54 protein-coding genes and 4 pseudogenes (2 of these 58 running past the window's edge) are annotated in these 56,014 nt (G+C 58.2%); 38 read left to right on the top strand and 20 right to left on the bottom strand.

Going from position 1 to position 56,014, the window contains the following annotated elements; genetic code table 11:
* The 7 genes and pseudogenes from ACP7BS_RS24350 to ACP7BS_RS24320 form a co-directional block, all read left to right on the top strand.
* Positions 1 to 846: the 3' portion of an ABC transporter substrate-binding protein gene (locus ACP7BS_RS24350; protein ID WP_426240156.1), read on the top strand. It extends 144 nt beyond the left edge of the window; the window shows 846 of its 990 coding nt (coding positions 145-990); the start codon falls outside the window, past its left edge; its stop codon occupies positions 844 to 846.
* A 13-nt stretch (positions 847 to 859) separates the two neighbouring features.
* A complete protein-coding gene (locus tag ACP7BS_RS24345; RefSeq protein ID WP_426240155.1) occupies positions 860 to 1,690 on the top strand; it encodes an ABC transporter permease in 831 nt (276 codons plus the stop codon).
* Between the two features lies 1 nt (position 1,691).
* The gene (locus tag ACP7BS_RS24340) at positions 1,692 to 2,498 is read left to right on the top strand and encodes an ABC transporter ATP-binding protein (protein WP_426240154.1); all 807 of its coding nucleotides are present in this window, start codon (positions 1,692 to 1,694) and stop codon (positions 2,496 to 2,498) included.
* 6 nt (positions 2,499 to 2,504) lie between these two features.
* The gene (locus ACP7BS_RS24335) at positions 2,505 to 3,257 is read left to right on the top strand and encodes an ABC transporter permease (protein ID WP_426240153.1); all 753 of its coding nucleotides are present in this window, start codon (positions 2,505 to 2,507) and stop codon (positions 3,255 to 3,257) included.
* Positions 3,257 to 3,964 (top strand): fumarylacetoacetate hydrolase family protein, encoded by a 708-nt coding sequence (locus ACP7BS_RS24330; protein ID WP_426240152.1) that lies wholly within the window; start codon positions 3,257 to 3,259, stop codon positions 3,962 to 3,964. Before ACP7BS_RS24335 ends, ACP7BS_RS24330 begins: the two co-directional genes overlap by 1 nt.
* A gap of 9 nt (positions 3,965 to 3,973) precedes the next feature.
* On the top strand, positions 3,974 to 4,702 hold the full coding sequence (locus ACP7BS_RS24325; protein WP_426240151.1) for an MFS transporter: 729 nt from the start codon (positions 3,974 to 3,976) through the stop codon (positions 4,700 to 4,702).
* Positions 4,703 to 4,775: 73 nt separating this feature from the next.
* Positions 4,776 to 4,937: pseudogene (locus ACP7BS_RS24320) on the top strand (IS30 family transposase); the annotation flags it as partial.
* A 301-nt stretch (positions 4,938 to 5,238) separates the two neighbouring features.
* Here ACP7BS_RS24320 and traA read toward each other — a convergent pair.
* A complete protein-coding gene (gene traA, locus ACP7BS_RS24315) occupies positions 5,239 to 8,541 on the bottom strand; it encodes a Ti-type conjugative transfer relaxase TraA (protein WP_426240150.1) in 3,303 nt (1,100 codons plus the stop codon).
* Positions 8,542 to 8,732: 191 nt separating this feature from the next.
* Here traA and ACP7BS_RS24310 point away from each other — a divergent pair, with 191 nt between their 5' ends.
* The 3 genes from ACP7BS_RS24310 to ACP7BS_RS24300 are packed head-to-tail and all read left to right on the top strand — an operon-like array spanning position 8,733 to position 11,405.
* Positions 8,733 to 9,524: an NYN domain-containing protein gene (locus ACP7BS_RS24310; RefSeq protein ID WP_426240184.1), complete on the top strand. Its 792-nt coding sequence runs from the start codon at positions 8,733 to 8,735 to the stop codon at positions 9,522 to 9,524.
* Positions 9,525 to 9,534: 10 nt separating this feature from the next.
* On the top strand, positions 9,535 to 9,834 hold the full coding sequence (locus ACP7BS_RS24305) for a mobilization protein (protein ID WP_426240149.1): 300 nt from the start codon (positions 9,535 to 9,537) through the stop codon (positions 9,832 to 9,834).
* The gene (locus tag ACP7BS_RS24300) at positions 9,831 to 11,405 is read left to right on the top strand and encodes a type IV secretory system conjugative DNA transfer family protein (RefSeq protein WP_426240148.1); all 1,575 of its coding nucleotides are present in this window, start codon (positions 9,831 to 9,833) and stop codon (positions 11,403 to 11,405) included. Before ACP7BS_RS24305 ends, ACP7BS_RS24300 begins: the two co-directional genes overlap by 4 nt.
* 392 nt (positions 11,406 to 11,797) lie before the next feature.
* On the opposite strand, the gene ACP7BS_RS24295 is transcribed toward ACP7BS_RS24300, so the two are convergent.
* Positions 11,798 to 12,028, bottom strand: coding sequence for a helix-turn-helix domain-containing protein (locus ACP7BS_RS24295; protein ID WP_426233540.1), 231 nt, complete (start codon positions 12,026 to 12,028; stop codon positions 11,798 to 11,800).
* 145 nt (positions 12,029 to 12,173) lie between these two features.
* Here ACP7BS_RS24295 and ACP7BS_RS24290 point away from each other — a divergent pair, with 145 nt between their 5' ends.
* Positions 12,174 to 12,857, top strand: coding sequence for a hypothetical protein (locus ACP7BS_RS24290; protein ID WP_426240147.1), 684 nt, complete (start codon positions 12,174 to 12,176; stop codon positions 12,855 to 12,857).
* A 98-nt stretch (positions 12,858 to 12,955) separates the two neighbouring features.
* Positions 12,956 to 13,606, top strand: coding sequence for a hypothetical protein (locus ACP7BS_RS24285; protein ID WP_426240146.1), 651 nt, complete (start codon positions 12,956 to 12,958; stop codon positions 13,604 to 13,606).
* Between the two features lie 140 nt (positions 13,607 to 13,746).
* Here the strand turns inward: ACP7BS_RS24285 and ACP7BS_RS24280 are convergent, their stop codons facing one another.
* The 9 genes from ACP7BS_RS24280 to ACP7BS_RS24240 all read right to left on the bottom strand — a co-directional run bounded on the left by ACP7BS_RS24280 (position 13,747) and on the right by ACP7BS_RS24240 (position 20,694).
* Positions 13,747 to 14,142 (bottom strand): XRE family transcriptional regulator, encoded by a 396-nt coding sequence (locus tag ACP7BS_RS24280; RefSeq protein WP_112849324.1) that lies wholly within the window; start codon positions 14,140 to 14,142, stop codon positions 13,747 to 13,749.
* The gene (locus tag ACP7BS_RS24275; RefSeq protein ID WP_112849323.1) at positions 14,142 to 14,438 is read right to left on the bottom strand and encodes a type II toxin-antitoxin system HigB family toxin; all 297 of its coding nucleotides are present in this window, start codon (positions 14,436 to 14,438) and stop codon (positions 14,142 to 14,144) included. The genes ACP7BS_RS24280 and ACP7BS_RS24275 overlap by 1 nt, the downstream gene beginning before the upstream one ends.
* Positions 14,439 to 14,724: 286 nt before the next feature.
* Positions 14,725 to 15,939: a plasmid replication protein RepC gene (gene repC, locus ACP7BS_RS24270; RefSeq protein WP_426240145.1), complete on the bottom strand. Its 1,215-nt coding sequence runs from the start codon at positions 15,937 to 15,939 to the stop codon at positions 14,725 to 14,727.
* Between the two features lie 179 nt (positions 15,940 to 16,118).
* On the bottom strand, positions 16,119 to 17,132 hold the full coding sequence (gene repB / locus ACP7BS_RS24265) for a plasmid partitioning protein RepB (RefSeq protein ID WP_426240144.1): 1,014 nt from the start codon (positions 17,130 to 17,132) through the stop codon (positions 16,119 to 16,121).
* Positions 17,129 to 18,340: a plasmid partitioning protein RepA gene (gene repA, locus ACP7BS_RS24260; RefSeq protein ID WP_426240143.1), complete on the bottom strand. Its 1,212-nt coding sequence runs from the start codon at positions 18,338 to 18,340 to the stop codon at positions 17,129 to 17,131. The genes repB and repA overlap by 4 nt, the downstream gene beginning before the upstream one ends.
* A gap of 449 nt (positions 18,341 to 18,789) precedes the next feature.
* On the bottom strand, positions 18,790 to 19,017 hold the full coding sequence (locus ACP7BS_RS24255; RefSeq protein WP_426240142.1) for a hypothetical protein: 228 nt from the start codon (positions 19,015 to 19,017) through the stop codon (positions 18,790 to 18,792).
* A gap of 350 nt (positions 19,018 to 19,367) precedes the next feature.
* Positions 19,368 to 19,766, bottom strand: a complete 399-nt coding sequence (locus tag ACP7BS_RS24250; RefSeq protein WP_426240141.1) for a Ku protein — start codon at positions 19,764 to 19,766, stop codon at positions 19,368 to 19,370.
* Positions 19,648 to 19,974 (bottom strand): Ku protein, encoded by a 327-nt coding sequence (locus ACP7BS_RS24245; protein ID WP_426240140.1) that lies wholly within the window; start codon positions 19,972 to 19,974, stop codon positions 19,648 to 19,650. The genes ACP7BS_RS24250 and ACP7BS_RS24245 overlap by 119 nt, the downstream gene beginning before the upstream one ends.
* A 354-nt stretch (positions 19,975 to 20,328) precedes the next feature.
* Positions 20,329 to 20,694, bottom strand: a complete 366-nt coding sequence (locus ACP7BS_RS24240) for a hypothetical protein (protein ID WP_426240139.1) — start codon at positions 20,692 to 20,694, stop codon at positions 20,329 to 20,331.
* Between the two features lie 508 nt (positions 20,695 to 21,202).
* Between ACP7BS_RS24240 and ACP7BS_RS24235 the strand changes: the two genes are divergently transcribed.
* Together ACP7BS_RS24235 and ACP7BS_RS24230 are read left to right on the top strand one after the other, a co-directional pair.
* Positions 21,203 to 21,658, top strand: a complete 456-nt coding sequence (locus ACP7BS_RS24235) for a hypothetical protein (RefSeq protein ID WP_426240138.1) — start codon at positions 21,203 to 21,205, stop codon at positions 21,656 to 21,658.
* Positions 21,655 to 22,338: a glycine-rich domain-containing protein gene (locus tag ACP7BS_RS24230; RefSeq protein WP_426240137.1), complete on the top strand. Its 684-nt coding sequence runs from the start codon at positions 21,655 to 21,657 to the stop codon at positions 22,336 to 22,338. Before ACP7BS_RS24235 ends, ACP7BS_RS24230 begins: the two co-directional genes overlap by 4 nt.
* Before the next feature lie 80 nt (positions 22,339 to 22,418).
* On the opposite strand, the gene ACP7BS_RS24225 is transcribed toward ACP7BS_RS24230, so the two are convergent.
* Positions 22,419 to 22,697 carry a hypothetical protein gene (locus ACP7BS_RS24225; RefSeq protein WP_426240136.1) on the bottom strand — a complete coding sequence of 93 codons (279 nt, stop codon included), beginning with the start codon at positions 22,695 to 22,697 and terminating at the stop codon, positions 22,419 to 22,421.
* Positions 22,698 to 23,207: 510 nt separating this feature from the next.
* Between ACP7BS_RS24225 and ACP7BS_RS24220 the strand changes: the two genes are divergently transcribed.
* The 9 genes and pseudogenes from ACP7BS_RS24220 to ACP7BS_RS24180 all read left to right on the top strand — a co-directional run bounded on the left by ACP7BS_RS24220 (position 23,208) and on the right by ACP7BS_RS24180 (position 33,761).
* Entirely contained in the window at positions 23,208 to 24,125 is a 918-nt protein-coding gene (locus tag ACP7BS_RS24220) for a DUF6929 family protein (RefSeq protein ID WP_426240135.1), read from the top strand.
* A 503-nt stretch (positions 24,126 to 24,628) separates the two neighbouring features.
* A complete protein-coding gene (locus tag ACP7BS_RS24215; protein WP_426240134.1) occupies positions 24,629 to 25,552 on the top strand; it encodes an SDR family NAD(P)-dependent oxidoreductase in 924 nt (307 codons plus the stop codon).
* A gap of 205 nt (positions 25,553 to 25,757) precedes the next feature.
* The gene (locus ACP7BS_RS24210) at positions 25,758 to 28,625 is read left to right on the top strand and encodes an ATP-binding protein (RefSeq protein ID WP_426240133.1); all 2,868 of its coding nucleotides are present in this window, start codon (positions 25,758 to 25,760) and stop codon (positions 28,623 to 28,625) included.
* A gap of 135 nt (positions 28,626 to 28,760) precedes the next feature.
* Entirely contained in the window at positions 28,761 to 29,765 is a 1,005-nt protein-coding gene (locus ACP7BS_RS24205; protein ID WP_426240132.1) for a zinc-dependent alcohol dehydrogenase family protein, read from the top strand.
* A 32-nt stretch (positions 29,766 to 29,797) separates the two neighbouring features.
* A complete protein-coding gene (locus ACP7BS_RS24200) occupies positions 29,798 to 30,097 on the top strand; it encodes a tautomerase family protein (RefSeq protein WP_426240131.1) in 300 nt (99 codons plus the stop codon).
* A 250-nt stretch (positions 30,098 to 30,347) separates the two neighbouring features.
* The gene (locus ACP7BS_RS24195) at positions 30,348 to 31,172 is read left to right on the top strand and encodes an alpha/beta fold hydrolase (RefSeq protein ID WP_426240183.1); all 825 of its coding nucleotides are present in this window, start codon (positions 30,348 to 30,350) and stop codon (positions 31,170 to 31,172) included.
* Between the two features lie 93 nt (positions 31,173 to 31,265).
* A complete protein-coding gene (locus ACP7BS_RS24190) occupies positions 31,266 to 32,231 on the top strand; it encodes an MBL fold metallo-hydrolase (RefSeq protein WP_426240130.1) in 966 nt (321 codons plus the stop codon).
* 123 nt (positions 32,232 to 32,354) lie between these two features.
* A complete protein-coding gene (locus tag ACP7BS_RS24185) occupies positions 32,355 to 32,792 on the top strand; it encodes a DsrE family protein (protein WP_426231531.1) in 438 nt (145 codons plus the stop codon).
* A gap of 124 nt (positions 32,793 to 32,916) precedes the next feature.
* Positions 32,917 to 33,761, top strand: a pseudogene (locus tag ACP7BS_RS24180) (SDR family NAD(P)-dependent oxidoreductase).
* Here the strand turns inward: ACP7BS_RS24180 and ACP7BS_RS24175 are convergent.
* Positions 33,758 to 34,684, bottom strand: a complete 927-nt coding sequence (locus ACP7BS_RS24175; RefSeq protein WP_426240129.1) for an AraC family transcriptional regulator — start codon at positions 34,682 to 34,684, stop codon at positions 33,758 to 33,760. The pseudogene ACP7BS_RS24180 and the gene ACP7BS_RS24175 sit on opposite strands and share 4 nt — an antisense overlap.
* 102 nt (positions 34,685 to 34,786) lie before the next feature.
* On the opposite strand from ACP7BS_RS24175, the gene ACP7BS_RS24170 reads away from it, so the two are divergent.
* The 4 genes from ACP7BS_RS24170 to ACP7BS_RS24155 all read left to right on the top strand — a co-directional run bounded on the left by ACP7BS_RS24170 (position 34,787) and on the right by ACP7BS_RS24155 (position 37,869).
* Entirely contained in the window at positions 34,787 to 35,239 is a 453-nt protein-coding gene (locus ACP7BS_RS24170; protein ID WP_426240128.1) for a nuclear transport factor 2 family protein, read from the top strand.
* On the top strand, positions 35,236 to 36,324 hold the full coding sequence (locus tag ACP7BS_RS24165) for a Gfo/Idh/MocA family protein (protein ID WP_426240127.1): 1,089 nt from the start codon (positions 35,236 to 35,238) through the stop codon (positions 36,322 to 36,324). The genes ACP7BS_RS24170 and ACP7BS_RS24165 overlap by 4 nt, the downstream gene beginning before the upstream one ends.
* Entirely contained in the window at positions 36,317 to 37,339 is a 1,023-nt protein-coding gene (locus ACP7BS_RS24160; protein WP_426240126.1) for a quinone oxidoreductase family protein, read from the top strand. The genes ACP7BS_RS24165 and ACP7BS_RS24160 overlap by 8 nt, the downstream gene beginning before the upstream one ends.
* Positions 37,340 to 37,524: 185 nt before the next feature.
* The gene (locus tag ACP7BS_RS24155; protein WP_426240125.1) at positions 37,525 to 37,869 is read left to right on the top strand and encodes a carboxymuconolactone decarboxylase family protein; all 345 of its coding nucleotides are present in this window, start codon (positions 37,525 to 37,527) and stop codon (positions 37,867 to 37,869) included.
* A 293-nt stretch (positions 37,870 to 38,162) separates the two neighbouring features.
* On the opposite strand, the pseudogene ACP7BS_RS24150 reads toward ACP7BS_RS24155, so the two are convergent.
* Both ACP7BS_RS24150 and ACP7BS_RS24145 read right to left on the bottom strand, forming a co-directional pair.
* Positions 38,163 to 39,328 (bottom strand): annotated as a pseudogene (locus ACP7BS_RS24150) (trans-sulfuration enzyme family protein).
* A 193-nt stretch (positions 39,329 to 39,521) separates the two neighbouring features.
* Positions 39,522 to 40,511, bottom strand: coding sequence for a zinc-dependent alcohol dehydrogenase family protein (locus ACP7BS_RS24145; RefSeq protein ID WP_426240124.1), 990 nt, complete (start codon positions 40,509 to 40,511; stop codon positions 39,522 to 39,524).
* 111 nt (positions 40,512 to 40,622) lie between these two features.
* Here ACP7BS_RS24145 and ACP7BS_RS24140 point away from each other — a divergent pair, with 111 nt between their 5' ends.
* Both ACP7BS_RS24140 and ACP7BS_RS24135 read left to right on the top strand, forming a co-directional pair.
* Positions 40,623 to 41,492, top strand: coding sequence for a LysR family transcriptional regulator (locus ACP7BS_RS24140; protein ID WP_426240182.1), 870 nt, complete (start codon positions 40,623 to 40,625; stop codon positions 41,490 to 41,492).
* Positions 41,493 to 41,803: 311 nt separating this feature from the next.
* Positions 41,804 to 41,959: pseudogene (locus ACP7BS_RS24135) on the top strand (aspartate-semialdehyde dehydrogenase); the annotation flags it as partial.
* 157 nt (positions 41,960 to 42,116) lie between these two features.
* On the opposite strand, the gene ACP7BS_RS24130 reads toward ACP7BS_RS24135, so the two are convergent.
* On the bottom strand, positions 42,117 to 42,971 hold the full coding sequence (locus ACP7BS_RS24130; protein WP_426240123.1) for a LysR substrate-binding domain-containing protein: 855 nt from the start codon (positions 42,969 to 42,971) through the stop codon (positions 42,117 to 42,119).
* 87 nt (positions 42,972 to 43,058) lie between these two features.
* Here ACP7BS_RS24130 and ACP7BS_RS24125 point away from each other — a divergent pair, with 87 nt between their 5' ends.
* The 3 genes from ACP7BS_RS24125 (at position 43,059) to ACP7BS_RS24115 (ending at position 45,380) form a co-directional block, all read left to right on the top strand.
* The gene (locus ACP7BS_RS24125; RefSeq protein ID WP_426240122.1) at positions 43,059 to 43,766 is read left to right on the top strand and encodes a haloacid dehalogenase type II; all 708 of its coding nucleotides are present in this window, start codon (positions 43,059 to 43,061) and stop codon (positions 43,764 to 43,766) included.
* A gap of 10 nt (positions 43,767 to 43,776) precedes the next feature.
* Positions 43,777 to 44,568: an aldolase gene (locus tag ACP7BS_RS24120; RefSeq protein WP_426240121.1), complete on the top strand. Its 792-nt coding sequence runs from the start codon at positions 43,777 to 43,779 to the stop codon at positions 44,566 to 44,568.
* Between the two features lie 410 nt (positions 44,569 to 44,978).
* Entirely contained in the window at positions 44,979 to 45,380 is a 402-nt protein-coding gene (locus ACP7BS_RS24115) for a transporter substrate-binding domain-containing protein (protein ID WP_426240120.1), read from the top strand.
* 105 nt (positions 45,381 to 45,485) lie between these two features.
* Here ACP7BS_RS24115 and ACP7BS_RS24110 read toward each other — a convergent pair whose 3' ends face one another.
* The gene (locus ACP7BS_RS24110) at positions 45,486 to 45,770 is read right to left on the bottom strand and encodes a hypothetical protein (protein ID WP_426240119.1); all 285 of its coding nucleotides are present in this window, start codon (positions 45,768 to 45,770) and stop codon (positions 45,486 to 45,488) included.
* A gap of 148 nt (positions 45,771 to 45,918) precedes the next feature.
* On the opposite strand from ACP7BS_RS24110, the gene ACP7BS_RS24105 reads away from it, so the two are divergent.
* The 3 genes from ACP7BS_RS24105 to ACP7BS_RS24095 all read left to right on the top strand — a co-directional run bounded on the left by ACP7BS_RS24105 (position 45,919) and on the right by ACP7BS_RS24095 (position 50,102).
* The gene (locus ACP7BS_RS24105; RefSeq protein WP_426240118.1) at positions 45,919 to 48,255 is read left to right on the top strand and encodes a bifunctional diguanylate cyclase/phosphodiesterase; all 2,337 of its coding nucleotides are present in this window, start codon (positions 45,919 to 45,921) and stop codon (positions 48,253 to 48,255) included.
* A gap of 277 nt (positions 48,256 to 48,532) precedes the next feature.
* Positions 48,533 to 49,351 carry a PAS domain-containing protein gene (locus ACP7BS_RS24100; protein WP_426240117.1) on the top strand — a complete coding sequence of 273 codons (819 nt, stop codon included), beginning with the start codon at positions 48,533 to 48,535 and terminating at the stop codon, positions 49,349 to 49,351.
* Positions 49,352 to 49,613: 262 nt separating this feature from the next.
* Positions 49,614 to 50,102 (top strand): hypothetical protein, encoded by a 489-nt coding sequence (locus tag ACP7BS_RS24095; RefSeq protein ID WP_426240116.1) that lies wholly within the window; start codon positions 49,614 to 49,616, stop codon positions 50,100 to 50,102.
* A gap of 12 nt (positions 50,103 to 50,114) precedes the next feature.
* Here the strand turns inward: ACP7BS_RS24095 and ACP7BS_RS24090 are convergent, their stop codons facing one another.
* From ACP7BS_RS24090 to ACP7BS_RS24080, 3 genes are all read right to left on the bottom strand, one after another.
* On the bottom strand, positions 50,115 to 51,077 hold the full coding sequence (locus ACP7BS_RS24090; RefSeq protein ID WP_426240115.1) for a lysylphosphatidylglycerol synthase domain-containing protein: 963 nt from the start codon (positions 51,075 to 51,077) through the stop codon (positions 50,115 to 50,117).
* A 102-nt stretch (positions 51,078 to 51,179) separates the two neighbouring features.
* Entirely contained in the window at positions 51,180 to 52,568 is a 1,389-nt protein-coding gene (locus tag ACP7BS_RS24085) for a M20/M25/M40 family metallo-hydrolase (RefSeq protein ID WP_426240114.1), read from the bottom strand.
* Positions 52,569 to 52,772: 204 nt separating this feature from the next.
* On the bottom strand, positions 52,773 to 53,204 hold the full coding sequence (locus ACP7BS_RS24080; protein WP_426230823.1) for a MarR family winged helix-turn-helix transcriptional regulator: 432 nt from the start codon (positions 53,202 to 53,204) through the stop codon (positions 52,773 to 52,775).
* A 1,028-nt stretch (positions 53,205 to 54,232) separates the two neighbouring features.
* Here ACP7BS_RS24080 and ACP7BS_RS24075 point away from each other — a divergent pair.
* The 3 genes from ACP7BS_RS24075 to polA all read left to right on the top strand — a co-directional run.
* Positions 54,233 to 54,874, top strand: a complete 642-nt coding sequence (locus ACP7BS_RS24075) for a hydrolase (protein WP_426230822.1) — start codon at positions 54,233 to 54,235, stop codon at positions 54,872 to 54,874.
* A 44-nt stretch (positions 54,875 to 54,918) separates the two neighbouring features.
* Positions 54,919 to 55,608: a hydrolase gene (locus ACP7BS_RS24070; protein ID WP_426230821.1), complete on the top strand. Its 690-nt coding sequence runs from the start codon at positions 54,919 to 54,921 to the stop codon at positions 55,606 to 55,608.
* Positions 55,609 to 55,769: 161 nt separating this feature from the next.
* Positions 55,770 to 56,014, top strand: partial view of a DNA polymerase I gene (polA, locus tag ACP7BS_RS24065; protein WP_426240113.1) — the 5' end (the start) only. Its footprint extends 2,782 nt past the window's final position; the window shows 245 of its 3,027 coding nt (coding positions 1-245); its start codon is at positions 55,770 to 55,772; its stop codon lies beyond the right edge, outside the window.

Here is a 56,014-nt window from a genome sequence, read left to right as displayed (position 1 = left end):
GTCGCTCTGGAGCGCGCAAAAGAAAAAGGCGTCGATGTCCAGGTCACGTTCTTGAAGAGCGAGGATATCGCGGCGCAGGCGGTGGTCAGCGGGCAGGCAGATATCGGGATAGGCGGACCCTACGCACTGCTGCAGAAGGTCAAGGCGCCGATCCGCGTTTTCATGCAGCTGAGCAAGCTGCAGTTCTATCCGGTCGTCAACAGCGAATTCTACAAGGACTGGAAGGATCTCGACGGGCAGGAAATCGCCGTCCATTCCCGCGGTTCGGGTACGGAAGCCATCATGCAGCTGATGGCTGACAAGAACGGCATCAAATACTCCAACATTGCCTATGTTCCGGGTGCCGAAGTCCGCACCGGTGCGCTGCTTCAGGGCAACGTCAAGGCAACGATCGTCGATTCGTCCGGCAAGCGCATTCTGGAAAAGGAAGCGCCGGGCAAGTTCGCCTTCCTGCCGCTTGGCGAGGTTGCCGCAACCGACGAGGCGCTTTTTGCCAATACAGACTATCTGACGGCCAATCCGAAGGATGTCGAAGTTTTGGTCGAGGCGATCCTGACCACCTGGCGCGAGGTAGCAGCCGACCCGAAATCGATCGTGGCGCTGCGCGAAAAGTACAAGCTGCTTCCCGACGCGACACCGGAAATGATCGCCGATATCGAGCCCTATTTCACGGAAGCGGCTGCAAACATGCCGCTCAACGGCGGTGGCGAAGATGCGGCCCGCGACGACTTTGACTTCTACACGGTGTCCGGTGCGCTGACCGGTGATCCGAAGGAGCTGAAGGTCGAAGACTTCTGGAGCCTCGACGCGCTCAACGCGGCGCTCGCCAAGGCAGGCACGAAGTAGGATGCAGGCGTCCGTGTCACACCCCAAACTGACCGACGGGATCGGAGCCAAGAAGGCTCCGGTTACGGCCGGAGCGGCGCTTTTCCGGTTTGCCGAGGAGAGACGGTCCTTCTGGGCCATGCTGTCGCTGGCGATCCTGTTCGGCGCCTGGGAGATCGCGGGGCTGGTTCCGATCAGCTTTGCGTTCCCCACCTTCAGCGAAACCGTCATTGCCTTCTTCGAGATGGTCTTCGACGGGACCATGATCTACGCCTACTTCCTGACGCTCCAGCCGCTCGTTCTCGGCGTCGCCGTCTCGGCGGTCTTCGGCATCGCTCTCGGCGTCGCGATGGGCCTATCCACCAAGGTGGAATGGCTTCTGGCGCCGGTGTTCATCGTACTTCAGGCAGCACCGATGGCGGCGCTCGTGCCGCTCGTCACCTTCATCTACGGGATCGGGCTGACCGCAAAGACGCTCGCGGTCATTATGCTGGCGCTGCCCGTCATCGTGCTCAACGCCTACAAGGCGGTGCGCCACGTCAATCCGTCGCTGGTCGATATGTGCCGTTCCTTTCAGGGGACACGCATGCAGCAGATCTTCAAGATTGTCATTCCGGATGCATCGCCTGTTCTGTTCGCGGGCCTGCGTCTCGGCATCGCCGCCGGCTTCATCGGCGTGATGCTGGCGGAACTGCTGATCACGCCCACCGGCATCGGCGATCTCATCACCTATCATCGGTCGGTGGCCAACTACGCGCATATGTATGCGTCGGTCGCCTCCATCATCGCGGTCTCGACGCTGACATTGGCGGGCCTGCAATATTTCGAAACGCATGTGCTGCGTCCTGAAAAAAGGAGGAAGTGAGATGGCAAATTCTGCCCTGTCTCGCGCCAATGGCCCTGCTGCCGCAAAAATCGGCGACGCCGTCGTCGAGGTCCGCGACATCTGCAAGAAATACGGCGACATCGAAGCGCTTCGCGGCATCGATCTCGATTTCGAGCGTGGCAAGCTGACAACGCTTCTCGGACCTTCCGGCTGCGGCAAGACGACCCTGCTCAAGATCATCGCAGGCCTCGTTTCCTCGACCTCCGGCGAGATCCGCGTCAACGGAAAAGCCGTCACCGGTCCGGGTCCGGAACGCGCCTTTGTCTTCCAGGACTTCGCGCTGATGCCCTGGGCGACTGTGCTGCGCAATGTTGGCTTCGGTCTCGAACTGAAAGGAGTATCTGTCGCGGAACGCAACCGCACGGCACGCCGCTACATCGAGGAAGTCGGCCTGGCCGGCTTCGAGGACAAGTATCCGCACGAACTCTCTGGCGGTATGCGCCAGCGCGTCGGTATCGCGCGAGCTTTTGCGGTCAACGCCGACGTGCTGCTTCTCGACGAACCCTTCTCGGCGGTCGATGAGCAGAACCGGCGCAAGTTCCAGGAAGACTTGCTCAGGCTTGTCGATCTGGAAAAGAAGACCTTCATCTTCGTCACCCATTCGATCGAAGAAGCAGTCTACGTGTCAGATCGCATCGTGCTGCTTTCGCCGCGGCCCGGCCGTATTTCCCAGATCATCGATCCGATGATCGACCGCTCAGCCTCGCCCGACGATATTCGTCGCGATGCCGGTTATCTCGATGTCGTCGAGGAAATCTGGCAGGGGCTGCGCCAGTATGCGGAGTAAGCGGATATGACCCTTTTCGGTATTCGCATTCCTATGATGGCATCGCTGGTGATGTGGGCGTTGCTTTGGGAAATTGTCGGGCGGCTGGATCTCATCTTCCTGATCCCGCCGATGACCTCAGTGATCGCGGCCGGGTTAGAACTCGTCCAAACCGGTTCCTGGCAGAGCGCCACCCTGATCACACTCCGGTCGTTCGTCTACGGCATGGCGCTCGCCATCGTCGTTGGCGTTCCGCTCGGCGTCCTCATGGGGCGCGTGCGGATCATCGACAACATCTTCGGCCTCTGGGTCAACATGTTCGTCAGCGCCCCTCTTTCGGCGCTGGTACCGATCCTGATGATCCTCTTTGGCCTCGGCGAAACCACCGTCTTCGTCACGGTGTTCCTGTTCGCGGTCTGGATCATCGTTCTCGATGCGCGGGCCGGCGTCATGCAGGTTCCGCCGTCGCTGATCGAAATGGGGCGCTGCTATGGCGCCTCCCGCTGGACGATCTTTACCAAGATCGTTCTTCTCTCCGCCCTTCCGGAAATCCTCGCTGGTATCCGCATCGGCCTCATCCGAGGGGTAAAGGGTGTCGTCATAGGGCAGATTCTGGTCTCCATCATCGGCTACGGGGAACTCTTCGAGCTTTATTCCCGCAGTTTCGACATGGAGCGTTTCTGGGCTCTCACCCTCATTCTGTTCGCCGCGGCAATGTTGCTGTCCGCGGCGGTCGAACACTTCGAAAAACGCATCGAATATTACGCAGGAGCGCGATAATGAATCAAATGCCTCACCTCACAAACTACGTCTTCACGCCCGAGCCAACCCCAACCATGCCGATCGCCGGGACGGACGCACTCTTCCCGGTCCATCGCATTTACTGCGTCGGTCGCAACTTCGCCGACCATGCGGTGGAGATGGGCCATGACCCGAACAAGGAGCCACCGTTCTTCTTCCAGAAGAACCCCGATACGCTGGTGCCTCCAGGCCGGGACTTCCCCTATCCGAGCGAGAGCAAGGATGTTCATCATGAGATCGAACTGATCGTGGCGCTGCATAAGGGTGGCATCGATATTCCGGTTGAAAGCGCTCTGGACCACGTTTTCGGCTATGGTGTCGGCCTCGATATGACGCGCCGTGACCTGCAGGGAGAGGCCAAAAAGGCCGGCCGGCCATGGGAGACGGGCAAGGCTTTTGAAGCCTCGGCACCTTGCAGCGTACTGCATCCAGTTTCCGAGGTCGGTCATCCGACGGCCGGCGCCATCTGGCTCAAGGTCAACGGCGAACTGCGTCAGAATGGCGACCTCAACCAGATGCTCTGGAAGGTGCCGGAAATGATCGCCTATCTCTCGCGGCTGTTCGAACTGAAGGCTGGCGATCTGATTTTCGCCGGCACCCCCGCAGGCGTCGGCGCAGTCGTCCGCGGTGATGTGATGGTTGGCCATGTGGATGGCGTTGACGCTGTCACGGTGAAGGTCGCCTAACCACCACATTTGCACCGGCCTCCCCTTTTAGCCAGGAGGCCGGCGTCTCTCCATCGTCGGCATCTGGGTATCTACGCCGGTTGGCGACTGACATTTGGCTTGCTCAGCGTCATTGCGCTGCTACTGGTCGGCTGGATCATCGCAAAGGTGCCAGATTTCGCCGGCGAGCCTGAAACACAACGCCCGTCATTGGCTCAGGTCTTCGCGGTTCCGGGGGTGCGTCCGGTGTTGGCGGTGACGCTCTGCTTCGTGCTGGCTCATAACCTCCTCTACACCTACATCGCGCCCCTGCTAACCGGTCACCGCATGGCCGACCAGATTGACAGTGTCTTGTTGGTATTTGGGTGTTCTGCACTTGTCAGTATTGGCCTGACGGGCGTGTTGATCGACAAATGGCTGCAGCCATTGACCTTCACCGGCATCGGCCTTTTCCTCGCGGCGGCGTTCATCCTGGCGTTTACGACCGGATCGTCTTTGGCAATTTTTGGGGCCGCACTAATCTGGGGACTGGCATTTGGTGGATCGGCGACGGTCTTTCAGACCGCATCAGCGCGGGCGGCCGGTCCCTCGGCCGACGTGGCGCAGGCGATGATCGTCACGGTATGGAATATCGCCATTTTCGGCGGAGCCGTCGTGGGCGGGGTCATTCTCGATACCGCAAGAGCAGGCGGACTGTCGTGGGCTGGCATCGTACTGCTGGTGGGCGCTGCCGGATCGGCACTTTGCATGAGGCGCTGATCCGGCAGGGCGGCCTCCCGCCAATATGTGGTGCAGATCAATCTGACTTTTGCTTCTACTTATTGAGCTGCTTCGGCGCATTCGACGCTACCTGCCTGGTACCACAGATCTGTCAGTTGTTTCACAACGCGACCTTCTCCACCTCACGCGGCATATCAACAATCAGCCGCGCAAATGCCTCGGATATAGGACGCCAACCGAGGTGTTTGTGGCGCATTTGCAGGATGAGGCGTGATCCCCTACCCTGCAAAATGGGCATGATGCACTTGGGTTAGCTTCTCCAATTAATTTGATAAATAGTGTTCAGAACCGTTCCCCTCTCCTGTTCCAAAAACACTGTAGCGGAGTCAAGGTTGGCAGTGAAGTCGCCCGCATTAAATGTCCATGCGTTGGTTTTAATCGCTCGCTCCACCCTGCCTATCGCGGTCATTTTGCTGTGCTATCGGTCTACTTTCGCTTTCTAGCGACGTGATCCGCACGCGAATGTCGTTCCGCTTCGAGAGCGGAACTCGGGGCAATTCAGGGCGAGTCATAGTTTACATCCCCAATCCCAACCCCTTGTTGAGACTGCGCTTCAGTTCGTACCGACGCGACAGCTCCGCCCGCTGCGCCCGATCGGCAATGCGGGCGACATCCTTGATCCGATCAAGCTTGGCGATGACCTCTGGCGCAAACCGCAGGTTTTCCGTCTTCAGGTCGCGCGGATCAGCGCTGCCGAACCGCTGTTCCAGCGCCTGCGCGACTTGTCCCGCCTCATCGAGGGCCTGTTTCCCTTCCGGCGTGCCGGATATCTTCTCAAGGAATTTCGGCATTTCCGACTGGGACATTCCGTCGAACTGCTTCAAGATGGCCTCGCTGCGTGGCGTCAACCCCGGGACCTCTATCACATCCCGCTTTTCGCGGTTCCACGTCTCGGACTGGCGCTCTGCCTCCAGCCGACGCTCCCAGGTCCGACCGGCCGATGCAACGTGATTGCTGAGCGCCTTGGCATAATGGCGAGCCGCATTGCGCTCCTTGTTCTCACCCAGGAAGCCCGACTTGCCGCGCAACTCCCCAAACTGATCCGGACGCTCGGCAAGCGATTTCGCCAGCGCCTGCCCATCCATGCCTTTGTCGACGATCGCTGTGCTGAGCGAGGCGGCAACACCGTCCGGATCCGCATAAACGTTGCGACCAACGGAACGCACTGCTCCCATGGCCCGCTCAAAGTCCGGCCTGGCCTTCTCGCGGGCCACATCCTCGATGCCGCGCGAATGTTTCGTCAGCGCCGGCACAAGCGGCTCGACCTTTTCCGCCGTGCCCTCGATATCCTGCCCGGTCCGCTGCGCCGCAACGCTGGCTCGAGCCTGAGGAGCGGCCTGCGAGCGAACGAGCTCATCCTTAGCGCTGTAGTGAGCCGCAGGCCAATCCTCAGCCCGACCAGGCGAGAGGCCAACGGCAATTTCGCTGCGAACGCCAAACCCTTCCGCAAGACCTCGCCGCTCGGCAAAGGCGCGGGTATAATCGAGCGTGGTTTCCTTCGCGCCCGTTCGGCCCATGCTGGCGCTGAGCGTTTTCATATCCTTGAGTTCGTCTCGGCCGGCATAGACCTGCACACTGTCACGATGACGCGTCATCGCCACATAGGTCAGGTGCCGATCCATGGTGCCCGACGCCATGACAAAGGCGCGATCGACCGTCGCCCCTTGGGATTTATGAATGGTCGTTGCATAGCCGTGGTCAAAGGCTTGGTAATTATTCACCGGTATGGAGATGGAACGGGCATTGTTCTGCCCTGCGCCGTCGAGACGTATTTGTAGCGCGCCCAGTTCGACTGCCTCAACCGTTCCCAGCATGCCGTTTTTCACACCAAGGTCACGATTGTTTTCCAACAGGACTATCCGGTCGCCTGGCGCGAACGACCGCTTGCCGTCATTGGTCTGGAATGTGCGCTCTCCACCCTCTTCGCCGCGCCCCAGCCGACGGCTTTCCTGAAGCGATGCGCGAATGTCGGCATTGATCGCCCGGACATCGACGTGGCGATGCGCCAGCGCAATCCGCGATCCAGATGAGCGCGCCTCCAGATCGGAGAGATAATCGCGGACCAAACCGGCTCGCGCCTCGTCCCTATTGTCGGCGAAGTTCACAGCACCACGATCAGCATAAGCCGCGAGCCCCTCACCCGTCCGGTGCGTGGCAAACGCAATCGACGCCTCCCGCTGCCAGCCCTCGCTCTGCCGACGGATTTCGGAAAGCTCGACCGCACCCACACGCTCGGCAATCGCCCGGAACGGAGATCCCGCCCCGATCGCCTGAAGCTGCTCATGATCGCCGACCAGAACCAGCTTGGCGCCCCGCGCCTCGGTCTCCATCACGAACCGGGCCAACTGTCGGCTTCCCACCATACCCGCCTCATCGATGACGAGAACGTCGCCCTTGCCGAGTTGTCCCCTCCCCGACTGCCAGCCATACTCCCAGGAGGCCAAAGTGCGAGAAGCAATGCCTGAGGACTCTTCAAGCCCCTCCGCTGCCTTGCCAGCCAAAGCGGCACCCTGAACCCGATACCCCTGCCGCTCCCAGGCATCGCGCGCGGCGGCAAGCATGGTGGATTTGCCAGCGCCGGCAAAGCCGATTACCGCCGCCACTTGCTCCGGCCCGGTGATATGCTTAACGGCCGTACGCTGCTCCTGGCTTAAGCCGGATCGCTCGATCACCCGCTCCCGATCGACGAGGAGCATTTCACCGTGTTCAACTTTTCCAGAAAGTGATGCTGTGGTTCTTGCCCTGATCGCATCGTCCTGTAGACTCAATGCCTGATCGACATGATGTCGATTAACGCCATGGCTGGAGGACTGTGCCAGTCGCTCAGCACTCGCGGCCATGGCGTGCTCAATCTCAAGCATTTCCCAGGTCGAGTATCGCGCCAGTTCACCGTTCTGCTCCGGCTGAAGTTCGACCAATGCCGATGACGCCATGACCGCCGCAAAGGCATTTTGGAAACCCTGGCTATCGTCGATGTAACGATGCAGCGCCCGCGCCACATCGTGCCGGTCGAACACGCTCTTTTCGTCGGTGAGGATCGACAGAACCTGCTCCGGCTTTTCCCGAATGAGCGCGGCATTGCGGCGTGCCGCTTTCTCGTCGATCCGCGACCTTGAGACGTCCAACCCACGCCGGTCCATCTGCGAGGCAAAGACACCCATGTGTTCAGTCGGCTCGATCTCAAGCCCGCGCTCCAAGTGCGAGCGATGATCGATCCGGACATCAAGACCTGCCCGCGCCAAATGGCGGTTGGCGTGGTTTTCCCAGGCCTGACGGATATCGCGAAGCTGCATATGCGAAGTCGGCTGATCGTGGTTCAGCAGCCACTTGTTCTCGCGTTCGATCAGCGTCTTTTCGCCAAGACCGTCAGGACCAACTGTCCGTGTTGTCATCAGCACGTGGGCATGGAAGTTGCGGACATCGCCCTCTGTGTGTGGCTGATGAATGGCGAAGTCCACCGCTGCGCCATAGCGGTTGGCCAGCTCACGGGCAAAGTCCCGTGTCAGCGAAAGCCGTTGCTCTGCACTCAGCTCATGCGGAAGCCCGATTTCGAACTCCCGTGCCACCCGCGCGTCCTTGCGTTTTTCCGCATGCTCGATAGCGTTCCAAAGGCAAGAGCGATCAAGCGCCCAATCCGCCTGCACACCTTCCGGAAGAATGATCTCGTCATGCTCGACACCCTTCTTGCGGGTGAAGTCGTGCACCAGACCGTCGCGCTCATTCAGCATCATTGTTGCAGTCCGATAGGCAGCAGCCGCCACGGCGCTGCGGCCGCCGCTGCGTGCTATCGGCCTCATGCTGCAATGATAGATTGCCAAATGCCGTTCTCCGAATTGCAAATGAAGATATCAAGCGCTGAGTTGCCATGCAACTCGTAAGTGCGCCCTTGTAACTTCACTCGCTTCGCTCCCTTCGTCGGGATTATGCAAGACGCAACAACACCAGTACATATTTAGGGTTGTTCCAGACGACACGATATGTAGTCTCGGTACATCATCGGAGATGTGAAATGGCAACAGACAATTCCGGAACACTGGCCTTGCTGATCGACGGCGACAACGCTTCGCCAAAGATCGTCGTTGGTCTCATGGCCGAGATCGCCAACTACGGGACGGCCAGTGTCAAACGCATCTATGGCGACTGGACCGGGCCCAACCTCAAGGGTTGGAAGGAATGCCTGCTCGAACATTCGATTCAGCCCATTCAGCAGTTCGCTTATACGACCGGAAAGAACGCCACAGACGGCGCGATGATCATCGACGCCATGGACCTGCTTTACACCGGCCGCTTCTCCGGTTTCTGCATCGTCTCCAGCGACAGCGATTTTGCGCGGCTTGCAGCCCGCATCCGTGAACAGGCCGTCACGGTCTATGGGTTTGGGGAGCGCAAAACCCCTCGTCCCTTCATTACGGCGTGCGACAAGTTCGTCTATTTCGACGTGCTCAATGCGCCGGCCGAAGAGATCGAAGAGGCGGCGGTCCCCGCTCCCCAAAAGCCAGCTGAGGCCAAGCCTGCCGTTGCCAAAGCCGTGCCCAGGAAGGCGGGTCTGGATAAGGCGGCGCGGGCCATGTTGACCAAGGCTGTTATCGCCACAGCCGACGAAGACGGCCGAGCCAATCTGGCTCAGGTGGGCGGGCACCTGGCGAAGCAAGCGCCCGACTTTGATGCACGCAACTATGGCTTCCCGGGGCTGAGCGATCTCGTCAAAGCCTCGGGCATCGTCGATGTCGAGCGAGCAGCCGACAACCCAAAAACAATCCTGGTTCGCCTCAAGAAGACCTCGGCCGGCAATACGAAATAAAGAGATGAAGATGCCGCGCAAAACGATCGAACAGCGCATCTCCGAACTGGAAGAACGCAAGAAGATGCTCAAGGCACGGCTGGGAAAACAGGAGCGCGCCCAAGACACCAGGCGCAAGGTTCTGCTCGGCGCGCTGGTACTGTATCGGCTAGAGAATTCCAACGATGCCGATTCCACCCGCCGCCTCGGCGACTGGCTGCGCGCGGAGCTGCCGGGTTTCCTCACGCGTGATGGCGACACGGCCTTGTTCGACGATATCCTCCTGCCGGGGTCATCGCCTGAAGGGTCTAGCCATGGAAATCCGGAATGACGTTTTCCCGTTTTCTGAAGTCGGTCGTTAAGGCTCCGTTCCTGGCTATTGGATCCGCGATCGTCGGAGTGCTGTTTTCGGCACTGCTGTTGTTGGCCAACTTTCTCATTCATTTGATCGGTGGGGCTGAGCATGGGCAGATCAGCCAGTTCGTCCAGACAGTCGCCAAATATCTTCCGCTTGTGTTCGGCGTGGGTGGTTTCCTCTCGGCATTCATGACGGATGTCCCGATTTCTTCCGTGTTCGGCTCTGCGCGCTGGGCAACGGGCAAGGAACTGCAAAAACTCTCCGCAACAGATGACGGCGTGCTGATTGGTCGCGATCCGGAGACCGACACGCTGCTGCGTTACGACGGACCGGCGCATCTGATGACCATGGCGCCGACGCGAACCGGCAAGGGCGTGGGCACTATCATTCCCAATTTGCTGACCGCCAATCGCTCGGTGATCTGCATCGATCCGAAGGGAGAAAATGCCAGGGTCACCGGTCGTGCGCGAGAACAATTCGGGCCGGTTCATATCCTCGATCCATTCGGCGTGACGGGCAAACGCTCCGCTGCCTTCAATCCGCTCGACATGCTCGATCCCGACGGGCTCGATGTCGCGGAAGATGCCAACACGCTAGCCGACGCCCTCGTGTTCGATGAGCCGGGCGTGGCGGGTGACGCGCATTGGAACGAAGAGGCCAAGGCGCTCATTGCCGGCCTCATCCTCAAAATCGCGGTTGCGGAATCTCCGGGGCGTCGGCATCTCGGAATGCTGCGCGAATACTTGACGCTAGCGCCGGAGCGGTTTTCCGTTCTCCTTGCCCGAATGCAGGATATGGATGAGGCAGGCGGGCTGATCGCACGTGCCGCCAATCGCCATCTTGGCAAGTCGGACCGGGAGGCGGCTGGCGTTCTGTCGGCCGCACAACGCCACACCCATTTCCTCGACAGTCCGCGCATGACTGCCGTACTTGGGCGATCGGATTTCCGCTTTGCCGATCTCAAGCGCGACAACGTCACGGCGTTTCTGGTCCTGCCGCCCGATCGGCTCTCCACCTATTCAAGATGGCTGCGGCTGCTGATTACCCAAAGCCTCACCGACATGGCGCGCGATCCGGCCTCCCCTCCCCTGCCCGTGCTTTACCTGCTCGACGAGTTCGCTGCTCTCGGCCACCTGGCGCCGATCGAACGGGCCATGGGCCTCATGGCCGGCTATGGCGTTCAGCTCTGGCCGATCCTTCAGGACACGCATCAGCTGCGTGCCACCTATGGACAACGTGCCGGCACATTCCTGTCGAATGCCGCCGTCCTGCAGGTCTTCGGGGTCAACGATATCGATACGGCCGACCTCATTGCCCGCTCGATCGGCAAGACCGATGCGCAGTACATCACCAGGTCGTGGAGCGAGGGAAAAAACTCGTCCTCCGAACACATCTCGGCGCGTGATCTCATCAATGCCGACGAGATCATGCGGCTGCCGGAAGACAAAATGATCCTCTTGAGACAGGGGCAACGGCCGGCGTGGGTCCGCAAGCTCCGATATTATGCCGATCCGGAATTCAAAGGGGCTTTCGATCCAGCATGAACGACGAGACCGAACATCTATCGAAAACGCTGCCTTCACCCTCAATGTCATCATCGAAAGCGATGTGGAGAAACGGCAGCGTATAACGTTGGCCTATCAGGAAACCGAGCTGCTCGTCGCAACGATCCCGTTGGACGATGGCGACGCCCGCCCCCGCATTGAGCCTGCTTCAAGCGCGTTGATAGATACAAAGCGGCTGGAGACGTTGCCTGCACCGGATGGATGCTGAAAGCCGTTGAGGAACGCATCAATGAGCCAAATCTACCGGGGTGGAGAAAGCTGCGAAAGGTCATCGACCAGGCGAGCAAGCTTTTACCCCTGGAGGCCCCTACCCGTCCCTGAGACGCCGCAGGGCGGGAGCGGGCACTCTGCTTCAGGCCCTCTCCATTGGACTAATCTTTTGGTTTGGAGAAGCGGACCCCAACGCCACCGCCATTTTCCGGGATGAATTCTAGGCCCGCGTCTTCGAAGGCAGCTTGGATGACCTCCACGGTTGAATCCCGAAGCCGCTCGCCGCGTTCTAATCTGGCGATTGTATCGGGCGATACGCCAGCATTTTTAGCCAAGTCTCGGGTGCCCCAGCCGAGCGCCACACGCGCCATCTTACACTGGATCGGCGTCATTTCGTAACGCCGATACGATTAGTTGTTGAAATGTGATGCATTGGCAGATATCGTATCCATGTTACGAATTTAACTTTCCGGACCGTTGTCGGTATCGCCTACCACACGCGGCCTAACCAAAATCAAGCTGTTGGGAGCTCGGATCATGGCTGATTCTGAGAATAGCAGAACTCTGTCCGCAATTACTCGTAGAAATCATGATTCGAAGACATGGGCGGCAGAAAATCTGCCGCCCATCATTGATCGGCGAAATCTTCTTCCCGTTGCCGCACGTCTACTCAGTTCACGTGTCGTAGAACCCGATGGTCAGCCAAGAGCGCCGGGTCCAACGCCAGTAAGAGAGTTGTGGCCGCAATGGTACGCACTCTATCAGCGGCAAATGCAGGCTTGTCACTTCAGGAAAAAGCTTGAAGCCGAGATGTTGAATAATCCCGCCTCTGTGTCGGTGGCGCTGCAAATTGAGGGAGCCGATCGGCCGGTTGTCGTTCACTCCTTTGCCGACATCCAACGACTGTCCTTCCAACTGGACGCCGAACAGATCACCCAGGCACTCGCCGAACTTCGGCAACGTCGGCGATCATGGAAAAACGCCGACCGACGGTTGGGGTACAGTGCCGCTCTTGCCCTGGAGCAAGACATTGCCCAAGAGGCGGGGATAACAGGTCGTGTTATGGGGCTTATAAAGCCGTCTTCCCTGATCGAAGTGACCGCGAAGCTCCATTGCCTGATCGTCACGCAAGATCCCGCCCTGAAACTCAAAACGACCCCTTGGCCGGAACTGCGGACCATGCTGAAGGATCTCATCCTTATGGAGCTCAGAGGATGCTGAGCAACATCATCAAACCGAATCTGGCTAACGTTCCAGCAGATCTCAAGGGCGCGCTACTGGCCCTCCTGACCGATATCTAGCTGCAGGGAGCTCGGATCATGACTAAATCTGAGAATGACAGAACTTTGCCCGCGATAACCCGCAGAAAAATGCTTTTTGCCACAACAGCCTATCTGAGCGCCCTGACGGATCATACCGCCCCCGGCGCATCCCACCCCTCCAGTGATCAAGAAAGCATCGCCCCAGGAAACGTGTTGGCACTTTGGCGCGCCTGGTACGACGCGCATGAAGAAGGAAAGAGGCTGTGCCACCAGCAACAGAGACTGGAAACGGAAGTCCTGAAATCCGCCGGCGGTTTTCCAGTCCTACAGCTCGAGATACCGGGCGAAGACAAACCCATCGTCGTCAGCACCCGCCAGGAAATCGACAGCTGGTTACCGGGGGACGCAATGGCAGAAGAAAGGAAGACGGCGAGATCCGAATTGGCGGCCAGGATCAAGAAATGGAACGTTGCTGACGAGCAGTTCGGCTATAGCAGGACCCGTCATGCGGAAACCCAAATCGCGGGCATTGAAGAAGCTTCGGCAAACACCCTTTGGGAGGCGCCCGCTCTTACAACCTCGGACATCATTGCCAAACTTCATTCGATCATTGAAACAGAGGACCCCGGCTCTCACTTCAAGGAAAGGCCATGGCCGCAATTGCGGATAATCCTTGCCGACCTCGTCCGCATTGAACATCCCGCATGACGAATATGGGCTAGTGATATACAAGACAGACAGCGCATCATCTGCTTTGCGCGCTTCCCCTCCCCGTCGTAGCACATGCAGATTTCCTAGACCTTGGTGACGGTACGGATTAGTGCCGCAACAAGGTAACAGTACGCTCCTTAGGCGTAGGCCCGCTCAGGCTCTGCTAAATGGTAAGGTTCAACCAAGCGGTCGGAAGGGATGCCCCACTCTTTGTGGAGTCTATGGATCATATCGACGGTGAGGGCTCGCTTCTTGTTAAGCACCTCGGAGGCGCGCGGGGTCGAACCAAAAAGTTTCGCCAGATCGCTCTGTTTTCGACCGAGCATTGCCATGTGGGCCTTCAGGAACTCAATGGGCTCCGGCGCGTCGATGGGGTAGTGCTCATCTTCGTAAGCTTCAATCAGGACGGAGAGAACGTCAAAGCGATCGGCTTCCGCAGTTCCCGGATCCGGCTCATTGACAAAATACTGTTCGACCTCGGCAATGGCCCATGCGAGGTCGTCATCGTTTCGGATGGCTCTAATGTTTTCCATTACACTGTCTCCGGATCAATCGCGTCATAAGCGGCATGGGTGCCTATGAACTTGATAAGAACACGCTTGAAACGGTAGGAAACATGAACAATGAGGCGGTATTTGTTGCCGGAAATGTCGAAGATGAGGCGATTATCACTCACAAAATCGACATTGGAACCAAACATCGCCTTAACATCTGATGGCCCTACCCAATCAGCACCGTTGACTGTCGCATACCAGATTTTCAAAGGCGTTTCGGCTTGGTCATGAACCTCCCAAAACTTCTTCAATGTGGACTTCGCGACAACCTGCATGGCTTTATATATTCCCAATATGGGAATAAATCAACATGAAGTTGATCTATTCATCAGATGAACAGGGTGTTTCAAGGCCGTCCGAGAAGTACGGCGACGAAACCGCATGCGAGCACGATCACCATCCCGAAAGCGATGCTTTGAAGGATGCTCATCCGCTTTGCGCGCTTCCCGTCCCAGTCGTAGCTCATGCAGGTTTCCTAGACCGAAATAGTTAAAACCCAGTCGCCACCTTACCGAAAGGGGGAGCATCTCCCTAACAGGACGCCGACGACAGCGCTGTAGACTAACCCGCCTTTGAGACGGCCGAACTATTCGCACGCAACAACGCCATCAACATCGGGCCAAGCGAGAATTCACCGTCCTCCGCTCGTCGGGTCAGATCACGCAGATATCCACCGGCCGAGTTGATCTGCCCTCCCCTTTCCAGGATACAGGCCATCGCCGCTGCTGCATTCTCCGGCCCCATGATTTCGCAGGCGTTCTGGTACGCCGACGGACTAACGCCAAGCATCGACCGCACAACGACGGCCGCCGCCATCAGGTCGCGCCAGTTCCCTACTGATCCGCCTGGTCCATACATCGCGATCTCGGGGCACGCCCTCAACACCATTCCAAGCGGGAAAGCTTTTATCAGCTCACCTGCGGGTCTGATGGCTTGGCTCGGTTTTGCACCTTGCTTCGTTTCGGAGCTAGGTTCAGATTCATGGATGGAATCGGTATTTGAATTCTGTATGTGGCGTTCAATTTGAACAGCATTGCTGTCTGGTTTTTCTGAATTTACCTGCATTTCCAGCAGATTGACAATTTCGTCGCGCAGCATCTCCATTTCTTCAGTAATTGGTTCCAGATCACCAATCTGCGGCGTGCGTGGAAGGCGCCCCAGGAGAGCAATGTAATACTTCTCGATGGTTCCCCAGTCCCCCGCTGCCCCCTCCTCCATTGCAGCCGAGATCAACTTGCGCACATCCCGCCGGCAGATCGACAGCCGCTCCTTCGTAAGCCGGAAAGCTTTCCGAGCTGCTGCCACCTGCTGCGCCATGTGAGCAAGCTCCTCTGCGCGGGCAAGCATCGGCGCCAGGCTGAAGCCGAACGCGTCCTGGACCGCGCCGGCGTTGTCCTTGTGTGCGTAGCGTTTGCCGTTCGGACTATCCTTGCGGATGATCAGGCCAGCATCGACGAGGGCTGCGAGATGACGGCGTAACGTTGTACCCGTGATCCCGTGCGCGCGGACCGTCAGTTGATTGTTGGAGGGGAAGACAATCAGTCCCCTCTCCTCCCCCAGCTGCTGGTTAGGATAGAACGACAATAGTGCATTGAGCACCGACAGCGCCCGGTCCGTGAGGCCGAGCACCGCCCGGGCCTCACAGGCGTCGCGAAACACCTTCCACTTATCGACCGACCTTCCGGTCTTTGTTTCGGCCGTTGCCAGTTGCCCTTTCACCAGGGCAAGGGTCATCGGCCGCCGCCCAAAGGGCGTCGTCACACTTCCTAACTGCATCGTCTTTCACCTCTCAAAAGGCAAAAGAAATCCGCTCACCAAAACGATGCCAAAGACTCTTGACTGTGATTCCGGGAAATGCGATTCTCTGTCTTGTCACAGATACGAGAAGGGCTTCCACAGCGGCAACGTTTGGGGGCCTTTTTCTTTTGCGCCACTCTCCTAGTTTGGTTCTAAAATCAGTTCTTAGAGCGATACTCTTCGAACAATAATTGGAGTTGATCGAGCACGAAGGACGCAAATTCAGGTGCCCCCTTTCGATCGATCAAAATAGTCAACTTCGCGTCGTTGTAAGTAACCTTTGCTAACCGGGCTCCGTCTTGCGTGGCCCATACGTCAGCTTTAGTTTTCTTCACCCGAGGCTTGAGATGAGCAATGAGCGCTTTAAACCTCTGTTCCGACGCCATTTCTTGTATTTCAGGTTTGCGAAGAAAAACGGCTGCCCGATCGAGTGTTTTTGCGTTTGACACAAGGTCAGCCACTTCAATCCAGCTACGCCGGCCCACGGTTGGCGCGGGTCCAATTAAATCGATCAACTCTTCCGGTATGCGGGACACGACAGACAACATGTTCGAAAGGTCACTTTTGTAGAGTGACATCGCGGCCATGATTACGTCACGTGAAAAGCGCTGCTGCAGCCGCTGGGCGAAGCGCGCCTTCTCGATGTAGGTGAGATCTTGGCGCTCGTTGTTCTCCTGTCCCTGTGCAACGACGAGCTGCTCATCCGTGAGGTCGCGAACGACAGCATTAACGCCACCCCCGAGTTCCTTAAGAGCACGCAGTCGGCGATGTCCAAATGCTACCTGATACCGCCCTGCGTGTTCTGGGTGCGGTCGCACGAGTATTGGAACCTGCTGGCCTTGTTCACGGATAGAATTAACAAGGCGATCGTGTGCCTCCGCCGCCCCAAGCATACGATCAGGTACGAACGACGGATCGACGTCCGCTGTGTCCAGCGAAACGACCATCTGTCCCTTCGCTAAACGCTTCTCTATCTCCTCTGCTCGTTCATTGCGTCTACTGACTTCGCTCAAAGACTGACCGATCGCTCCGACGGGAGAGCGCGATGCATCTTGAATCAATTCCGGGGATCCAAGTATAGGTCTCCCCCTGCCCTTTGGAGCCCGGATTTCGCCGTCCGTGACCGAAACAGGTAGTGGTGTGAGGTGTGCGAAGACGTCTTTCCTGCTCATACCGCCCTCCCCCACGCCTTCTTGATCAGTGATTCAATCTCAGCATTGACGTTATTCATGGATTCAAGCGCTCGATCGTATGTCGCCCTTGTGAATTGCCCGCGCTCGACTTCGAATAATGTCTGATTTGTTAGACCGGCATCCGAAACCGCAGTACTTTTCAACATTGGATGTATCAGCACATGTTCGCTAAATATTGACCGAAGGAACGCTACCATTTGGTTTTGCGGGCCATCGCTTGGCTCAAAGCGAGTTACCAGATAGCGCATCCAATTGTAGTCGGAACGGGCACCGGCGACGGAAATCTCCTCAAGTAAATCTCCAGTCATAGCCAGAAATTGGTTCATCGACATTACGTCCAGCATTTGCGGATGCACGGTGACCAAAACGGAAGTTGCGGCAGTTAAAGCCGATAGGGTGAGGTAACCGAGTTGCGGCGGACAATCGATTACTACGACGTCGTAGAGGTTCTGCGCCTGCGCGATTGCCTGACCTATGCGAGCAAAAAAAAGTGTATCGCCAGTTTGGCGCTTCATTAGTGCCCTTGGCGTATCGTGCTCGAACTCCATGAGCTCCAGGTTACCCGGAATGAGGTGGAGATCAGGAATATATGTAGCTCGCACAATCTCAGCGATCGGTCTCGGTTCATCATAACGAATTGCCCCATACAGTGTCTCATTCGGTCCGACATCGATCTCAGGCTGGTGGCCGTAAAGTGCGGAAAGGCTGGCCTGAGGATCGAGGTCAATTGCAAGCACGCGATATCCGCGGAGCGCGAGAAACTGTGCCAGATGAGCAGCTGTAGTTGTCTTGCCAGACCCGCCTTTGAAATTCATCACAGCAATGACTTGCAGTTCCTCGTCGCCACGGCGGTGTGGCAGGTAACGACGTCCACCCCTAGACCCTTGATCGAGATGCTTTCGCAGTTCGTGGATGTCTTCGACAGAATAGGCTCGACGGCCCGCGCTTTGGCTTGCTGTCAAGTTTGGCATCTCTGCGGCAATCTGACGAAGATAGCCCTCGCCTATTCCGACAAGCTTAGATGTCTCAGCTGGTGTGAAACTTCGGATTCCTTTTTCTGAATGTGGGGGGAAGACGCTTGCGTGATGGGCCTGCAGTTGTGCAGAAAGAGCTGCAGAGTGCCGCTGAATAAGACCTTTGAGGTCCGATGCGTTTGGCGATATGTTTTTCGCAGCGGTCTGAGTCATAAATCTGTCCAGTTTTTCCAACTGCGGTTTTTGTCGAAGAATTCGTTTGAGACCGCAGTTGCAATCTAAGCGCCGATTCTTGCAACAGAGCAAGACCTTTTTAGTTAACGAAAAGTTAACGCGTGGTTTTATGCCCAGTTAGCCGCGGCTAACTGGGTCAAAAGTTTGATAATGAACAGACGAATAGACGTTGATTATTAACCTAAGCGCTCAAGGCCGAGTCGGCGGTTAGCCGCGGCTAACTGCACTATCGTGGCATTAACTCACGTGTTCCGGACAGGTGTTGGTGTGGCGCCATTTGACAGGTCATCCCCGCCTTAAGCGTCCCAGATTGTTCTCGCTAACTTTCCTCTGCTCAGTGCCGGCGCTGTAGATTCTATAAACGCCTTCCACCGTAGATAGCTATGCTAAGCTGAGCTATGCGGTTGCGCATTAAGCCACGTTTGGGCTCAGTCAATGAGTTCAGTCTCGCCGTCAATCTTGGTCCAGGTCAACGACCATTCGTCCATACTGCCTTCGTTGTGGGTGTAGGTTTCATGGTCAGAAACCTTGGCGTCTGTCGTGACCAATTCCGGCGGAGCGGCGCCGGGAAGATCAAGAACGCGCAAATAGTCCCGCAGTTCCTCCAGATCGCCCACCTTCTTGATATCCGCCGGCCGGGCTTTGATATTGTCCATGCATAGAAGGTCATGGCGCGTCCTCAGTTTCCGTAGAACATCAATCACTCATTTGTTCCTATGGCTGACCGGTTCCTTAATGACCATCGATCTTTGTCCATGTCACCGACAATTCATCCAGCTTGCCTCGTTTCTGGCTATATGTTCCATGGTCGGTACCTTCGTACCGAGAGTGACAAATTCCGGCAGTGCGATGCCCGGAAGGTCAAGTTCCCGCAGATAGCCGCGCAGCTAGTCAACATGGCCCCCATTCTTAATGGTTTGACGGCCAGGCTTTGATATCGTCCACGTGTAGAAACTCATTGTTACCCAATTTACTCAAAGCTGGTGCTTGGACCGGGCGCCGAAGACTACCGGCTACGCTGCTTATTTTCTTCGAGGCTCTTCTTTAGTGCCGCCTTGATGTCGATGACATTGTCGCCGCCGGAAGATTTTTTATTCGCCGCTTTTGCCGGCTTCTTCATCGTCTTCTTCTTCGCGGCTATCAGCTCTACATATCGATCCTGAATGAGATCAGAGATGGGAGACCATTCCTTCGTCTGCTTCTGGATCAGCTGCTTCATCAAAGGAGCAAGGCCGCCCTCCGGCTGCGCCTTGATGCCAGAGAAATATTCCTCCTCGGGCCTCACCTCATCGCCGTAGCGAAGCGTCCACAGGATAATGCCCTCGTCGCGTGGTTCGAGCATCACCGCGCGCTCCCGCTGGCCGAATACGAGACGCGATATTCCCACAACATTCTCTGCTCGCATGGCATCGCGGGATCACCGCAAAGGCGTCTTCCCCAACCTTGTCATTCGGAACGAGGTAATGAGGCTTTTCGAGCCAGATCCAGTCTATGGATTCGCGCGGCGTGAACTTCTGGATTTCGATCGTCCACACGCTTTCGAGCGCGACGGCGTCGATTTCCTCTTCCTCCAGAATTATGTACTCGCCTTCGCCACGCTCGTAGCCTTTCACCTGGTCCTCAGTGATGACCTATTTGCCGATGACTTGGTCCACATACCGAGATGCTACCCGGTTTCCCGTTGCCCGGTTCATAGTGTGGAAACGCGCGCACCTCCTCGGTGTCGCTGGTCGCCGGTGACAGGCAGAAGGCGGCTGACCGTCGAGCGATCGACCAAGACGCCACGCCGGTGACTATTGCCTTCCTCGACAAACGCTATAACACGCGCACGCAACTCAATCGGATGCGGCTTGACCATGGTCGTTCTCCTTCCATGAGCCAAGTGAATCACAGATCACCAATTTCGGGAATCCTGAATCAGGAAAACCGCGAAGTGCTTAACCGGGCGGGGCTTCGGTCCCGCTTTTTCATTCGCCCCTGGCAACTTTCTCTTTGGCATCCAACTTCTTCAGCGTCCGGATCATATCGGCAGCCTCGAGCATGGCATGACCGAAGAGCACATCAGGAGCCGAGGCGATTGAGGCCGCGATGGTCTCAAGATCAACCACCTTGTCCGGTTCCGTCTTGCTCGGTGCTGTCCCTACCTGGTCGCGGCCCTCGCGGATCGTTTTAACGGCACGCTCCAGCAGCCGACGCTTTTCGAATGGCGTCAGGTTTCCGATGTCATTCGCGGCTCTCACCAGTTCGAAAATGAAGTCGGTAGTTGTACTCAATGGACCGGCCTGTCTTCCGTTTGCCGAATTCAAGATTGAGTAGGGCGGCCCATCGTCCACTACCGCTTCAGTGTTCTAGACATCTTGATGCCTGATCCGTTTCCAGCGTAGGCTCACATGGGTGAAATGATTATGGCCGTCACGGGTGTGGCAAGAAAAAACCGGCATCACGATCACCGCCCCAACTACTGCTATGAACTTTTTCCCACAAGAAACGTACTGAAGCTCCCATTATTGGCAGCGCTCGGCTCGATGACCAATCCTACTCGCGCCCTTCAGCTGCATGGGAATATGAATGCAACCTGTTGCCGAGCACCACAACTTCGTGCATATATATGAGCATCGATGAATGTATGGCGTCGGTTTCTTCCAATTCAAGATGGAGCTGGACAGAAAATCGGCGCAGACGGCGTGAAGCACTTGACGGTGTGGGTTCCAGATTTGCCGCAAAGCGAAACTTGCCGCGATCTGACCCAACCAATTTTCAGTTCCGCAGGTCGAGCATGTTGTCGGCCCTAATTTACCAGAGATAAATTTTTCGTGGATCACGGTCCACAAGGAGATCATGATGGCCAAAGAACCGGACCCAATAAAGGGGCTGAAAACCAATGCGTTGGTATCCCGGCTACTGGAAGCCGGCAGTGAAAATGCTGTTGCATTCACCGGATTTGTTGCGCCGGCGACCCGGGAGGGGCACATACGGCTGATTTTCCGGCTCAATGAGCTATCCGGTGGTATCGAGATCGCCGAAAGCGACATCGTCGCAACCGCCGACTTGCCGAAATCCAGTCTCGGCGCGGTCGCCGTTTGGGTCCGGCGAGACGCAGTCATCAGCCAGACCAGTTCTACGAGCGCACAAGGTGCGGCCTTCCCAAGGCAGAACGGAGCCATGGCGGATGTGCGGCGAGCTGGGCTTCGCATGAGAGTTAGGGCCCAGGCTCGCGATACTTGCACCTGCGAAATTATTTGCGATGGAACACACTGCGTGCCATGCACCTGCCAGTGCCTGGCGCAAGCTCAATGACCACGGCCGCGCCGACTTCATCAATCGCTACGAATGACCATGCTGAAGCTCTAGCGTTCGAAGCACCGTATCTCGTCGAGAAACTGTTGAAGGACCACGTCGTCAGTTCTTCCGAAGAGGCAGAAGCGCTCTTCCGCGAGGTAAAGCGATACCTCGTTTTGACGGCGTCCAGCCCCACAATCGCCTGGGGGATGTATTCGCTCAGGATCGATCAGATCTGGCACCAGTTTATTCTATTCACACGCCAGTACATCGAATACTGCAGGGCGAATTTCGGAAAGTACATTCAGCATGCACCGAGTACCGCACCGGCCGTAGACGGATTGCCGAAAATGGCGCCGTCGACGCTGGATATGTTCGCAGAGCGGTACGAAGAACTGTTCGGCGAGCCGCTACCTGACCTTTGGTACGACGAGAAAAACGTCACGCTTGATCGGCGCATCGTCAATTCTCGCAGCCACGCCTTCCACCTGCAGGATGACGACGACATGGTTGAACTTTTGAGCAATGAGGGTGAAGCGGTGTTCGCGGTCGACCAGACGGCCCGGTCAGCTCTGGAATTCATCGCGCATAACGGCAGCTTTTTCGTGCGCGAATTGCCGGGCGAAATCAACGACGAGCAAAGGATTGCACTTGTTTCGACGTTGATCGAATACAAGCTCCTCAACCTGGCAAGTTGAAAGAGAAGCCGTAAATCGCGAAGTGGCGTCCTGTTTGTCCAGTCCGGGGGAGGGGAGGAGGGTCGGAAGCGCTTTGCCGGTCACGGCAGTTTTCTCAGCTTTGCCAGGCACTGCTGATAGGTCTCAAATATCCACGCCTTGCTGGCATCAAAATGGATCATCGTCTTGCGATGTTCCTCCAGGATCAATTCGGTCATGCGCAACGCCGTCGCCTCTATCGAGAGTGGCGTTGCGGTCTCCAGCACCACATCCACGGTGTCGAGATAGCTCTCCCACATCGGCCGGCCTTCGAACTGGATATTCTCCGGGTGACCATCTTTTCTGCAAAGAGCACGGGCCGCCGCTTCGCGCGGGCTCATGGGTCTCTTGGTCATATGCCTCCTTCAGCCCGCCCTTGCCGTCGGACTCGTGATCGTGGAGTTTGCCCTCTGAGTCAGCATTGGTGCCATAGTAACAATGGATATTTGGTTACGAAGCCTCCTGGGAAGCTGGGCCTCGAGTTATCGGGAAAAGGGACAGGCCGGGAGCTAAGCGCCTTACTTGGATGAAGTTGCGATTTCATCTCATCGGAGTTCACGCCCCCAGCGTCGAGACGGAAACGGTATCTTTACGGTTCTGCGCGACGATACCGGCAGCCTTCCCGGTCGCCAGGGCTGCGAGCGATAATGCAACATTATCAGTTGTTATGGCGCTGAGACGAGTGGTGCGGTTAGAGCACCATGTGACGCGTAAAGCGCTCATAACAGATTTGCATTTGAGACTGTTTTCGCCAAACCGACGGCCTTTGCGCCTCTGAGAAAATCGAAGTGTGCACGGTCTTCGGGGGAGGGGAGGTGGAGCTCCCCAGTTCAGCCTGCTAAGACACGGCAATGATCAGCCTGACCAAGATACGCGAGCTCATTATCAAGGCGCCCTCTACGAGGAGGAGGCCCTTGCACATCAGTGCGGCGAGCGGGCTCGTGTGTGTCGGTTCGACCCTGTACGTCGTCGCCGACGACGAGCTTCACCTGGGCGTGTTTTCGACAACCGAGCCTCAACCCGGCGATTTGATCCGCCTGTTTGATGGCGCGCTGCCAGACATTAAGGCTGAGCGGAAGCGGCGGAAACCTGACCTGGAGGCGCTTGTCCTCATTCCGCCCTTCCGGAGTTTTCCGCATGGCGCCCTCCTGGCCATTGGCTCGGGCTCAAGACCAAACCGTCGCCGTGGTGCCCTGCTCGGCCTCGACGCAAACGGCGCGGTCTGCGGTTCGCCTCGTGAATTGGATTTATCGCCCATCCTCGGTCCACTCAAAGACGCGTTCCCTGAACTCAACATCGAGGGCGCCGTCGTTTTTGGGGATGAGTTGCGCCTGTTCCAGCGCGGCAACAAGCGGCAGGCCGACAACGCGATCATCCGCTATCCGCTTTCGCGAGTTCTCGACGCTTTGCAGAGCCCACGCGCCAATACCGTCGAACCTTCCACCATAATTCGGCTGGACCTCGGTTTGATCCGGGGCGTTCCCTTCTGTTTTACCGACGCAACGGCGCTGCCCAACGGCGACATGGTGTTCTGCGCCGTCGCAGAAGATACCGAAGATGCCTATCGCGATGGACCCTGCATCGCAGCTGGCATCGGGATCGTCGACAATGACGGGCAGTTGCTGTCCTTGCAGCGGCTCGACCGGCCGTACAAGGTAGAGGGCATAAGCGCCCGGCTGGACGGTGATCGGCTGGATCTCCTGCTGGTCACCGATGCCGACGACCCAGGAACACCGGCAGCGCTGTTTTCCACTTCTATCCCGAAGTAGCTGTGGTCCCTTGAACTGTGCCAAGCGGTTTCGCTGAGACCAATGTGGGGCTGGCATACTCCGAAGCCGCGCCGGCTACGCCTGCTAGGGTTAAACGGCCAGCGGCGACTGTCTCACCGGTTAATGTCCTATCGGCTGGAGCGGAAATCACTTCGCGCCACCATTCCGGTCCTTCATACCACGCGCTGTCTACCTGGAAGGAGTCAGTCTGATGTTACCGGCATGTCTCAGTCACCTTGATGGTGACTGAGTGCTCGCTCACATTCTGACCGTCGTTTAATATTCGGAAGATTTGCCACGGCTCGCTTCCCGTCGATCGGGCGATGCAATCCGGCGCATCGTGTTGCCTGCCCTTCGGTGGTTTGATAGTTTGGCGGTCTGCAAGGCAAGGTATATCTCTGACATCGCCCTGATCCTCGAGTGCCGATCATAGCGACGATCAAATTCTTGGGGGCAGATTGCAAGTAGTTCAAGAACCACTGCTGACCGGGTTCGGAGCCGCCATGTCGGCTATGGAGGTAGTGCGCGACGCGGACCTAACGGGACGGGTTGCTGTAGTAACTGGTGGTTCGTCCGGTCTCGGGCTTGAGGCGGTCCGCGCGTTGGCATCGTCCGGGGCGCGCGTACATGTTCCCGCTCTCGACCCTGTCGCTGCCCGCGCGGCGTTGAGCGGAACCGACAATGTCGATGTGTGGTCCCTTGATCTTGCGGACGAGGCATCAGTTAAAGTTTTCGCGAACGCTTTCCTCGACCGATGGGGTCGGATCGACATTCTCGTTCTCAACGCGGGCATAATGGCGCAGCCGCTTTTCCGTGATACGCGTGGACATGAGGGCCATTTCGCAATCAATTTCCTAGGACACTATCAGCTCACGGCGCTGCTGTGGCCAGCGTTAGTGGCCGCCCGGACATCGCGAGTAGTCATCCTGTCATCCCGGGGACACCAGATATCCGATGTCGATTTCGAGGATATCGATTTCGTTCGACGTCCCTATGATAAGTGGATGGCTTATGGTCAATCCAAGACAGCGAACGCCCTCTACGCGGTGGCGCTTGACAGGCGTGGCCGCGCGAATGGAGTTCGCGCATTTTCTGTTCATCCGGGGATGATCGTCACACCGGGAATCCGGCATCTATCCCGATCCGAGTTCGACGCTGTCGGCGCGCTCGAGCCAGACGGGTCTCCGGTGATCAATCCGGCTGCGGACAAAAAAACACCCGGGCAGGGCGCAGCTACGACGGTCTGGTGCGCAACCTCCCCACTTTTGAATTCTCTAGGAGGAGTATACTGCGAGAACTGCGACATCGCGTCCGTCGAGACCGAAAGCCCCTTCGGGGTGCGCCCTTATGCGATTGACCCGGAGAGGGCCGAAAGGTTGTGGCGTAGGAGCGCCATGATCACGGATTTAGATATTGAAATAACTTGAAGCATAATGATGCCTTTCAGCGACCGACGACGGCACGACACGGACTGATATCGCCAGGAGAAGATGGGTGGCCCGCTAATTGTTGCCAAAAGTTTCTCGAGTTAGCATTCTATGCGTTATCATTCTCCGACCCGACTGGATCGAATATGATGCGCCGCGTTACTGGCCGCGAGCTGACACCGCTTTTCTTTAAGGGCCGATCAGGATGGAAGGGCAGGCATTTCCAAACGCAACGGGGGCGCCGGATGTTGCGACATCCTTCGGCGATTTCCGGCTGTACCCGGGACGTCACCTCCTAGTCAGAGACCAGGAGCCGGTACCAATCGGGTCGCGAGCGCTCGACATCCTCATCGCGCTGACGGAACGGCCTGGCGAGCTCCTGACGAAAGACGAACTGATCGCGCGCGCCTGGCCGAACACGATAGTCGAGGAATCGAACCTCAGAGCGCAGATCGCCGTGCTTCGGAGGGCGCTCAGCGAAGACCAATCCACGGCGCGCTACATTGCCGCCGTCCCTGCGCGGGGCTATCGGTTCATTGCGCCAATTTCCCGCTCGGAACTCCCGAACGGGGCTACCGAGGATGCAGCGCCGAATAGCCTTCCACGGCAACTGACGCGACCGATCGGAAGGGAGGAGGCAATCGAAATCCTTGAAGGACGGGTTCAACGGTCTCGTCTTGTCTCCATTGTCGGTCCCGGCGGCATCGGAAAGACAACGGTCGGCATCCGTGTGGCGGAAGAGCTATCTTCATCGTATGAGCATGGCGTGTGCTTTCTGGATCTGGCACCGCTTCGGGATCCTTCGTCGCTTCCGTCCGTCCTGGCATCACAGCTTCGGCTCCCGGAGATCACGGGCGATCCTGTTTCCCTCTTGACCGCGCACCTGCGCGACAAGCGTATGCTTCTGGTGTTCGACAGTTGCGAACTCGTTCTCGACGCCGCTGCAGGACTGGCGGAGATCCTGCTCCGGGAGGCTCCGGCTATCGGCATTCTGGCTACCAGCCGAGAGGCATTGCGGGTGGAGGGGGAGAGCGTCTACAGGCTTCCCGCACTCGATATGCCCCCGCTTGGCTCGGGTCTTACGGCTTCCGATGCTCTGGCATTTCCCGCCATCCGCCTTTTTGTGGACCGAGCAACTTCGTCCGGAAGTGAGTTCACGTTCGACGACGACGAAGCTCCGATCGTCAGCCACATATGCCGTCAGCTCGACGGAATTGCCCTGGCAATCGAGCTCGCTGCCGGTCGGGTCGAGGCGTTTGGCACCCGAGGAATAGCGGAGCTTTTGAATGATCGGCTACGATTGCTGACAGGGGGCAGGCGCACCGCTCTTCCACGTCACCAGACGCTGGCTGCCATGATTGACTGGAGCTACGGTGCGCTTTCGCGCGAGGAGCAGGCGGTGTTGCGAGGGCTCGCCGTGTTCGCTGGTGAATTCGGGCGCGAGGCCGCCGCAGCCGTTGCTTTCGATGCGCTCGCAAACGAACGCGATGTACCGGGGCAACTCGCGCAACTCGTGGCGAAGTCCCTTTTAGCTGTTGATACGCACGGCAAGGCGGCACGATACCGGTTGCTCGATACGACACGTGCCTTCGCTGCAAGCAAATTGCAGGAAGAAGGGGAGGTAAGCCTCGCCGTCCAGCGTCTTGCGAGATATCTGTGCGAGACCCTCGAGCATTCGGCAGAGGAAGTGGAAACCCTGTCAAGCGAGGACTGGCTGCTCAAGTACGGGTCACAAATCAACAACGTCCGCTACGTTCTCGACTGGGCGTACGCCGACAACGGCGACGCCGATGTAGGGGTCGCCGTAACTGTTTCGGCAATTCCGCTCTGGTATCAATTGTCGCTGGTCGATGAGTGCTTGACGTGTGTGCGCCGCGCACTGCTTGCCATCGATCCAGGGGAAAAGCGGGATGGGCGCGCCCGTCAGGTCATGCAGCTCTATAGGGCGCTCGGTCTCTCGCAGGCCTTCAAGGTCGGGTTCGCGCCACAGGCTCCTGCCGCGTTCGCAAAGGCACTGGAGATAGCCGAAGAGCTGAGCGACGTCGACGCGCAGGCAGAAGCCCTGTGGGGCTTGTGGATCGCGCAGGTGGGTATGGGCGAGTATCGGGCATCGCGCGATAATGCCGATCGGTTCGTGAGGCTTGCTCGTAACGGCCTCGACAGGTTCATCGGCGACCGCATGCTGAGCATGACGCTCTTCTGTATGGGAGATTTCCGGGGTGCCCGTCGCCACGCCGATCTCATGCTGGAGCACGATATCTCGACCGAGCTTCCCCCTGGCGGGTTCGTCCGGTTCAGATTTGGTCAGTCCGTTTCGGCGCGAATACAGCCCGCTCAGCTCCTGTGGATGCAGGGCTTCCCGGATCAGGCCGTGCGCGCCGCCGATGCCGCCGTGGAGGCGGCACGCACCTCCGGCCACGCAATTTCGCTTTGCGAAGCATTGGCCCGGTGGTCATGTCCAATCCTGGTTCATGTCGGGGATCTCGCGGCGGCTGATTTCGCGATCACAGAACTGCTTGATTTGGCCAAACTGAACGGCCTGGGTCCGTGGGAGGTATTCGGCCGCTGCTGGAAAGCGGCCCTGCTGATCCAGCGGGGAGATCCCGAAAGAGGCGTTCCGCATCTCCGCAGCGGACTGGCGGAACTGCGGCAGGTCAAGCTTTTCAACCTCTACAACGTCAGATTTGTCTGCTTCCTGGCCGAGGGCCTCGCCTCGCTCGGCGAGCACGCCGAAGCGCGCGCCCAAGTGGAGGCGGCCATTGCCGCAAGCGAGCATAAGGAGGAACTCTGGTATATTACGGAGCTCTACCGTTTGAAAGGTGAAATCCTTGCGAAGTGCGCACATGGCGACGAAGCCGAGCAATGCTATCTCCATTCCATGGAACTGGCGCGACAGCAGGACGCACTTTCCCTGGAATTGAGAGCGGCCGTTAGCCTTTCTCAATCGGTTTTGGGACGCGGCGACAGAGCTGGAGCGCGCGAGCTTCTGGGCACGGTCTATGAACGTTTCAGCGAAGGTCTCGATACCGAGGACCTGCGCGCGGCGAAGGCGATCCTGGCCGAACTGTCCTGATCCAAACTTTCCGTTCCGCGGACGCCCGCTTGACCGTCACACAAGAATTCACCGCGATTCACTGGCTGGTGACCGCCGTGTTCTGTCATCTTGTGCCCGTCGCCGGATTGTCGGCAACGCACAAAGGGCAGACCGATGATGACCACCATGCCTACAGAAATGGACGCACTCGTCCTCACCGAGACGAACTCGGACCTTGTCCGTTCCCGCATGGTCTGCCCGGCTCCCGCGGCGGGGGAGGTTCTCGTCCGCGTCAAGGCGAGCAGCGTCAACCCGCTCGATCTCAAGATCAAGAGCGGACAGGCCCCGCACGCCCGCCATCCGTTGCCCGCAATCCTCGGAATGGACCTGGCCGGAGTCGTCGAGGCAGTCGGCCCGGGCGTTACGTCCTTCAAGCCGCAGGACGAGGTCTTCGGCTTGACGGGCGGCGTTGGAGGCCTGCAGGGCTCACTGGCGACCTACGTTTCTGTCGATGCCGATCTGCTGGCACCCAAGCCAAACAATCTAACCATGCGCGAGGCCGCCGCACTGCCGCTGGTGTTCATTACGGCCTGGGAAGGGCTGGTCGATCGCGCTGCCGTCCAGGCACGGCAAAAGGTGCTCGTACTCGGTGCTGGCGGCGTCGGTCATGTAGCAATCCAAATCGCACGCGCCTTCGGAGCTCAGGTCTTCGCCGTGGACAAAGCGTCGAAGCAGAGGCAGATCGAAGAGCTGTGTGCGACGGCGATAGACCGCCATCAGACTACCGTCGAGGAGTACGTGAAGGACCACACGAGGGGACGCGGCTTCGATGTCGTCTATGATACCGTCGGCGGGGCAGGGATTGATGCGGCGTTCAACGCTGTGAGCAGGTTCGGCCACGTTGTCAGTTGCCTCGGATGGGGCACGCATTCACTCGGCCCGCTCTCCTTCCGCGCTGCTAGCTACTCAGGTGTTTTCACGCTCCTGCCGATCCTGACCGGAGAAGGCCGCGCCCACCACGGCTCGATCCTGCGCGAGGCGAAGCGCTTGGTCGAAGCAGGAAAGGTCACACCGCTTCTGGACCCGCGACGCTTCAGTTTTGAGACTGTTTCGGCAGCCTATGCCGAGGTCGAAAGTCGCACCGCCAGCGGAAAGATCGTCATCGACGTCGCCGAGTAGGCGGGCGTCTCACTGCAGCAAAGGAGAAGACTATGCCATTCGTGAATGTGAAGCTCGTCGACGGCGTTTTTACGCCTGAGGAAAAACATGCCATGGCCAAGGCGCTGACCGATGTCATGGTCAAGTTCGAAGGCTCGGAAGCCTTCCGCGAGGTCGTATGGGTTCTGATCGAGGAACTGCACACGGATGGTTGGCACATCGGAGGAAGGCCGTTCGAGGGGCCGAAGTCCTTGATGACCACGCTTTCGAAATCGAAAGACATCATCGAGACGATCGACGGTAATCCGACCACGCGCAAAGAGTGGGCTGCGGCCGCGCCAGTCGTTGGCTGACCGCCCTGCATCTGAGCCTGGGCAAACACAGAAAGCCGGACGGAAGACCTCCACCCGCACAGAGCCATCCGGCCGAAAAAGGGACAGGACCATGACTTCGAGAGAACATTTTCCGATACCCGCTGTGACAAGACGGGAGGTTTTGATGGGAACGGCCGCCACGGCACTCGTCGCGCTGCCGATGCAGGCACTTGCGGCCAGGGCCTCTTCAAATCCGATCAATGCAAACATCGAAACCGGGAGTGAGATCATGAGCAGCATCACGACGAAAGACGGTGCGCAGATTTTCTACAAGGACTGGGGTTCCGGTCAGCCAATCGTATTCCATCATGGCTGGCCACTCAGCGCCGACGATTGGGACAACCAGATGCTGTTTTTCCTGGGTAAGGGGTTCCGTGTCATAGCACACGACCGCCGGGGCCATGGCCGCTCAAGCCAGACATCCGGTGGCAACGACATGGATTCGTATGCGGCCGACGTCGCGGCTCTGGCCGATGCTCTCGATCTGCGCGACGCCATTCATATCGGCCATTCGACGGGCGGCGGCGAAGTCACAAGATATGTGGCAAGACATGGGAAGGGCCGGGTCGCGAAAGCGGTTCTCATTTCCGCAATCCCTCCGGTCATGGTCAAGTCGGACAAGAATCCGGGCGGACTTGCGATCGAGGTGTTCGACGGCTACCGGGCGGCATTAGCCGCGAACCGCGCGCAGCTCTACCTCGATATCGCAAGCGGGCCGTTCTATGGCTTCAATCGCCCCGGTGCGACCGTCTCGGAAGGTACCATCCGCAACTGGTGGCGTCAGGGCATGATGGGCGGCGCGAATGCACATTACGAATGCATCAAGGTCTTCTCGGAGACCGACTTCACGGAGGACCTTAAGGTTATCGATGTGCCTGTGCTCGTGATGCACGGCAGCGACGACCAGGTGGTTCCCATCGCCGACTCCGCGGAGCTATCGGTGAAGTTGCTCAAGAACGGGAAGCTCAAAGTGTACGACGGCTACCCCCACGGAATGTTCACGACGCACGCCGACGTGATCAACGCTGATCTTTTGGCCTTCATCAAGGCCTGATGGCCGGGCGGGCCGTAGCGCCCGCCCTCGACGTCTCCAACTCCAGTTCGAAAGCTGTCGGCTCGTTCGAGACCGGCTGCGGAAAGGTATGTCATGAAATCCGAACACATGCTCTCGCGCCGTGGGTTTTGCCTCTGCTGCATTGGTGCGGCGGGATTTGCCGCCACGGGAGGATGGTTGAGCCCCCGCGATGCCTATGCGGAGGCGCGCGGCCTAGTGAGTCTCATAAAGGACAACGCCGCCAAGTCCACCATCTCCACCCACAAGCTGAGGAATGGCATCACCATCCTCGAAGGGTCGGGTGGCAACATCGCTGTGTTGGGCGGCAAGGACGGCCTCGTCATGGTGGACGCCGGGATCAGTGTCTCGCAGAAACAGATGACCAAGGCGCTATCCGACATCTCGCCGGATCCCGTGTCCCACTTGATCAACACGCATTGGCACTTCGATCACGCGGATGGAAACCCCTGGATAGGCTCCAGCGGTGCAAAGATCATCGCGCATGAGAACACCCGCAACTACCTTTCGCAGGTCCAACGCGTAGAGGACTGGGATTACAATTTTCTACCGCTGGCGCGGAGCGGCGTCCCCCAGCATGTGTTCTTGAAGGAGCATACGCTCAAACTCAATGGTAACACACTCGCTCTGAAATATTACGGCCCGGCGCACACCGACGGCGATATCTTTGTGATGTTCGGTGAGGCAGATGTCCTCCATGTGGGCGATACATACTGGAACGGCATCTATCCGTTCATCGATCACTCAACAGGCGGAAGTATCGACGGAATGATCGCTGCCTCTGAAGCGAACCTCGCCGCATCCACCGACAAGACCATCATCATTCCTGGACATGGAAACCCGGTGAGCAATCGCGCCGAGTTGCGTGACTTCCGTGACATGCTGGTTGCAATCCGCGAGAACGTGGCCAAGCTGAAACGGCAGGGACGGTCGCTTGATGAGACGGTCGAGGCAAAGCCCACGGCTGCGTTTGACGAGAAGTGGGGCCAGTTCGTGATTGATCCCGCCTTCTTCACGAGGCTCGTCTACGCCGGCGTCTAGGGTGCACCGATCTCACGAAACCCTTTCGGCGCGCTCCTCCCACCGCTCCCTCGCGCGCCTCCGGGGCGCCGCCAGTTGGCGTCCCGGATCTATTCGCAACCATTAATCTCGAAGGAGACGAACATGCCGGATAAAAAAAGCGAGCTCGTAATCGATATCCCTGTCGAATTGCGAGAAGTGAAGTCAGTCCACAGCATCGGAGGCCTGGAGTTCGAGGGCGACCTGCCTGCGGCTCTGTTCCATCTCCAGTTGATCACGACCGATATAGCGAACTGGAAGGCTGCTTCTGAAGTGATCGTGGTGTTCCACACCAATGCCGGCCACGTCACGCTAGGCGATGAGGCCTACAATGCGTCGCGGAACATCGCCACTGGCAACCCCTACAAAAAGCTGGTCGCGGACCTCATCGACATCGGCGTCAAAGTCGAGCTTTGCGGAGCGACTGCGAAGGTGAACGGATGGGGCAACGCAGATCTTCTGCCCCGCATCAAGATCAATCTCGACGCCATGGCGCGGACGATCCAGCTCGTCCAGCAAGGATTCGTCAAGATCACCGAGTGACCTTCCGGTTCCCTGTCCTGCCAAGAAACGAACATCCAAGGACGGTGCCATGCTCCAACTGCCATTTGGTTTCCATTCAACGGCCTCGGATGTCGTAAAGGGCATTGATCTCCATGGAAAGACAATGATCGTGACCGGAGGCGCAAGCGAGATCGGCACCGAGACGACGGCAGCTCTTGCCGCCGCCGGTGCGTCCGTTGTCATCGCCGCGCGTCGTCCGGAGGCGGCCGAAGTCGTCGCCCGAGACCTCAGGATCAGGTCCGCGAACACCGAAATCACGGTGCGGCCGCTGGATCTGTCCGATCTCCGTTCCGTAAGTCAGTTCGTCGACGGCTGGGAAGGTCCGATTGACGCGCTCATCAACAACGCGGGTATCATGGCGTTGCCGGAGCTTCAACGAACGGCCGAAGGATTGGAGATGCAGTTCGCTACGAACTTCCTCGGGCACTTCGCCCTGACGCTCGGCCTCCGCCGATCGCTCGCCATGGCCAAACACGCGCGGGTCGTGTCCGTGAGTTCCAGTGGCAGCTTGTTCGGCCCGGTCTTCTGGGGCGACCCGCACTTCCGCTTCATCCCTTACGCTCCACTGCTAGCCTACGCTCAGTCGAAAACCGCCTGCACCCTCCTGTCCGTTGGCATCGCCTATCAATTGGCCGACGACGGGATAGTTTCGAACGCGCTTAACCCCGGAGCTATTGCGACCAATCTACAGCGTCATACTGGCGGACTGCGAACACCCGAACATCTCCGCAAAACGCTCGAGGAAGCGCGGCGACTTCCGTGCTCCTGGCAGCTTCCCCTTTGGTGGGGGGAACGAGCGGGCGATATTTCGAGGACTGCGCCGAGGCTCCCGTGGTTGAAAGTCGGCCGGAGCAGCGGTTGGAGGGCGTCGCCGGATATGCCCTCGACACAGCCAACGCTCAAAGGCTTTGGGATATGTCGCTTCGTCTCCTCGATCAAGGACGCTAAGCGCGGCTCGCGGGTTCATTCACGCGCTTGAACATGCCCGGCGTATATCCGGTTACTCGCTTGAACACCTTATTGAATGCGGCATCAGATGCATATCCGGTCTTGTGGGCGATCTCCGATATCGGCGCTGGGGATGTGAGGAGAAGCGCCGAAGCGCAGTAGACACGCCATGAGGTCATGTACTCCAGCGGAGTTTGGCCAAGAACGTTTCTGAAACGCGCCGCGAAAGCGGACCGCGACATGCCTGCCGTTCTGGCAAGGGCATCGACGGTCCAGTCCTTTGCGGGATCGGCATGGATCGCCTCGATAGCGGATTTTAGCCGGACATCCGATGCAGCGGCCAACCAACCGCGCTTCTGGTGCCTGTCATCGCCCACGTAGGCGCGGAGCGCATGGATAAACAGAAGCTCGAATAGTCGGGCCACCGCTGCGTCTGCGCCCAGACCAGGAACGGAGGTTTCAAGTGCAAGCATGTTCAGGATGGTCGCGAAACCCTCCGTCCGTCCAACGCCTTTTGTTAGATGCAGAAACGGCGGAAGCACGTCGAGGACGTAATTGCGCCCGAGCGGCTCCATCTCGAAGGACCCGCTGATGAATGTCGTCGTGGCTCCGCCGCCGCCGAACTTAATACCGTCGCCCACGCGGGCTAGCTCGACGTCGACGCAATCGATGAGCACCGAACGTTCGTCGTCGAAAATCTGGTACGCGGCATCCGCCAGCAGGATGAAGACGTCACCGCTTTCCAACCGCGTGGGCAGGGCCTGGTCGGGCGTGGTCAATACAGCCGAGCCGCTCACGACATGTACGAACTTCACCACTGGCTCGCCGGGGGAAACTATCCCCCACGGTGCGCTGGCCTCCAGGCGAGTGAACTTCGCCCCTCTGATGCGGGGGGCAGTGAAGATTTTCGAAAGCGCGTCCATGTCACCTCGTCAGAGTCGGACGATCCGACAACAATCCGAGACTAACCGATCTCAAACGTCCGGAACCGACGGCTTATGTAGACACCCTAACGGAGATTGCAAATGCAGAACGACACAGAGGTATTCGAAGAAATCGGGTTTCAGAAGGCCCGGTATTGCCGATACATCGACACCAAACGCTGGGATGAGTTCGGGAAGCTGTTCTCGACCGAGCCAGAAGTCCGGTTCATGGACCCTGAAGGAAACACAGTCGGCGCGTTCAATTCTGTCGCCGATTTCGTCGCGGTAACCGCCCACTTCCTTGAGGGCGCCCGTACGATCCACCAAGTCCACAACGCTGAACTGGAACGAGTGTCTGCCCACCAGGTCACGGCGATCTGGTCCATGGAGGATTACCTCGTCTTCCCGGTGGAAGACGAAACGCGTCCGGCCAGCATGCATGGCTACGGACACTACCACGAAACGTGGGAGCTGGCGGATGGACAGTGGCGCATTGCGAAGCTCGCCCTCCGTCGCACCATTCTTGAAATCAAGCCCAAGGAGCGCATCCAATGACCACCCAAGCATCAATCAGAGTTGGCATCATCGGGGTACACCCCGACCGTGGCTGGGCATCTACCGCCCATGTTCCCGCTCTTCAGGAACTGCCGCAGTTCAGGCTTTCGGTTCTAAGCCACAGCCGGACTGAAGTCGCACAGGCAGCGGCACAGAAGTTCGGGTTCGACCACGCTGTCTCATCAACCGAGGAGCTCGTGAACCACCCCGAAGTGGATCTCGTCGTCGTTACAGTCAGGGTCCCGGAACACCTCCAGCTTGTGACCGCCGCCCTGGATGCGGGGAAATCAGTGTTCTCCGAATGGCCTCTCGGCATGAACGTCAGCGATGCGGAAGCCATGAACGAGCTTGCCGCTGCCAGGGGTGTCTCGACGATGATCGGTCTCCAGACCCGCGCCAACCCGGCCATCAGGCACATTCGGCAGCTCGTCGGCGACGGGTATGTTGGCGAGGTTCTCTCGGCCTCCGTTATCGGCTCCGGGATCACCTGGGGCGAGGAAATCGAGGAAGCCTTCCGGTACACCCTGGATCCATCCAAGGGGGCGAGCATGCTGCACGTGCCGTTCGCGCATACAATGGACGCTCTTGGGTTCGCGCTGGGCTCTGAGTTCCTCAGCGTTTCAGGGACGCTCGCAACTCGGCGGCCCACCATCAGAATAGTGGAGGGTCGCGAGGTTGTTCCGCTCATTGTCGCAGACCAGATCGCCTTTAGCGGTAGGCTTGAATCGGGCGCTTTTGTGACAAGCCATTTCCGCGGTGGCCTGTCGCGCGCGACGAATTTCCATATGGAGATCAACGGAAGCAAGGGAGACTTGCTCCTGACCAGCCCGGTCGGCTACGTGGGCGTTGGCGGGTTCAACCTTTCTGGTGCGCAAGCGGGCGAGAACCTGCATCCAATACCCGTTCCAGGCGAATTCGGGCCGGATGAGAATGTCCTGATTGGCAACGTTAAGAAACTTTACGAACTCTTTGCCTCCGACAAAATGTCCGGCACGCGCCAAAGCCCGACGTTCGAAAGCGCCGTCAACCTGCATCGGCTGATCAATGCGGTCGAACAGAGCGGTGGGGGTTGGCGCGATGTTTGAGAAGATGCGTGCGTTGGTGCTGGACACCCCCGGCGGACCTGAAGTCTTGCAGGTGCGGGACATACCCAAGCCGAAAATCGAGAGACCTCAGGATGCTCTCATCAAAGTGGTCGCTGCCGGGATTAATCCGGCCGATTGGCAGAATAGAAAGAGTGGACAGAGGCCCGATCCAGATGCAGACGCCGGATCGCCGACGACCCTTGGCATCGACGGCGTTGGCGTCGTTGAGGATATCGGCGACGCTGTCGACAACGTGGCGATTGGAGACGAAGTTTGGTACATCGATGGCGGCTATCCTGGGAACCCGGGCAGCTACGCGGAGTACAAGGTGATACAGGGGGCTTACCTCTCGCGAAAGCCGAAGAACCTCGATTTCGTGCAGGCTGCCGCGCTCCCTGTGGTCGGCCTGACCGCGTGGGAAGCCGTCTTCGACAAGGGGAGGGTCAAGCCAGGCGATCACGTCCTGGTGCACGGTGGAGCGGGCGGCCTTGGCCATATCGCTATACAGTACCTGTCGGCCATCGGGGCGCGGACGGCTACTACTGTTTCAAGTGAGGCAAAAGCCGCCCTCGCGCTGAAGCTGGGTGCCGACCTGGCAATCCGTTATCGGATGGAAGATATCGGCTCGGCACTGAAGTCCTGGAGTGGCAAGGAGGGAGCCGATGTTGTGTTCGACTTTGTCGGACATGACAACTTCGCGCGAAGCTTCGGTCACGTTGCACCGTATGGCCGCCTTGTGAACACCGTGGTCTCGAATTGGCCGAGCGGAGGAAACGGGTTCGCGGAATGGCGAAACCTGGACATCTCGTTCGTCAATATCGGCCTGCCGCAGATCGCTCGCGACCATCAGCGTAGGCTGAGACAAGTCCGCGTTCTCGACGAAATATCCGCAAGGGCCGACCAAGGCACACTGCGTGCCCATATTGACCGGGTTGTTTCATTCGAGGGGGTGGGCGAAGCGCAGAGGGCACTGGAGGCCGGAGAGACTTTAGGGCGAGTGGTGTTGAAAATATGATGCCCTAGTTCGGAGGAGGTTGGCTCTGGCACCAAGGCGATACCAGAGGCTGCCTGACGATCGACCGACAAGATTCGAGCTAAGCACAGAGGCAGTACAGCGGTGATGTCTTGCGGTTGCTTGAGTACGTGGAGCGCGCCTTGTTTCTTACTGCGTCTAAACTCTTAAAATCGTGAGGATATGTGATGTCTATGATCGATTGGAATGCTTATCACCAGCAGGTGCTTGCGGGAGTAGCCGAAATAGCCGTATTGAGTCCGGATGTGATCAGGGGTTATCAGGCGATCGGCGGAGCGGCGCGTAAAACCAATCTGTTGGGTACCAAGGTCAACGAACTGATCGCTCTAGCGGCCGCGGTCTCGTTGCGCTGCGATGGCTGCATCGTGGTCCACACCGAGGCCGCGCTAAAGGCGGGCGCCACGCGTGACGAGATCGCCGAGGCGCTCGGGACGGCGATTGGCGTCAACGCTGGAGCAGGACTCGTATATTCCACGCGCGTGATGGATGCGGTCAAATCAAAAGCTTCATGAACGCTGGCGGTACATCGAGGGTCAGCCCAGGCGGCGTGTAGGGAGACCCCGCACCTGGGAGAAGGACACCGTCCACGCCTAGGCGCGCACGGAGGACGCCTTGAGGCCATCGTGGGCAACGAAGACTTCGATGTGGATTGCGAAACCCGGCCCGGCAGACCATATGGCATCGGAACGCAATGGACTCTCAAGCCGCGTGCTCGGACGTCCAGCCTTTCGTGCCGTTCTTCGGACGCGTGCTGAGAAGCGGCATGGTCCGATTCCTGCCGGCGCGAGACACAGGTGGCGTGCTGTCATCGTCTGGAAATCTCGGCGAGAAGTGCTTCGACATCATCGACAAGGTCCTGATGATCTTCAGACCAACACTTATGCGCAAGACGAGATCATCTGCGTCCCACCTTCGCACCGTCCGGTAGGCTTTGACGGGCAAGGGCGCAACGAGACTGCGTGTTCCGCCCCAAGATGCTCCTATCGCAAATGTCTTGAGCACATTGAGAGCAGGCGAGACTCGATCGGACAGGCCTCGTTTGAAAACGACGCCAAATACACCTGATGCCCCATGAAAGTCCCTCTTCCAAATAGAGTGTCCGGGATCGGTCGGCAATGCTGGATGGATAACGCGTTCCACGATATCCGCTGCCTGTATTCTTTCGATCAACTGAAGCGCGCCTTGACTTGCATGTCTCATGCGGACGCCCAGCGTTTCGAATCCTCTCAGGACCAGCGAGGCGTCGTCCGGAGACACTGAAATACCCATTCGGCCGAGAGTCGATCGTATTGGAGCCGTTAGTTTCTCATCACGGACCGTCAACGATCCCAGCAGTACGTCGGAATGCCCCGAGATGTACTTGGTCAGGCCCTCTGTGACGATGTCTGCTCCAAGCGTCAGGGGCCTGTAGTTGAGAGGTGTCGCCCAGGTGTTGTCGCAGCCAACCAGCGCCCCGTGCCGATGAGCTATGTCCGCTACAAGGGGTAGGTCCTGGACTTCCATTGTCGCCGACCCTGGAGATTCGCACCAGACGATCTTGGTTCTGGCGTTGATTTTGGCTTCGAGATCAGAAGGGTCGAGGGGATCATAGTAAGCAACTTCGATGCCGAAGCGCACGAGGTCCGTATTGGCGAACTCGCGAACCGGGGGATAAACGGAATCGGCTATAAGGACACGGTCGCCCGCCGTGAGAAATGGAAGCATTGCGATCGCGTTGGCCGCCTGCCCCGAGGGCACTAGGAATGTTCTGGCGCCCTTCTCGAGAGCTGTCAGTTTTGCCTCGAGTGTTCTGGTGGTCGGTGTCCCGTAAAGACCGTAGCTGTAGCCGTCAGGTCCGCGTTTTCCGCGGTCGGCGTAGTCCTCCGCGGTAGGGAAGACAATCGTCGACGCTCGGTGCACTCCAACCCCGAGTGGTGCGAAGCCTTCGGTTTTTACGTTGGGAGTAACGACACAGTGCGTGAGGTCCTTCATCGTATTTTCCTTTCACCGGAGTTCGTGCGCTGATTGCGAGCTTAGTCGACCGAAATCCCGGCCGCTTATATCAATGGAAATTTTCAAGCGAGACAAATCGGGCGTCTGTCCTGCTCGCCGACATCCTCGCGTCTCGGCGTGAACACGATAGGTTCAGACGGGTCCCGCACATGAAGACGCGGGACCCTAGCCATTACGCGATGTCTACGACGAGCTTTCCGTCAACCTTGCCACCTTCAATCAACTCGTGAGCCGCCATCACATTCTCCAGTGTGAATGACCGACCGTCGAGCCGCGGCATCAACTGGCCCTTTTCCGCAAGGCGCGTTGCTTCCCGCATGATGTCTCCGTGATGCTGACGACCTTCGCCAGTGAGCAGCGGTAGCAGTGTGAACACTCCGGAATATGTCGCGGCCTTGAATGACAGCGGGGCGAGGGCGTGCGAGCCCCAGCCGAGGCAGCTAACCACATGCCCGAAGCGGGCGACTGCCTTGAACGCGGTGTCCAGGCCAGCGCCGCCAATCGTGTCGTAGACAACGTCGAATCCTTGTCCTTGTGTGTATTTGGCGACGTATTCTTCGACGGTTTCCGTGGCGTAGTCGATCGGCGTCGCATTGAGGCTCTTGATGTAGCCAGCCTTGCGGGCTCCATCGACTGCATAGACATCGGCCCCAATAGATTTGCCGATCTGAACTGCTACGTGTCCGACGCCGCCACCGCCGCCGAGGACGAGCAACTTCTGGCCAGCCCGGATGCCGACGCGGTCCACGAGGCCTTCCCACGCCGTGATGAAGATGAGCGGTAGAGCGGCCGCTTCACGCATGGAAAGGTGTGATGGTTTAATAGCCAGCAACCGTGCATCGACGGCCGCAAATTCTGCCAGCGAACCTTGAACGCCGCCCACACCGCCTGTCATGCCGTAGACTTCATCTCCGCGGCGAAAGCCGGTCACGCCTGCGCCGACTTCTTCGACGACCCCAGCAAGGTCAATACCAAGGATTGCGGGAAGAGGATGTCGGGCATGAGCGGCTGCACCAGCGCGGATTTTCGTGTCCAGCGGATTTACACCGCTCGCCTTGACCCGAACGAGCACCTGGCCTTCAGCCGCAGCCGGGCGTGCGATCTGCGCGACGCGGAATTCGGTACCGTGATTGTCAAGAACTAATGCTTTCATCGCGCTCATAGGATTGATCCCTTCCAGTTGAGTTGATGTGGGCACTTTGCTCTGGAACGTTCTGAATGGACATCATATAGATTGAATGCTGATCATGCGTTTTTGAATGGGCCAGTCATGTTGGAATGGAGCGACATCCGTCTTTTTCTCGCGATCGCGAGGGAAGGAACGCTGGGAGCGGCCGCGAGAAAGTTAGGCCTGACGCAGCCGACGATGGGGAGACGACTAAAGACTCTCGAGGCCGCGGTCGGCCACTCGCTGTTTCAGCGCACACCGGACGGGTTTGTCCTCACAGACGAGGGCACCGTCGTGATGGTGCACGCCGAAAGAATGGAGGAGGAGGCGATCGCACTTCAGCGTCAACTTGCGGCTACCGAGAACACGTTGTCCGGAACCTTGCGGATATCTTGCTCTGACTGGTTCGGCGTCCATGTTCTCGCTCCCATCCTTGCCGACTTCAGGCGTGTTCATTCCCATGTGGTCATCGAGATTCTTACGGACGCCAGGCTTTTAAACCTGGCGCGTCGCGAAGCTGATCTGGTCTTCCGCATCAGGCCCTTCACGGAGCCGGAGGTCATCTCACGCAAGCTGCTGCATATTCCCTATGGCCTGTATGTCGCCAAAGGATCAGACGATCCTTCGCCCGGTACCGGAGCGGGTTTCAGTATGATCATTATGGACGAGGCATTTGGAAGCATGCCAGACGTAGGTTGGCTCAAGGGCCGGTTCCCCAATGCGACCGTTTCGATGCGAAGCAACAATCGCGATGTGCAGGCAAGGTTATGCGCGGGTGGTGCAGGGATGGCGGTTCTTCCGAGACCGCTGGGGGACTCGATGGACGGCTTGAAACGTATCGAAGTGTCCGAGGCGCCTCCTGGTAGGGATACCTGGCTAGGATATCACAAGGATCTCCGACGCCTTCCAAGGCTACGAGCTCTTATTCAGTTTGTTGGCGAGCAAGCACAGTTAAAACACCGACAATATCGCTAAGCCTTTCCGTTAAAAATGCAAAACAGTCGTAATGTTCGAGCCCTTGCAATCGCGCGCGCCGTCGAGATGACGGGTCGACGGTTCGACTCCCTTCACGGCGTTCGCGATTACGCCACCCGCACTTACGGCGCACGTCTTCAGCCGCCGGCGGCCGCCTGTAAGTTGGAACAACAAGCATGGGCGACGATGCAATCCTTGAACCAGAGAGTATCAACATCTGTCGAGAAGGTACGTATGTCGCTCGCGCAACCTGCTGCTTTTTATTATCCCCCAGGACAGGTCTACAACCGCGTCGACGGGCCGGAAGGACTACCTACGTCTGGCAGGACTATGATCTGGCGCCCGAGTTTCGTGAGATGAGAAAATTTCTGGATTTCTGGCAGCAGACGCTCGGCGGTCCGCTGCATTCGATCCGGTATTCGCACAAACGGCTCATCGGCCCCAATGGATGGCGGCGGATCGATGGGAATTCAACCTGCCTGACGCTTCAGAGCCAGTCGCGACGCGGAGCACATCGGCGCTCAGACTCCCGGGTGAATTGAGCGTGTCGAGGAAGGCATTTTGCACGTTCGCAGCTTGTGCGGACTCCTTAGTTGAGAACCCAGCAGCAGCAATTGGACACCGCTAACCCAGGTTATCCGCCAAAAAACCGCCGAGAAACTTTGCTTCGTTGGACAAACTTGCCCGACCTTTGACCAGTGCCATCTCGGACGCGGGCTCATCATAAAAGCCATCTCTTGGCCCGAGCTGTCGGTGTTCGGAAAGCACCGCATCGGTCGGCAACAGACTGATCCCCAGACCGGAAGCGACCGCTGCCTGCACCCCCATCAGACCCTGGCTGGTATAGGCAATGCGCCAACGACGACCACTGCGCTCGATCGCACGGATGGCGCGATTCCGGTAGATACATCCGACGGGAAACACCGCGAGTGGGACCGGATCCGTTTCGACCGACCGGGTGGCGCTTTCCACCCAAATCAGGTCTTCCTTCCAACTCGCGAGACAAGCCCCGTCTCCCGGCTCGCGCTTGATCAGTGCGAGATCGATCTCGCCCGTATCCAGCAGACGGCGAAGCTCGGTGCTCCAGCCGCTTACCGTGTCGAGCCTGATATGAGGCGATGCGGCCGAAAATCCCGACAGCAGGTCGATCAGGCGCCGCCCGGCAAAATCCTCCGGCACGCCAAGCCGAACGGTCCGCGGCGCGAGTGGTTTGCGCATTACCTCGGCAGCTTCCTCGGCCGTCGCTAGTATTCTCCGGGCATAGCTCAGCAACAGTTCACCGCCTTCGGTCGTCGCGACAGTTCCGGTCGATTTATCCCGCCGCAACAGCGAGGTGCCTAAATTGGCCTCCAGCTTCTTGATCTGTTGGCTCACCGTCGATTGCGTGAGGTGCACGCGTTCGGCCGCCTTGGTGAAGCCGCTGCAATCGACCACTGCGGCAAACGTCCTAAGGAGATCGAGATCGAAGCCAAAGCTCATTTGTTTTCTTAATGAAGAACATGGGGAGATTTAATTTCTCACTGACATCCGGTTTTGTCAATGTGCGGAAAACGAAGGAGACGAGACATGACGCTTGCCGGTCCCAAGCCCGCCTGGCTGACTTTCGATTGCTACGGAACCCTGATCCAATGGGATGAGGGGCTGCTTGCGGCAATGGACAGGATACTATCCGCAAAAGGTGGCAATATCGATCAGAAGGCCTTCATCGCAGTCTACGACCGCCATGAACATGCGCTGGAAGAAGAGCGCCCTCACCGAACTTTTGCCGACGTCAGTGCCCTTGCCCTGGAACGGGCCATGGTTGAATTCGGCCTGGCGTTCGAGCTTGCGGATGCCGAAATCCTCACATCCTCCATCGGCAAGATGCCGCCGTTTCCGGAAGTCGTAGCAACGCTGGAAAGGTTGAAGGCAGCGGGCTTCCGCCTTGCGATCATTTCGAACACCGACGACGCGATCATTGCCGGCAATGTTGCCCAGCTTGGCGGTTTTATCGACCGCGTCATCACTGCCGAACAGGCTGGTGCCTACAAGCCTTCCAACCAAATCTTCCACCATGCCTGGAAAAATCTCGCAATCGATATGGACGACCTGGTGCATATCTGTGCCAGTCCGCATCTCGATCTTGCTGCGGCGCGGCACCTTGGCTTTCGTGCCGTTTGGGTCGATCGCGGCACGGGCCGCAAACCACTCGCTGACTACCGCCCGAATGAAATCGTCCCGACGCTCGACAAGGTGCCTGCCATCCTTGCCGCAGCGGGATGGATGGAGCAATAAGGAGAAAAGCATGGCGCATGAATTGAATGCTTCGAAGACGAACCACACACTTCGGCACAATCTTCAGCTGGAAAGCAAAGAGATCTGGCAGGCACGACGCGATCTCGCCGCTTGCCTTCGCATGGCGGCCCGTCTTGGCCTTGAAGAGGGGATCTGCAATCATTTCTCGGCCGTCGTGCCCGGTCATCCCGACCTCTTCATTGTCAACCGCCTCGGCTGGGCCTTTCAAGAGGCGACCGCCTCGTCGCTGCTGATTTGTGATTTCGAGGGCAATGTGATTGACGGTGATGGCGTTCCGGAGGCGACCGCCTTTTACATCCATGCGCGACTGCACAAGATGGCCCCGCGAGTGGGGGCTGCATTTCACACCCATATGCCGAACGCCACCGCGCTCAGCATGGTGGAAGGCGAACCGCTCGTCTGGGCAGGACAGACGGCGCTCAAGTTCTACGGTCGTGTCGAGGTGGATGATAATTATAACGGCCTCGCCCTGGACGAAAGCGAGGGCGATAGGATCGCGGCAGTCCTGGGCGACAGGGATATCCTGTTCATGAGAAACCATGGCGTCATGGTTTGTGCACCCAACATCGCTCAAGCGTGGGATGATCTCTACTATCTTGAACGGGCTGCCGAAGTTCAGTTGAAGGCAATGGGTTCAGGCCGCAAACTCCTGCCGGTTTTGCCGAAGGTCGCCGCCGAGGCGGCGCGGCAGATGCGGGAAGGGGACCCGGAAAGTGCCCGGTTGCATCTGGAAAGCATCCGGCGGGTGCTCGATCGGCAGGCCCCGGAATACCGAGATTGAGCAGATAAGAAAGGTGGCGCGTTTCGGAGCTCACCTTTCTCTATATTCCACAAGTCAGGACGTGCGTTTCAGCAGGGGCGGATCAGCCAGTATCGCGACATATGTTCGATGAAGGCGCGGACGCGATGCGGTTGTTGGCATGGAGGGGGGTGTTTTATCCCAACTTCACTCCGGATGAGAACAGTTGATGGGACTTGCCATGGTGTCTGTCACGGGGCCCCCCAAGAAATATGCCCGGTGTCTGATAGCATAGCCGTTCACCCGGTGCCTCATTGCGAGCCACCGGCGCTTCTTTTTTAGCAGTGCCTCTGTTGTTCAAGTGAACATCCTGCGAAGCCGGCCCCAAATACCCTTGGGCTTGTCCATATGCTTCGCACGAATATAGCGGGCGGTCTCTGCTGCACTTACCGTTGTACCAAAGTGGCAGTAGCAGACGATGCGGTGCAACTGCCCGTCAGCCAACTGGAAAACAGGAAGCTTTTACTAAGAGATATTATAGTGGTGTCGAAACGACGGTAGTCCACGCATCGCCGGACCTTTACAAAACCCTTTCCGAGGGGAAAGTCGACATCATTCTGGAGGACAAATTGGCGGTCTATGACTGGCTGGCAAACACCAAAGCAGGCGGCTGTTGCCAGTTTAAAGGCGACGACGTGAAAAATGCTGAGTATTTTGGGGACGGGGCGGGCATCGCTGTGCGTCCCTCCGATAAGGAGCTGTTGTCAAAACTAAACGCTGCCCTCAAAGCAATGCAAGCTAGCGAAAGTTATGACACGATCAATGCAAAATACTTCCCTTTCAGCATCCGTTAGTTCGGCTGCGAACCAAGCCAGCCGACAGGCTACCTGTCGGCGCAATGCGTGTTCCGCTCTTCCTTTCTGCTCTGCGATTTTGGGATAACGCTCCTATAGGGATACTTACCAGCGAGACCAAGTTTCCATCCGGAAATTTACGCATCGCTCTTTCCCTCCGAGTGCTGCCGTATCAACGTCTTTCTCAATCTCGGCGCAGGTTCTCTCATATTCCTGAATTAAATCGAGGTCTAATACAGGCGATAGCCTGAAGCCGTCTAACGCAAGCACAGCGAGACCGTATGCTTCGAAGAGATCTTCGAGCTTGGCCAAATCTCCCGAACAAATTTTTGAACGAAGATGCGGCATCTTGAGTCGAAGGCGTTTCTTCCCAATCTGCACGAAGTTCATAAAGTTACTCCTCGCTGCACGTCTGTTACCGGCTTACCGCTGGGACGTATCGTTTATCAGCCCGCTTTTGTGGGTTGGTTAAAATTGGATCGACTTCTCTAATCCTAGGGTCAGACTTTACATGAAATGGTGCCGGTCGGAGGGCGCGATGATCCGACTGGTTTCCTGTATCACCGAGCAGCATAATTGGGCGCTACTGCTTGTTGCAGTCTGTGTGTGTGCCGCCGGCAATCTGGCGGCCGTGTTTATGCTGTCGCGCGCGCGCCAGTGCGTCAAGGCGCATCGGAACCTGTGGCTCGCTGTCGCGGGGACGGTGCTTGGCGGTACAATCTGGGCAACCCACTTCATCGCCATGCTGTCGTATAATATCCCGGTAACCTATCAGATTACGGAAACCGGTCTCTCCATTGTCGTCGCGGTGGCGATTTCTTGTCTGGCCGCATTTACCGCTCTCTACGTCCCTGGCCGGCAGGGTGCCGTAGCCGCCGGCATTCTCCTCGGGCTTGCGATCGCCACCATGCATGCCATTGGCCTCAGCGCTATCAGCGCATCCGTGTTCATGGAAGCCGACCAGACGACTGTCATTGCCGCTTGGCTATTGGGTGGCGTGTTTGCGGTCGGCTCCATGCTGCTCCTTGTCCGCGAGATCACCGGCGGGCGACTGGTTTTCGCCGCCTTGCTGATCGTCGCTGCAGTCTGCAGCCATCACCTGGTTTCAATGGGCGGTCTCAGCGTCACTCCATTGAATGCCGGTGCGGCCGAAGCGCTGACTTTTCTTGACCGCGTCGGCATCGCCGTGGGCGTCTGCATCGTCTCAAGCCTATTGATCGCCACCGGCGTCGCAGCATTATTCTTCGACCGGCATCTCACAGATGTTAAAGGGCTCGCAAACGCAACTTTCGAGGCCGTTGTGCTGACGCGGGCCGGGCAAATCGTACATGCCAACGAGCGGTTTGCCGCCCTGACGGGCAGGCCGGTAGCGGAACTCAAATCCCTCTTTCTCGACGATTTCCTAACCGACCGGCAAAGATCGCAAGGCGTTTTGAAGTCACTGGATGGGCCGCTTCCCATCGAGATCGTCGAAGGCGTCATAGAATACCGGGGACGCGAGACATCGGTATTCGGCCTGCGCGACATCAGCGAGCGTCTGGAGACTAACCGGCAATTGACCTATCTTGCCTCGCATGACCCGTTGACGGGCCTCCTGAACCGGCGTTCCTTCAACAGTCAGTCCGAGGCTACAATCGCTGAGACCCGCGCTGGCGGCACAAGCGCGGCGTTGCTGACACTGGATCTGGACGGCTTCAAATCAATCAACGATGTCCACGGGCACGCGGACGGCGATCTGGTCTTGCAACAGGTAGCCGAGGTTCTGAACGGGTCGTTTGACGAGCCGGCGTTCTCCGGCAGGATTGGCGGAGACGAGTTCTCTGTCATGTTGCCCGGATATCAGGCGCTTGAAGCGCAGCAGGCTGCATCGGTTTTTATGTCAAAGTTCAAGTCGATGTTTGGGAAGAACGAGAAAGGGGGCGCCCTGGGCGTCAGCGTCGGGATCGCGACGTTTCCTGAGCATGGAGACGACCTCAAACAGCTGCAAAATAACGCCGATGCTGCGCTCTATCGCGCAAAATCCTTGGGTAAAGGCAGAATATGTGCGTTTGATCGCTTCCTCGATCAGCAAGTGCGGACGCGCCGGCGGCTTGAAGAAGAGCTGCGGGGGGCAGTGAAAGCCAAGGAGCTGTTTCTGCTTTATCAGCCGATCGTTGACGCCATCTCGGCAGAGACGAAAGGCTATGAGGCACTTCTACGCTGGCGTCACCCGACCTACGGCGTCCTGCCCCCAGCCGTCTTCATAGAAGCCGCAGAAGAAAGCGGCAGCATCGTCGAAATTGGGAAGTGGGTTCTGGAGGAGGCCTGCCGGCAGGCGGCCTCTTGGAACAACAGGCTGTTCGTCGCCGTCAACGTCTCGGCACGCCAGTTACTTTCGCCCGATCTGTTTGAGCATGTCACGGACGCACTCAACACGAGTCGGCTTTCTTCGGAGCGGCTCGAGCTGGAGATCACGGAAACATCGCTGCTTGTGGATCGCACTGACGTTGCCAGTAGCCTAGAGGCGTTGACGTCGCTCGGCGTCAAACTCGTCATGGACGACTACGGAACCGGGTATTCGTCGGTGTCCAACCTCAGGCGCTACCCGTTTAGCAAGGTAAAGATTGATCGAACCTTTGTGGCCACGCTCGGAGAAGATCCGGTCGCTGAGGTCTTCATCGACTGTGCCTTGGCGCTCGGCAAAAGGCTTGGATTGACGGTGGTTGTCGAGGGCATCGAGAGCGAACAACAACGCGCGCGGTTGAACGGTAAAGCGCCTGATCTGTTGCAGGGCTTCCTCTTCGGTCGCCCCGGGGTGATAACCACGCGGATTGCGACTTTGGAAAACGTAATTCTTCTGCCCAAAGCACCCAAACCGGCATCTACGCTTCGTTGACCATAACCCGCTAGGACGACCGTCTCGACGGCGTCTCCTCCCTACGCTGTCGAGTGAGATAACTTAAAGCCGTGAGACACGTCTCCGGCCTATTTCCGTTCCGCTGGTCCCCTCGCACAATCCAGGTGCTGTATAGCTCGAACTTCCCGCAGCGGCGCTTGCTGAGTGGTTGGGGTGAGCTCCATCCGTTATTTCCACGACGAAGTTCTTGTCTGGGCGCGCACGCCGTCTAAATGTACGCAAAGAGAGGTTACGATCTTTCGGGGAAGGAAATCACATGACCGCCAATGTTACCACGCTTCAGGCAGCCTCCATGGAGGGCCGATATCGCCTGCTGGTAGACGCCATCACCGACTATGCCATTTACATGCTCGACACCGACGGCCGCATATCGAGCTGGAATGCCGGTGCCCAACGCTTCAAGGGCTACACCGAGTCGGAGATCCTGGGAGAGCATTTCTCTCGCTTTTACACGCCGGAAGACCTTGTCGCCGCAATTCCCGCCAAGGCTCTGTCGACAGCCGAAGCGGAAGGTCGATTCGAGGCCGAGGGTTGGCGCGTCCGAAAGAATGGTGAGCGTTTTTGGGCGCATGTGGTCATCGACGCGATCCGTGATCAGCACGGTCAACTGCTGGGCTTTGCCAAGATCACCCGCGACCTGTCGGAGAGGAAAGCTGCCGAGGAGGTCCTGAAGCGGAGTGAGGAACAGTTCCGTTTGCTGATCCAAGGGGTCACAGACTATGCGATCTACATGCTAGATCCCGACGGCAACGTCGCGAGCTGGAATGCAGGCGCCCAGCGCATCAAGGGCTATGAGCCAAAAGAGATCATCGGGCAGCACTTTTCCCGCTTTTACACCGACGAAGACCGGCTCGATGAACTGCCGCGGAAAGCTGGCACAGTAAAATGGTTTAATTCCACAAAGGGCTTCGGCTTCATCCAGCCGGACGACGGCAGCCAGGACGTTTTCGTACACGTTTCTGCTGTTGAGCGCGCTGGTATGCGTGGCCTCAATGACGGCCAGAAGATCAGCTTCGAGCTCGTCAAGGACCGCAAGTCCGGCAAGATGTCTGCAGACAACCTGCAGGCTGCTTAATTAAATCTGGCGCGATTATGCGCGCCGGAGAAATGCGCTTCCGCGGTTGACCACGGATGTACTGGCAGGAGTGTCGAAGCGTGTTGTGAAAGGTCGGGTTCTCCCGGCCTTTTTGTTTTTTGGGGTCATGCCTTTTGCAGCACCCCGGCTTTTTGCAGCACCCGGCTTTTGGCGGCGCGGTTTTTTGCGGCTAATGCTAGGCTGCACCTTCAAATCGCCTTACCCGCATCGAAACTCCCTGTGAACAACAGGAGTCGTGTGCATGAAAGCCATTCTCATTTCCCTTTCGACGGCTGTAGCCCTAGCAGGGTCTGCCGTTCACGTCGGCGCCCAGGATCAGGCGGCCTATATCGACGACCGCTCGGATGGCCCCGCTCTCGTCCGCTCGCTGTACAATGCCATCAATCGCCATGAATATGCCCGCGCCTACAGCTATTTCAGCGATCCGGTCGATAGCTACGAAACGTTCGTGAAGGGCTATGAGAAGACTGTGGACCTTCAGGTCTTGATCGGCTCCGTGACGCAGGAGGGGGCTGCCGGCAGTATCTATGCTCCTGTTCCGGTGGCGATCAAATCCACGGAGAAAGGCGGCAACGAAAAAATCTTCGCTGGCTGCTACATCACCCGTATCGTCAATGCCGCCATTCAGGAGCCGCCCTTCGCACCACTGCATATCGAGAGCGCCGAGCTTGAGAAGGTTGCGGGGCCCCTGGAAAAAGCGCTGCCAAAAATCTGCCACTCGCCCTCATAGGGCAGGCCAAGCTCAGGCACCGTCTTTTTCGCCAGCCTCGGCCTTGCGGCCGGCAAGGAACTGTCCCCGTTCGAAAATCACCACGACGGTGAGCGCAATCAGAAATGGAACGATCAGGTAGAACAGGCGGAAGATGGCAAGCCCTGCGAGAACCCCGGCCGGGTCCATTTCAGGCAGTGCGGCGATAAACACCAGCTCCAGCACGCCGAGACCGCCTGGCGCATGGGAGAGAAGCGCTGCGGAAAACGAGGCCAGAAACACTCCGAGAATCACCATGTAACCTGGGTTTCCGGCTTCGGGCAGGGCGAAATAGATGATGCCAGCGGCTGCGATCAATTCGACGGGAGCAATCACCAATTGGCGCAACGCTAATGAAGGTTTCGGATATTCCAGCCGGAACCAGCGGGTGTGGAGCGGCTGGAACCCGACGAGGCTGCCGACGATGTAAAGTGAAATCAGCGCCAGAATGATCAGACCGGTGGAAATGGACGCGCCGATCGGCAGGAAGGTGGCGAAACGGGCGGTAATTTCGGGCTCGACCAAAAGCACGATGGCTGCGAGCATCAGCGTGCCGAGCGCGAATGTAAACGAGCAGAAGGCGACTAGAATGCCGGTCTCTCCGGCCGTGAGCCCCTTCGATCCATAGGCCCGGTAGCGCACGACAGCGCCGGAAAAGACCGAGGCGCCGACCGTATGCGACAGCGCATAGGCCGTAAAGGAACACACGGTAATGAACCAGAGCGATATTTTGTGGCCGAGATGCTCGAGCGCCAGGTGATCATAGGCCGCCAGCGCCGCATAGGCGGCCAGCGTCGCAGCTCCGGCCAACAACCAGCTTTTCAGCGATACCGCTTCCAGGCTCGCCATGAAATCGGCGGCCGAAAGGCCGTGAAGCTCATGATAGAGACCATAAAGCGAAAACACGATCGCGGCGAGACCTATCAACGGCCAAGCGAGTTTGCGTACCGTTTTCATGAGGCTATTATTCTTGAATTCTGTAGCTGGCAAAATGTCATCTGCACGAAAAGAACACCCCCGACCGGCCCGGTCAAGGGTGCTAACCGTTAACGTTGGCACTTAAACCGCGAGCGCGTCGAGAATCCGGATCCACGAACGGATGCCCTTGTGGAAAGACTGAAGCTCGTACTTCTCGTTCGGCGAGTGAATGCGATCATCCGAAAGGCCAAAACCCACCAGCAGCGATTCCATGCCGAGCATCTTCTGGAAATCGCCGACGATCGGGATCGAGCCGCCCATGCCGATCAGAACCGCAGGCTTTGGCCATTCATCGGAAAGAGCCGATTTTGCCGTGTTCAGAAGCGCCGAGTCGTAAGGCAGCTGGATCGCCGGAGAGCCGCCGTGCTTGTGAAACTCCACCGAGCAATCGGCGGGGATTTTCGAAGTGACATAGGCGCGGAATGCGGCTCGAATCTTTTCAGGGCTCTGTGCGCCAACGAGGCGGAAGGAAACCTTGGCGGACGCCTGCGCCGCGATCACGGTCTTGAACCCTTCGCCGGTATAACCACCCCAGATGCCGTTGACCTCGGCCGTCGGCCGGGCCCAGGTCAGTTCCATGACCGAACGGCCCTTTTCGCCCGACGGGATCGACAGGCCGATTTCGCCGAGGAATTTTTCCGTCGTCATGCCCAGTGTGTCCCAGGCGGCCTTGATCTGCGTCGGCGTTTCCTCGACGCCTTCATAGAAACCGTCCAGCGTGACGCGGCCCGTCTCATCGTGCAGCCCGGCAAGGACCTGCGACAGGATATGGATCGGATTGGCGGCTGCACCACCGAAATAGCCGGAATGCAGATCACGGTCGGCGGCGGTGATGACGATCTCCTCACCGACGAGGCCGCGCAGGCCAGCAGAGATCGCCGGTGTATCGCGGTCCCACATATTGGTATCGCACACCAGCGCGTAGTCAGCCTTCAGTTCGGCTGCGTTCGCTTCCAGGAAGGGCTTCAGCGATGGCGAACCGGATTCCTCCTCACCCTCGAACAGAATGGTGACTTCGCAGGGCAACGCAGCGTTGACATCCTTGAACGCGCGGCAGGCCTCGATGAAGGTCAGGAGCTGGCCCTTGTCGTCAGCCGTTCCACGCCCCGTGATGACCTTGCGGCCGCCATCCAGTTCCTTGATCGATGGCTCGAATGGAGCGGTGTCCCAGAGATTGAGCGGATCGACCGGCTGGACGTCGTAATGGCCATAGAACAGCACGTGCGGCGCACCGGCCTTGCCGGCCGCGTGATGGGCAACCACCATCGGATGACCGGGCGTGTCACGCACCGATGCTTCGAAACCCAGGCTGGTCAATTCGGCGACCAGCCATTCCGCCGCCTTGCGGCATTCCGCCTTGAAGGCCGGATCGGTGGAGATCGACTGGATGCGGACCAGATCGAAAAGCCGCTCCAAGCTTTTTGGGAGATTGTGGTCTGCGCGGGTGAGAATGCTGGCCGTGTCTGTCATGTCGGAATCCTTGTTGTCGCGGCGGAACCTACTGCATAATTCCGTAAATCGGAATCGATTTAAGGGAGAGTTTTGCAGCAAGTTAAATGCTGCAGCGGCCTCACGCGTCAGGAGATGATGCGCGGCGCAGTCGGCAAGGACTGGCGACGCTTTCAGCAAATACTTTGATTGAAGATGATCATCATGCCAGAACGGAAAAAGGTGTCAGTTCTGCGCACCATTGGCGATCGCCATACGCATATATTCGAGCATGAGTTCCCGCTCGAAATGGCGAAAACCGGATAACAGGGATTGATCTGCGGCAAGTGCTGCCTCTTTTGCCTCCTCCTCCATTTCCCTGGCCTTGGTGGTCAGGAAAATCTGCTGCGCGCGCCTGTCGGTCGGGTGCTTCTTGCGCAGGACCAATCCGTCCCGTTCCATCCGCGCCAGAGTATTGGCCATCGTTGCCTGCTCGATATCGAGGCGGTCGAGCAACTGTTTCTGAGTCAGCCCCTCTTCGCTCCACAACTCCAGGAGAACCGGAAACTGACCGGGTGCAAAGCCGAGTTTCTGGCCTCTCTCCTGCAGGGCGCGGGAGAAGCTTTTCGCCAGAAGGCTGGACAGGTATGTTGCTGAATCCATACGGTCGAAGGCCATGTCTATGGGTACCTCTCCCCAAGCTGGAACACAAGTTACATTGCGGGCGATGGACCGGCAGGCAACACGATTTCACACGGATGTGATGCTTGCCTTAAGCACATACAAAAACCGCCATGGCGGAGGCGGGGCCACGGCGGTTTTTGTTATGAATTGGACAAAGGCCCGGAGAGGGGGATAGGCCTTTGTCCTTACATCTGACTTCGGCGGGGGACAGGCCTTGGACCAGATGACGGCGCGTTCAGGTGCCGTTGGTTATCATTTGTGGTGCCAAATGTGGCTTTTCAAGGGACTCCTGCGACCCGGCGCATTACAAATTGGTAACGTTCCTGTGAGGGCCCTCACTTTTTCTTTTGCGAATGTCCATGCTCCTCGAAACCGGCTGTGTCAGCGACCAGAAGCCGCCACATTCCCACTCACCGTCTGTCTCGATGAGGCGGCTTGCTGGAAGCCTGCAATCGATTGAACTTGCAATATTCGTCTGTACGGAAATCCGGAATCGCACGCCGAGGAGGGTAGCCCGTGCAAAGGCTGTGTGAATGACCCCCTCCCTCGAGCGCAATCGGGTAGGATAGACACCAGCCTGCCCGCGTGCATATCGTCTCTGACCATGAATGCCGGGAACTGGCGGTCGCTGCCGCCACGAAGCGCTGCAAAACGCAGTGTCACCGCAAATAGCCTGTCGCAATGCTGGATGAGACGAACCCCGGGGGCGCTCTTCCAACCGCATTATGCACCGGTTAAGCTTGGATTCCGCTTGCCGAGTTTTCGAGCGGCGGCAGTAAGCTGCCCTGTTCGATCAGAAAGACAACGAACCAAGGTCGTTAAGTCCTGCCTGAACTTGATTGTCCTGTTTTCAGGACAGAGCAATCCGAAATGCCGGTCTACCGCCATTGCCGTTGCGGCAGTATTTTCGTCCTGACACGTCGCCTACCATTTCGCCCATCGGGAAAAACGGCTCGCACCCCGGGCGATGAAGGCAAAGCCTTCAAATTATAAAGCGAGCCTTGAACGGAAGGAAACAAGCCATGACCAGCGAAACGATCCGCGATCCCGCCCGTGATCACCTGCTCACACCGCAGAATTCCGCCTTTATCATCATCGATTATCAACCTGTGCAGGTGAACTCGATCGCCTCCATGGACCGGCAATTGCTCGTCAATAACATTGCCGGCGCCGCCAAGGCCGCAGTCGCCTACGGTCTGCCGATCGTGCACTCGACCGTCAACGTCAAGACCGGCCTCAACAAACCGCCGATCTCGCAAGTCAGCAAGGTTCTACGCGAATATCCGACCTATGATCGCACCACGATCAACTCGTGGGAGGATGTGGAATTCAGACAGGCCGTTGAGAAGACCGGCCGCAAAAAGCTGATCATGACGGCGCTTTGGACGGAGGCCTGCCTGACATTCCCGGCGCTCGATGCGCTCAAGGAAGGTTACGAGGTCTATGTTCCCATCGATGCCGTCGGCGGCACATCGGTCGCGGCGCATGAAGCCGCTCTTCGCCGCATCGAGCAGGCGGGCGGCCAGATGATCAGCGTGCCCCAGCTGTTCTGCGAGCTGCAGCGCGACTGGCAGCGTTCCGCTACCGTACCCGCCTTCATGAACCTGTTCATCGAAACCGGAGGAACCGCCGGCATCCAGTTTTCATACGACAAGGCCGACTGAACGCTACGCTTGAACCCACCCAACATCCCCGAAAGGACTTTTCCATGACAACGCCAAATACCATCGCAAACTTCAACGGCCAGAAACCGGTGATCGATGCCGACGACGCCGTGATGCTTTTGATCGACCACCAGAGCGGCCTCTTCCAGACCATCGGCGACATGCCGATGCCGGTCCTGCGAAACCACGCTGCTGCGCTGGCCAAGATGGCCACGCTCTGCAAGATGCCGGTGATCACCACGGCCTCCGTCCCGCAAGGCCCGAACGGCCCGCTGATCCCCGAAATCCACGCCAACGCCCCGCACGCGACCTACATCGCCCGCAAGGGTGAGATCAACGCCTGGGACAATGCCGATTTCGTCGCCGCCGTGAAGGCGACGGGGCGCAAGACACTGATCATCGCGGGCACCATCACCAGCGTCTGCATGGCTTTTCCGGCGATCGCCGCGGTTCATGACGGCTACAAGGTCTTTGCGGTGATCGACGCATCCGGCACCTATTCGAAAATGGCCGAGGAGATCACGCTCGCACGTGTCGTCCAGGCCGGTGTCGTGCCGATGGACATGGCCGCTGTGGCCTCGGAGTTGCAGAAGACCTGGCACCGTGACGATGCACAGGATTGGGCGGAAATCTACACCAAGATCTTCCCGGCCTATCAGCTGTTGATCGAAAGCTACGCCCGGGCTCAACAGGTCGTGACCGACCACGAGCAGCTCGACTCCCAGCGCGGCTGACAAAAAGCGCGCGGCAGGTCATTAGCTTGCCGCGCGCCTTTGAAGAGCAGGGCCTCTGCCACACAATTCAGCGGCAAAACGTCAAGCAACCGGTTAAAATTTCTCGCCGCTCGGGAATGAAATATGGACGGCCATCGCGGCCCGCGCTATCCCTTGTCGCCATGAAAAAAGGTGATCATCTCTTCCTCGTCGACGGCTCCGGATTCATTTTCCGGGCGTTCCACGCCATCCCGCCGCTCAACCGCAAATCGGATGGCCTGCCGGTCAATGCCGTCTCTGGTTTCTGCAACATGCTGTGGAAGCTTTTGACCGATGCGCGCGACACGTCCGTTGGGGTAACACCGACCCATTTTGCGGTGATTTTCGACTATTCGTCGAAGACCTTCCGCAACGAACTCTACGACCA

The organism is Pararhizobium sp. DWP1-1-3 (assembly GCF_049896125.1).
In the GTDB taxonomy this organism is placed as follows: Bacteria; Pseudomonadota; Alphaproteobacteria; order Rhizobiales; family Rhizobiaceae; genus Pararhizobium.
The sequence above is the reverse complement of the archived record's forward strand: the minus strand, read 5'-3'. Positions and strand labels throughout refer to the sequence as shown.

Bases quoted from the DNA above. Each gene is read 5' to 3' on its own strand.
- ACP7BS_RS24230 (WP_426240137.1), top strand. From the start codon at position 21,655: ATGACCACGGCCGCGCCGACTTCATCAATCGCTACGAATGACCATGCT.
- ACP7BS_RS24170 (WP_426240128.1), top strand. From the start codon at position 34,787: ATGCAGAACGACACAGAGGTATTCGAAGAAATCGGGTTTCAGAAGGCC.
- ACP7BS_RS24155 (WP_426240125.1), top strand. From the start codon at position 37,525: ATGTCTATGATCGATTGGAATGCTTATCACCAGCAGGTGCTTGCGGGA.
- ACP7BS_RS24100 (WP_426240117.1), top strand. From the start codon at position 48,533: ATGACCGCCAATGTTACCACGCTTCAGGCAGCCTCCATGGAGGGCCGA.
- ACP7BS_RS24160 (WP_426240126.1), top strand. From the start codon at position 36,317: ATGTTTGAGAAGATGCGTGCGTTGGTGCTGGACACCCCCGGCGGACCT.
- ACP7BS_RS24235 (WP_426240138.1), top strand. From the start codon at position 21,203: ATGGCCAAAGAACCGGACCCAATAAAGGGGCTGAAAACCAATGCGTTG.
- ACP7BS_RS24250 (WP_426240141.1), bottom strand. From the start codon at position 19,766: ATGCGAGCAGAGAATGTTGTGGGAATATCGCGTCTCGTATTCGGCCAG.
- ACP7BS_RS24195 (WP_426240183.1), top strand. From the start codon at position 30,348: ATGAGCAGCATCACGACGAAAGACGGTGCGCAGATTTTCTACAAGGAC.
- repB (WP_426240144.1), bottom strand. From the start codon at position 17,132: ATGAGCAGGAAAGACGTCTTCGCACACCTCACACCACTACCTGTTTCG.
- ACP7BS_RS24225 (WP_426240136.1), bottom strand. From the start codon at position 22,697: ATGAGCCCGCGCGAAGCGGCGGCCCGTGCTCTTTGCAGAAAAGATGGT.
- ACP7BS_RS24330 (WP_426240152.1), top strand. From the start codon at position 3,257: ATGAATCAAATGCCTCACCTCACAAACTACGTCTTCACGCCCGAGCCA.
- ACP7BS_RS24175 (WP_426240129.1), bottom strand. From the start codon at position 34,684: ATGGACGCGCTTTCGAAAATCTTCACTGCCCCCCGCATCAGAGGGGCG.
- ACP7BS_RS24095 (WP_426240116.1), top strand. From the start codon at position 49,614: ATGAAAGCCATTCTCATTTCCCTTTCGACGGCTGTAGCCCTAGCAGGG.
- ACP7BS_RS24085 (WP_426240114.1), bottom strand. From the start codon at position 52,568: ATGACAGACACGGCCAGCATTCTCACCCGCGCAGACCACAATCTCCCA.
- ACP7BS_RS24310 (WP_426240184.1), top strand. From the start codon at position 8,733: ATGGCAACAGACAATTCCGGAACACTGGCCTTGCTGATCGACGGCGAC.
- ACP7BS_RS24070 (WP_426230821.1), top strand. From the start codon at position 54,919: ATGACAACGCCAAATACCATCGCAAACTTCAACGGCCAGAAACCGGTG.
- repC (WP_426240145.1), bottom strand. From the start codon at position 15,939: ATGCAGTTAGGAAGTGTGACGACGCCCTTTGGGCGGCGGCCGATGACC.
- ACP7BS_RS24280 (WP_112849324.1), bottom strand. From the start codon at position 14,142: ATGGAAAACATTAGAGCCATCCGAAACGATGACGACCTCGCATGGGCC.
- ACP7BS_RS24255 (WP_426240142.1), bottom strand. From the start codon at position 19,017: ATGGACAATATCAAAGCCCGGCCGGCGGATATCAAGAAGGTGGGCGAT.
- ACP7BS_RS24185 (WP_426231531.1), top strand. From the start codon at position 32,355: ATGCCGGATAAAAAAAGCGAGCTCGTAATCGATATCCCTGTCGAATTG.
- ACP7BS_RS24305 (WP_426240149.1), top strand. From the start codon at position 9,535: ATGCCGCGCAAAACGATCGAACAGCGCATCTCCGAACTGGAAGAACGC.
- ACP7BS_RS24220 (WP_426240135.1), top strand. From the start codon at position 23,208: ATGATCAGCCTGACCAAGATACGCGAGCTCATTATCAAGGCGCCCTCT.
- ACP7BS_RS24075 (WP_426230822.1), top strand. From the start codon at position 54,233: ATGACCAGCGAAACGATCCGCGATCCCGCCCGTGATCACCTGCTCACA.
- ACP7BS_RS24205 (WP_426240132.1), top strand. From the start codon at position 28,761: ATGATGACCACCATGCCTACAGAAATGGACGCACTCGTCCTCACCGAG.
- ACP7BS_RS24145 (WP_426240124.1), bottom strand. From the start codon at position 40,511: ATGAGCGCGATGAAAGCATTAGTTCTTGACAATCACGGTACCGAATTC.
- ACP7BS_RS24080 (WP_426230823.1), bottom strand. From the start codon at position 53,204: ATGGCCTTCGACCGTATGGATTCAGCAACATACCTGTCCAGCCTTCTG.
- ACP7BS_RS24125 (WP_426240122.1), top strand. From the start codon at position 43,059: ATGACGCTTGCCGGTCCCAAGCCCGCCTGGCTGACTTTCGATTGCTAC.
- ACP7BS_RS24290 (WP_426240147.1), top strand. From the start codon at position 12,174: ATGGCTGATTCTGAGAATAGCAGAACTCTGTCCGCAATTACTCGTAGA.
- ACP7BS_RS24210 (WP_426240133.1), top strand. From the start codon at position 25,758: ATGGAAGGGCAGGCATTTCCAAACGCAACGGGGGCGCCGGATGTTGCG.
- ACP7BS_RS24190 (WP_426240130.1), top strand. From the start codon at position 31,266: ATGAAATCCGAACACATGCTCTCGCGCCGTGGGTTTTGCCTCTGCTGC.
- ACP7BS_RS24300 (WP_426240148.1), top strand. From the start codon at position 9,831: ATGACGTTTTCCCGTTTTCTGAAGTCGGTCGTTAAGGCTCCGTTCCTG.
- ACP7BS_RS24110 (WP_426240119.1), bottom strand. From the start codon at position 45,770: ATGAACTTCGTGCAGATTGGGAAGAAACGCCTTCGACTCAAGATGCCG.
- ACP7BS_RS24335 (WP_426240153.1), top strand. From the start codon at position 2,505: ATGACCCTTTTCGGTATTCGCATTCCTATGATGGCATCGCTGGTGATG.
- ACP7BS_RS24285 (WP_426240146.1), top strand. From the start codon at position 12,956: ATGACTAAATCTGAGAATGACAGAACTTTGCCCGCGATAACCCGCAGA.
- ACP7BS_RS24215 (WP_426240134.1), top strand. From the start codon at position 24,629: ATGTCGGCTATGGAGGTAGTGCGCGACGCGGACCTAACGGGACGGGTT.
- ACP7BS_RS24275 (WP_112849323.1), bottom strand. From the start codon at position 14,438: ATGCAGGTTGTCGCGAAGTCCACATTGAAGAAGTTTTGGGAGGTTCAT.
- repA (WP_426240143.1), bottom strand. From the start codon at position 18,340: ATGACTCAGACCGCTGCGAAAAACATATCGCCAAACGCATCGGACCTC.
- ACP7BS_RS24200 (WP_426240131.1), top strand. From the start codon at position 29,798: ATGCCATTCGTGAATGTGAAGCTCGTCGACGGCGTTTTTACGCCTGAG.
- ACP7BS_RS24090 (WP_426240115.1), bottom strand. From the start codon at position 51,077: ATGAAAACGGTACGCAAACTCGCTTGGCCGTTGATAGGTCTCGCCGCG.
- ACP7BS_RS24295 (WP_426233540.1), bottom strand. From the start codon at position 12,028: ATGACGCCGATCCAGTGTAAGATGGCGCGTGTGGCGCTCGGCTGGGGC.
- ACP7BS_RS24130 (WP_426240123.1), bottom strand. From the start codon at position 42,971: ATGAGCTTTGGCTTCGATCTCGATCTCCTTAGGACGTTTGCCGCAGTG.
- ACP7BS_RS24340 (WP_426240154.1), top strand. From the start codon at position 1,692: ATGGCAAATTCTGCCCTGTCTCGCGCCAATGGCCCTGCTGCCGCAAAA.
- ACP7BS_RS24105 (WP_426240118.1), top strand. From the start codon at position 45,919: ATGATCCGACTGGTTTCCTGTATCACCGAGCAGCATAATTGGGCGCTA.
- ACP7BS_RS24165 (WP_426240127.1), top strand. From the start codon at position 35,236: ATGACCACCCAAGCATCAATCAGAGTTGGCATCATCGGGGTACACCCC.
- ACP7BS_RS24120 (WP_426240121.1), top strand. From the start codon at position 43,777: ATGGCGCATGAATTGAATGCTTCGAAGACGAACCACACACTTCGGCAC.